The organism is Chryseobacterium balustinum, from assembly GCF_900168205.1.
Taxonomy (GTDB): Bacteria; Bacteroidota; Bacteroidia; order Flavobacteriales; family Weeksellaceae; genus Chryseobacterium; species Chryseobacterium balustinum.
Genome location: NZ_FUZE01000022.1, coordinates 1 through 57,671, shown reverse-complemented (window position 1 = coordinate 57,671; position 57,671 = coordinate 1). Strand labels below are relative to the sequence as shown.

The window sequence follows — 57,671 nt, the reverse complement described above, 5'->3', positions numbered from 1 at the left end:
TTTCTTTTTGTCATATTTAAAATCCTTGATTCTGTTGGGAGTATAAGGAATTATATTCTTTATCATTCCGTTCAGAAATGTGAAATAGCCGTTATCATTATGATCTGTTCTTTTTACTTGTAATATTAAAGGTTTCGTTGCATCGGCACTTCTTTCGACAAATTTAAAATTACTTAAATGATAGATCATGTTTCCGAGTAAATTATGAAAGGTCACTTTTGAATTTTTTGAAACAATAATTTTTTTTGAACTGCCTTTTATCAGATCATATCTGAACAACCCGTCTGCACATTCAAATAAGGCTGCCTGATCAGACATCATCACAGGATTGCTAAGCTTTTCAGTAGTCTCAATGTCTTTTGTCTTATTAAGAAAATGGTCATATAAGATCCACATTTTTTTGTCAATACGGTATGCAAGTGTAAATCTGCGGTTCTCACTCATGACCAATTCTTCGACATTGTCAAAGATACGTTCAGCCTTATCACTATGTGTATCATATCTGAATACATTAAAACTCCGATACCCTGTGTAGGTGAATTCTTCGTCCGTATGATATGCCCAAAGGTAGCGGGCATCGTTCATCCCGATATAATCAGAAAAACGATCTGCCGGTATTTCTATGATCTCATCTTTTGAAATGTTCCAGTGTAAGTACCGATGATGCTTTGTTCCGTCTTTTTTGTCCCGCAGCCGTTTATCTCCACTATACCATACCTCAACCATTTTATCTTTCTGTGGTTGCTGGATATGCTGAAAATCAATCAGGAACTTATCTGAATCATGAACCTCAGATATTTTAACTGATTCAAATCCACCGGAACTTATTTCCTTCTTCTTAAAGAAATAATTATCGGATGTTCGGATTAAAGAAATACTTAATTCTAAATCATCTGCTTTCCGATATTCTTCTGTCAATGAAATGAACTTTTTTGATGGCAGGTACTTTATTGATTTAATACCATTGCTCGTTGTATGTATCGTTTTTACAGTTTTACCATTCCATACAGCAATTTCAGAGGTGCTACCATTTTTATAAACCAGATATACTCTGCCGTCCCCATCCGAAATAAGATCCTGCACTCCTTTTGAAGAATGCAGAAGTTTTCCCTTATAGTCATAGATATTGATACTTTTAGCATAATCAAGGAGAACCACCTGTTTTGATACTGACAGAATTTCTCCACTAATTATTTGATCAAACTTCTTGCTCTTTTTTGACGGCAGCTCTATCAGTTCTGCTGTATTGTTACCTACGGCAAATAAAAGAGTGTTATTCAGAAATGTTACTTTGCTTTTTTTTAGCAGAGTATCTACAATCTTTTTCTCTGATTTTGTATCAAAAATCAGAATTGTATCTGAATTCTTCCTGTAATATTTCGTTACTGAGGCAAACCGTTGATCAACTGTTACCTGCAAGCCACCTATTGCTGTTGAAAAACGAGACATCCATTGATCCATTTCGGCATCAGTTTTCTGTGCTTTGATCAGGATACCTGAGAAAAGCCATAATAAAAGACAAACGGTTCTCATTAGTATCCTGTATTTTGAGGGTTCATATTGGAGTTCATTAACAGTTCCTTCTGCGGCAGAGGCCAAACTTTATGAAAGTCCTTCCAATTTGGCTTAGTCGTTTGCAAAATATTCAACTGCCCCGCTCTTTTCAGATCTATAAACCGGTGACCCATTTCCGTAAAAAACTCTTTTCTGTTTTCTTTCAGAATTTCATCTAGGAGAATGTTCTGTGAAACTGAACTTGTCAAAAGGGGTTGAACTGCCCTCTGTCTTATAGGATTGATGTAAGGAAGCGCTTCCGCAGTCTTATTTTGTTTAGCCAAAGATTCAGCTAAAAGAAGATAAGCCTCTTCCAGTCTGAAAACAATAGAGTTTTCCGTTGTATTAGCAGATCTTGCCTTATATTTTTCTGCACGGTACCAAGTCGTTCCTGCCACGGTAACGGTCGCCATCCAATACTGTTTACGAAGATCACCGGTCTGAAATGAACTGACAAGAGCCGGAGACAGGGACATAGAAGAAGGTGCTACATTGGCGAAATAATAGAGGGTAGCTTCCCTGACAGGATCACCACTATTCTTTGGTTTAAGTTGCCAGATGATGTGAGTTCCTGATTTTAGAAAAACTTTTGTAATATCATTCTGAAACTGGTACAGAGGACTTTGAATGACGGCTTTTAAAGTACTTTCAGCTTCAGCATATTTTGATCTCTGCATCTGAACTTTTGCCAGCATCAGTTGAGCCGTTTTTTTGTTAATGAAAATCCTTTCTGCAGAACGGTATTGATCCGGTAACAGTTCCACTGCTTCTTTAAGGTCTGATTCAATTCGCTGTAAAACCTCCTCAGAATTTGTCTTGGCAATGGATTGATTGATCTGATAATTAGTGGTAACGGGATACGGGATATCACCATAGATTTGCTGCAGATAAAAAAAGAGCAAAGAACGGATGGTCAAAGCTTCCCCTGTCATTCTGTTTTTTTCATCAGCTGATATAGAATTTGAGCTCTCCAGTCCTTCGATTATCGAATTACTGACATATATTTTCTGATAGGCTGCAGACCATACTGAGCTTACAAATTGATTGGTATCTATCAATGTGTTGTTTGAAATCTCGGGAAGCCCGTTGGTTGCGTTGACTGCGTAATACGTCAGATCATCGGTATAAAGACTCAGAATTCTGCCGCTCTGATCTCCTGCAATCGGGGAAGCTTCCCAAACTCCGGCGTATAACCCCGAAAGTACCGAATTAGCAGTTTGGGCATCCTGAAACACTGTTTCAGACAGCATCTGATTTTCCGGAAGATCTACTTCCAGCATTTTTTCGCACGACATCAGTGTAGTGAGGACGTAAAGTATTGCTATTGCCGTTATTTTATTAATATTAGTTGTCATTTTCTTTTTGTTTTAAAAATTCAAATTCAAAATCATTTAATTAAAGGGTCAGCTGTACTCCCAATGAGTAAGTGCGCAGAGGCGGTAAGAAACCTACGGATATAAATTCGGGATCAATTCCAAAATATTTCGTCCATGTCAGAAGATTCTGTCCCTGAAAGTAGACCTTAGCTTCCCGAAATACTGATGAGCGCATCGGAATGGTATAATTGATCTGAACATTTTTCAAGCGTATAAACGATCCGTCAGACACACTGGCCGTGCTGGTCTGAAAAAGACTGTTAGAAGATGAATTCACAGATCTGTACGGCATATAAAGTCCGTTTGGATTTTGAGGAGACCAGACATTGAGCGCTTCCACCGGAAGATTGGTCATAATACCCGGTGATGTTATAATTGAATTGTAATTTCGGCTCTTTTGTTTTACAAACTGTAACAGGAAAGATATGTTCCAGTTTTTGTATCTCAGCTCATTGCTTAATCCTCCAAAAAACCGCTGGCCTATATTTTCCACAATCTGGCGGTCGTCCGGTGATGAGATTCTTCCGTCACCGTTGAAATCCGTAAAGCTATATAATCCTGTAGCGGGATTTACGCCCGTTAACTGATACAGTTTAATGATTGATATGGGTTCTCCAACAATATAGTTGTTCGCATAGGTAGACCCTTCAAGACCTGGAAATGAAATCAGTTTATTCTGAGGAAATGTTATATTAAAAGAACTGTTCCATGAGAAGTTTTCAGATTTCAGAACATCTGCTCTCAATTCAAATTCAAAGCCTGTATTCTGAATAACTGCATCCAAGTTCGCTAAAACCGAACTGAACCCTGTGACTGCGGGAAGCTGGTAGCCTACCAACTGATTTCCGGAGCGGTTTCTGTAATATGCTGCCGTCATGTTCAGTCTGTTTTTGAACAATCCCAGTTCAAGAGCCGCCTCCATTTTCACTGTTCTTTCCCAACTGAAATCAGGATTGAATAATTTGGTTGGGCTGAGTCCTGATGTTCCGTTATAAATCAGTGTTGATGTTGCAAACGTATTCAGATACTGATAATCTCCTATATTATCACTACCTGAGGAACCAAAACTTCCTCTCAGTTTTCCAAAACTCAACCATGAACTATCTTTCAAGAAATTCTCTTCTGAAAATAGCCATGCTGCTCCTACCGCACCGAAATTGGCAAACTTGTTATTGCTTCCAAACCTGCTGCTTCCATCTCGTCTTCCGGTAATGTTGACAATATATTTTTTATCAAACTGATAATTGACCCTTCCGAAAAATGCTGCATATCGGTATTCTGTGGTGATATGATCCAGAATAACCTTGGTCTGTGCCGCTCCAATATTATTGATAAAGGAATTACTTTCATAACCGGTTCCCTGAATAGCACCCGATCCGTTGGTATCTCTCTGATAAGTTCCACCTACCAACATATCCAGCTGATGTTTTCCTTTTTTATACAGCCAGGTGATCTGTGGTTCGATGACCATAGAAAAACGGTTCATGTTGCTTTTGGAAGACTGTGAATTAAGCGAAGTTGCTCCAGTGGAAGGATTAAAAGCCGTACTTGGACGTAAAGACCATTCTTCAAGGGTATTATAGTTAAATCCTCCGTTAACCTTAATCCTGACATTTTCAAATGCTTCATATTCCGCACTCATATTATTCATAAACTGAAGATTATCATTGGAATATGAATTCTCATAAGCGGCAACAGGATTGGTAAACGTATTGTTTTCCCAATTCAGATTTCCATTGGCATCATATAAGGCGGGTGCATTAGGAGAAAGACTGTATGCATTCCTTGTGATATCAGAATTGATCAGATTATTATCTAATGATGAAAATAAACTGGATGAATTAAAACTGAATTTTCTGTCCTGAGAGCGGTGGCTGATATTTCCTGAAACCGTATTGGTTCTGTACCTGAAATCCTGACCGAATACTGTGGTCTGTGCCATATGCCCCAGGCTTACGAGAAAACTGGTGGTTTCACTTCCTCCGCTTAATGAAAGCTGTGTGTTGGACAAAGTGGAAAAATTCCCGATCAGTTCTTTTCTCCAGTCCGTGTAACGGTTGCTGTCCCAAACACCGTTCACATCGTAGGCATTGGCAGGATATACAGAAATATTGTCATTGGCAAAAGCCTGTTTTCTCATGGCGATATACTGTTCTGTATTCATCATCTTGAGGTTGGATAAAGTCTGACTCAGAGCATAAGAAGAATTCAGGGAAAGTTTAACATTTCCTCTCTTTCCTCTTTTGGTGGTAATGAGTACTACTCCATTTGCTCCACGCGAACCGTAGATGGCGGTGGCATCAGCATCCTTGAGAATTTCAAAACTTTCAATATCGTTGGGGCTGATTGCATTTAAAGGATTGATATCGGCATTCGGTAAAATTCCGGCTCCATATCTTGAGGTAACACTTCCTCCAATCGGAACACCATCCACTATATATAGGGGTTGGTTTCCGTCGGTATCCGAATTCGCACGTGTGCGAAGACTGTTTCTGCCTCGTATCTGAATATCAAAACCTGCTCCGGGAGTTCCTGAGTTTTGGGTAATGCTTACTCCTGCCATTCGACCCTGGGCACTGGCAAGTACATTGGTAACAGGCTGATTTTCTATATCTTTTGCTGAAACTTTGGCGATACTACCGGTTCTTTCTTTATCTCGAACCTTGTAGTAGCCTGCGTTGAGAATAACTTCTTCGATTCCCTTTACTTTTTGTTCTAAGCTGACATTTACGACGGTCTGATTATTTGCTGTAATTTTTACTTCTGCATAATCAGGATGTCTGAACAATAGGATGGGATTTTCTGTATTAACCTCCAGTCGGTAGGTTCCGTTATTGCCGGTAAGTGTTACCTGATCACTGCCTTCCTGAGAGATTACAACTCCTGCAAGGGGTTTATCTGATGAAGTGACCGTACCGGAAATGGCGCGTTTTTGAGCCTGTATATTGATGCTTACTGTTGTCAGCATAAGGCCAAAGAAAATACCTCCTATATTGTAATAGGATTTTTTCATAGATTTGTAAAGGTTTTTAATTTAATTAAATAACTGATTTCAGCTCTTTCCCTATGTCGTCAAACTGTATGGGAAGGGGCTTTTTCTTTTTTTTCTTCTGATTTTAATTTTGCTGTTGTTGATTCACGTGGATAATGTAAAGACTTTCCTGATGCCCTTCGGTATGAAAAAGGACTGGTGAGGTTCTGCAAGCAGTGACCGCAAGGCACCGGAAAGAATTTAATATGAATGAAATCTGTGTCCCAAGTTGGCATTTTATTGCCTCAATAGGTTGTACCCTCCTATTGTATCGTGCATGATACTATTTTGTAAGCAGGGCTTAGATTGTAATGTAGAAATGAGCGAACAGCATTGAAAAAAGACGGCATGGAACTCTACATTATCCGACTTGAGGTACTGGTATACCGTGCAACAGATAAGAGGAAGAGACCCACGCCTAGGTCGTGAGCCGCAAACTTATCCTCTCGCTGCTTTTAAAGTACCAGTTTTCAAGTCGAGATTCTAAGCAATAGCTTCATTAATTTCTTTGAAGTATCGCAAATTTACTTTAATAAGTAAACATTTCCAAATATAATAAAAAAAAGCAAATCATTCGCTTTAGCGAACAGTATTTTTTATATTATTTTATTTTTTTGATCTAGATTAAGATTTGATGCTAGATAAAGAAGTTTTAAACAATAAGAATGCACTTGTGAATAAGCACCTGTGTAATTTTATCGAAAGTAAATTCCTACGTGAGTATCATAACCAAAAAGGCGAAGTCATTTCACAAAATGAATATGCTAAGCTTTGTGGAATAACGTCGTCTACAATTTCTAAACTAAAATTACCGGAAGGTTATAATATTCCCATGTCAACTATTTATAATGTTCTTAGACATGAGCAATATTCCTTAGAACAGTTCTTTAAAGAATTCGAAAATGCCAAAGGCATCAATATTCCAGATTAGAATCTAAACTTCAGATTTTACATTATTTGGTAATTTCATTATAATACCTATCAGAACATTGTTGTAAAACCTCTTCTGTTTCTTTTAATAGATTAGCTTTTTGTTGCAATGCTATCTCCTTTTGTTTTAATGTTTCCTTAGAAGTGTCGAGCTTTGTATAGCTTTGATAAAGTAGTACAGACAAAGTAATGATTAAGATTGTTGCAATTGCGCTGTAGATTTTTAGTGTTTTCATATTTGTGGTTTTTGTAAATATAGTAAAAATCACAGATATCTAGAGGATGTGATAAATTTGTATATTTGAAATACAAATTTTATTCATGATCGTTAATTTTGCTGATATTCCACCGTCAAATAAAGGTGGTAAATACCAAGATTTTTTTGAACAATTCGCATGTGCATTTTTAGAAGCAAAAGGTTTTGAAATAGTCCAAAGACCTGATAGAGGTCCCGACGGGAAAAAAGATTTGTTGGTCAAGGAAATACAAAAAGGTTTTAGCGGAACATCTGAAACAATGTGGCTAGTGAGTTGCAAGCATAAAGCGCATTCAAACAGATCGGTTACTGATACCGATGAACCAGATATTTCTGACAGAGTAAAGAAATTTGATTGTGATGGCTTCATAGGATTTTACTCTACAATTGCTTCTTCAGGACTATCGAATAAACTCCAAAGTCTAAAAAATAATAGTAAAGGTTTTAAATATATTATTTATGACAATGCAAGAATTTCAAGTGAGCTACTTACGATGAACCAATCTGCAGCGATAATTGCAAATTTTTTTCCAAATTCTTATGATAAATACAGGCAGTTAAATATTAAAAATGATTTTTCTAAGACAACCTTCGATTATGAGACTAACTTAGCTGTTGTTAAAACTGCGCTGATCATTTTGAAAATTGATAAAATAGAAGACAAGTTCAATAGTAAATCTATAAAGAAAAAAATTAAATTACTCAAGAAATTACTCAAATTTTATAAACACAGAAACGAAGAAATAGCTCATTCAGTACTAGATTTTTTGTATTCTGTATCTCAATCCATTAGAAGCTCCGAGAGCATAAAAGTTTCCGAAGAAATTAATTCTTTAGTTTACACATATTTTCCTAGCTCGAGAGATTATGATTCAGAAAGATTAGTTGAAAATGGAAAAACAGGCGTTCATCTTGCTTATAACCTAATCTATGACTCTTTTATATGGATTGATAATTTCCAGATTGCTATTAATGGTCTTTTAATCTGGAAATATATTTATAGATTCGCTAAAGAACACGATATTAAGGAACTAATTAAAGAAGTTGATCTATACTATAAATTTTTAGAAGATACTTTAAACAGACCAGAAAGGAAAGATTTAGAAAACGCCCGCAAATTAGTAAATATCTTCAAAAATGATTTAGATCGTCCTAGTATGGATTATCCAGATATACCATCAGATTTATATAGAATCATTTTAGAATCTAAAGATGGCATTACAGCAAAACCTGATTAACTAAATTTAAATTACTAAAAAGTAAATATCAAAAAACTAATAAGCAATGCAAATAGAAAAAATTATAGAAGACCTTCAGAGTTTGGATCTTTCTACTTATCCTGAAAAAGAAATAAAATACCTCTTAAGTCAAATCGGAATCATTTGTTCTATGCAAGTTAATTTCCATGCTGGAAAAATTGTAATGAGAGCCCGTCCCCATGAATCTGAGGACATCAGATACAGAACAAAAGGTGACTTTTCTTACAAACCTCAGAAATTTAATAAAACGTATCAAAGAGCGAGTACCCCATATCAGACAATGTTCTATGCAACGGCTGTACCGGATAAACCCGAACCTGGAGAACTTGACAATCTGAGAATTATAGGAGTAACTGAATCTATTCCGCAACTAAGAGATAAATCTTCTAGTCTGTACAAAAAAATTTCATTTGGAAAATGGCAAGTTGTTGAGGATTTAAAGCTATTGTCAATTATTCATGAAGATAATTATTTTGAAGAAAGTAGTTATACCCGAGAACTTGTATATTCTTATAATTCAGCTACTCAAAATATTCCACAAGAGATTTTGAATAAAGTACCTGACATTATTCAAAAGTCTTTAAAAATTCAGACATTTTTAGCAAAGCAATTCTCAAAAGAAAATATTTCTGCTGATTATGACTATATGATTTCCGCAATTTTTTCTGAGATCGCCATAAAACAGGGATTTGATGGTATTTTCTATCCAAGTGTTAGAGTGAATGGCAAAGGATTTAATATTGCAATTACTCCAGAAGCTACTAAAAAACTTAAGCTCGTGGTTGCGGGCGAATGTTCTTTATACAAGCATAAAGATCATACTGTAGTCGGTAATGATGCTGTTATAGAACTTAATAATAATGAAGATGAGTTTGATTTAATTGACCTTCCTAATAATCATCAGTTAGAGTGTTTAAAACAGATTAAACTAAATTCTCTAGATGAATTAAAAAATTATTGTTAATCCCTTTAAATGGTAGTGCAATGATGTGAGCAATTACGTCTGTTAAAGCTACTTGAAAATTCTGTTGCAAAAACTAATTATCGATTAATACTATAATAAATTTTCACATCCATTGTATTGATTGATAATCAAAAAGTGCTTTTATTTTATTATTTTTTATCCCTAAAAACTTTAACTATGAATACTACAAATACATACTATGTTCTTTGTAAAAATTGGAATTTTAATTTAGACCAATGGACTATATTTATTGGAATTTCTACTATAATCATTGGACTAGTTGGTTTCAGCGTCGCTTTTATATTATATTTTAAACAAAGAAGAGATGCTGCTCAAGATGCATTTGATTTTTTTATCAACTCGCTTCCGAATTTAAATCAAGCTGTTAAAGCCACTATAGAAAATCTACAGGATTTTGTAGCCAGTTTACAAAGTGGCGATTTTAAAAATCCAGTTATTCCAACCTCATTAAATAATAATATTATCGACAAGATCAATTTAGTTGATCTTAAAAGACATATTACAAAAAATGACACTGCTAAAATTCCAGTTCTTGAACAGTTTTTAATTGATTCGGATTTCTTTGGTACCTATCAAAATTATTTTACTAATGAACTGAATTTCTTTCGACAAAGATATTTGGATAAAGAGCAAATTTATTCTACTTGGCAACTTCTTCGTTCAAACGTGTTTTTTTCGAGCATAACGGATGAACATGAAGAGGAGCGATATAAAGATTTTTATTCTAACTGGGTAAACGAACTTCATCAAGATAGAGAGGTGTTCAATTTTGTGGGAGATCAACCAACCTCATTAAAAAGTAGAAAGTTTTTGGTGGAAAATCATATACGTCCTCTAGCCCAAAATATTTTTCCATTCATTGAAAAAAGTGAAAAAGCGAATAATGTCAATTTATTGGCAAACCAAATAAATTCTGCTTATCTGGATATGGATTCCATTACTTCTAAACTTATTGAGGTTTTTAATAAGGATATTAGAAAATTTGCGGATGTATCTCGTAACATTGAAAACCTTTTATAATTATTGAACATTTCCAAAATAAACTAATAACTACATGATTGAAAAATTTAATACTCTGAAGCTTTCAGACAATCACTATTTGCAAATTGCCAAAGATTCCGGCAATAATTATTTTGATGAATTTATGGAATCCGTCTCAAAAGTTAAAAACTACATGTCTTCTAAAGATTTTAAAATACTTTGGGATGATAAAATGCAGCTGAACAAAGCGAAATTTGATGAAAAAGCTTTTATTCAGTCAGCTTGCGAGTTGTCCGTAGCAACTTATTTTTGTGAAAAAGAAGATTTTAAGGTTGAAGTAAAAGTGAATCCTGAAAATAAAAAGGATATCGATGTTCAATTTAAATCTCATGGCTTTACTTATAATGTAGAAGTTAAGTGCGCTACTTTCGAAGATAAGGAAAAGGTGCAAAAATCTGATTATTATAAATATCTGTCATCAGGTAGATTTGATAATATGATAGGTGTGATGGGGTTTATTTCAAATTCTATTGATGAAGGATCGACCAATAAAGGAGAGCCACTAAAACCACACAAAATACTGAAAAATATGGACAATAATCTTAAGGATTTTTTAGAGTCTGCTCATCAGAAATTTAATCCTGATTCAGACGAAAATGAAATCAATATTTTACTTGTAGGTTGTGATGATCCAGCAGATATGCAAAGCTGGGTTGGCTATCTTTATGCGTCCCAAGGATTGTTTACTAAGGACTCTTTTCAGAGTAAAGATAAGTATAGTAATGTTGATATGGTGTTGTTTACTAATCTGTATTTTAAGCACAAAGATTTTAATAAAAAGAAAATTGAAAATTCTTGGAATTTAGTTCAAACATTAAATTTAAGTTTTGTAAGTCCTTACAGAAAAAAGGATAAAAAAGCTGGGATATTAAATTTTCGAAGCGAAATGAATAATTATAACGACCAGATTGCTCAGTTTGAAGTTCCTGGCAATGCACCCTATCATGTAAAAGAGATTGTAAGAATTCCATATTTCGTTCGTGAATTTTTAGAACAAAAACAAGGTATTTACCTTTTTGAAAAAAATATGACTGGGACGGTTGAGTAATGTAAAGAATCCATCTAGTATTGCACAGTGTGTTTACATTACTTAGCTTTACAAATACCTGATTAAAAATTAATATATGAATACACTTTATATTATAGGAAACGGATTCGATAGATATCACAATTTACCAACTACCTATAGTGATTTTCACTTATTTGTTATTGAAAATAATCAAGATTTAGAAAATATTTTTGAAGAATATTTTACCTTAACTACAAAACAAAACTCTGATAAGAAATATTTGTGGTCAAACTTTGAATATGATTTAGGCACATTCAATTGGAAAGCTTTCTTTGCTGAAATAAATAATATTGATGTACTGCACGAGAATTTCAACCCAAGTTCATTGTTTGGTCTTGAAGATGAACTGGAAGAGGAGACAGAAATTTTAGTGAATAAAATCAGAGAGGCATTCGAAGATTGGTTGATTGATCTCAATCTCGAATCAACCAAAAGAAAACTTGATTTAGAAGAAACCTCTGTTTTCCTTACCTTTAATTACACTATGACACTGGAGGAAGTCTATCAAATCCCAAGTGACAAAATACTTCATATCCACGGTGATGTTGAAAATGATCAGGGAAGCATGATATTCGGTCACAACAAAAACTTAAAGTCACAACCCCTCTTTGATGAAAATGGTGAAAGCACCAGAACTCCGTTTTCAGATTCAGAAGCTAATGCTCAACAACCTTTTTTTGGATTGAAAAAACCAGTAAAAGATACTATTCACATACATGAAAGCTTCTTTAAAAGCTTAAAAGACATCAATGAGATTATAATATTAGGACATTCTCTTAATTCTATCGATATGCCTTACTTTAGATTGATAAAAAAACACTGCATTGAAACAGTACAATGGAAAGTCAGTTATTACAGTAATGACGATAAAACAACCTTTCTTAAGAGTCTTAAAAAGATTGGAATTGATGAAAGCAGAATAGAATTTTTCAAAATGTCTGACTATGATGTGTTATAGCAAATATTCAAATTACTGATTATTATGGAATATACTTTCAGTGGGAAAATTTACAAAGTTTCCAAGTTCAAAACCTTTCTGACAAATCAATCTAAAAGTCAATTAAATTTTAAGTTAGATCAACTCTATCAACAACATTCTGATCATTTGCTTGAACTCATTATCAAAAGTAATGTTTCTTACTCTGATGAATATGATAGTTGAAAAATTTACTGAAATAATGAAATTATTTACCAGTGAAAGTCCAAAGTTATTAAATCAAAGTTGGCTAACGTTTGGAATATCTTTACAAGCAGAGTTCGATATTAATAATTTAATAGATAATCTTTACACACTGATCTGTAGCATTAAATCTGAAACAGTAGACGTTAAGGGAAATGCTGTTTGAGATCAAATAAAATAATGTGATAATAAAATCTTAATTTAAGAAACCCGAAGATTATAGAAACAAAACTATATCTCTACCGATACAAATCAACAGTTTTGTCATATTTGACAATTACATCACTATTTTTCTGTAAATTATAATAAACTTTAAAACTACGCAAATACACTGCATACTTAAGCCTTTATTTTGTAATTATATATTTAAAATCTCCCATAAAGTTTAATTATGAATGACTTAATAAAATTAGCCACAGTCGATTTAAAAAGTGCAGAATTACTGTTTCAACAACAGATATTCCATAATGCTATATATTTTTATCATCAGGCTGTAGAAAAGGCAGTGAAATATTTGGGCTTGCAGATAGGCATAATTGACAATAATGCTTTAAAGAAAATAGGACATGAACCCATTAAAGTTTTTAAGATATTAGATGAGGTGGAAAAGGTTTTTCACAACGAAGAGCTTACTGAATTTGTATCCTTAATAAAAAAATTAACTGACGAGCAACTAGTTAATAAAACTTTATTAGAAATTGAGCAAAGTACTCAAAATCTGTACGAACTGGATTTTAACTTGTCGTATTTTCAGAATCTTCGCATATATATTGCTGATAAAGATTTCCCTCAAAAAGACATCATATCAACAATTGAAGAAAACAGTTATTATAATAAAATGGCAAAGGAATTTTTTAATCAACTAAATGTCGGTGCTGTTATTATCAGAATGCTATTCTTAAATTCATGTCTCTGCTCAAAGTATAAGCTAGATAGTTACAGGTATAACAGCGAAAAAATTGAAAATCCTGTAGATTATTTTTCTGAGACTAATCCTATCGTTTTAAAATTAGATATTTTCATTAAGTCGTTAGCTATATGTTTATCACAGATAGAAAATATAAATTGGAAAAATTGAAATTTAGGTAAAATTTTAGAGCGTCTACCATATTTTGTAAATTCATTTTAAGTAAAATTACTTTTATATCATGAGTGATAAAATTGAAGATAATTCGTCATTTGAAGAGTTCAGAAATAATTTAAAGGGAGTAAAGCCAATTAAGAAAATTGCATCATTTTTAGCTCCTTTCAGTTCAACAGCGAAAGGAATTTTGCATGACCTGAAATATTTTGATGATATTGAAAAGCAGTTTGAAGAAATTTCTAAAAGTCCTGACCAATTCAATCATTACTTCAGCGAATTAGGTTGGATTGCTCATGAATCTGGTAATCACAATCTTATATTAGAATGCATTAGTTTAGCAAAAGCTGATAATATTAAAGCGGCTGAAGAGAAACTTGCCGATCATTACACTACTCAGGAAATGCAATGGTTAGTGAAAGCAACTTATGGTGTTCCTGAGTTTAAAATCCGTAATAGTTTGATTAATGCAGCCTACGAAGATACTAAAGCCAAAAGATTTCACTCAGCTATTCCCCTACTACTGATGATTATTGATGGTACTGTCAATGATCTCAGTAAAAGTAAAGGTTTTTTTGCTGAAAACACAGATTTGACCGCCTGGGATTCTATAGCGGCACATAGTTCAGGTCTCAGCAAGCTTAGAGATATTTTAAATGTCACACGAAAGGCAACAACTACTGAAGAAATATTTTTCCCCTACCGTAATGGAATATTGCACGGGAGAGACCTTTCTTATGCTAATAAATATGTTGCAGGTAAAGCATGGCTAACATTATTCGCTATTAATGATTGGGCTAAAGCTTTACAAAAAAATAAAAAAAAACCACCAAAAGAAACTAAGAAAACTACTCTTAGAGAGGCATTTTCAGACTTGAAAAACACTACTATTAACTATAGAATTCAAAAAGAAAAACGTGCTGAAACTGACAAATATATGGATTATTGGAAATCTAGAAACCCTATGTTAAATGTCGATTTCCCCTCAAATGGAATAATTGAAGATTATGCAGAATTTACCCCAGAGCGTGATGCTGTACTATTTTTAACCAACTGGCTGAATAAAAATTATGGTCTGATGGCAAAACAGATATTTTTATTTTCTGATGATTTTAATATCGGTAAAGAAGCCGGAAGAATTCGAAAAGTTTTTGAAACAAAAAACCTGAAAACTTTCGAAATATTATCGGTTGAACATCAGGCGCCTGCAATTGCACAAGTCGTTGTGAAAGTGATGGTATCATTTAATAATATTGAGTATTGCAAAGAAATACTTTTAAGAATGCTTTACCAGAGCGAGCAACGTGAGAATATGGTTTACGGTCAACCCGGAGGTATATGGAGATATATGGATTCTTTATTTTTTCATAAAATCGAAATGCTGGATTGTGATTTTTAAATTTTAATATTATAATTGTGTAAATCTTACTTATTTTTAAAATTGGCAATAGACGTTATTTATGACACCCACCGTAAAAGATCAACTTGTTCGCGACATTCTTGTTTTAGAGAATTCTATAACAAGCCCGAAGGATGACCGTGAAATTTGCTTTACATTTCATCAGGTTATTTCAAAGCTTTTAGCCAACGATGGTTTTAAAACTATTCTTAATCCAAGCACTGATAGAAGTAACTTCGACTTTATGTGTTTCAAAGAGAATTCACGTGACAGAATATGTATTTCTCTCCAGAACACTGATAAAAATGTTAGAGAGGAACGAGTTCATGAGAGAGTCTCGTTTGCTTTCAACTATCCTTACGATCGTCTTATAATGTTCGCTCCTGCAGGATTTTCAAATTCGTGTTACCGTTTTGTAAATATTTCAGATCCATTAAAAGTAGAACTGTTAACCTTAGATGACCTTAAGTCTTGGACATCTAAAATAGAAATAGAAACTGAGAATGATACGCGGGATTATGAAGATATTATTAAAATTCTAAGCAAAACATTTATTGAGAAAATTGCTGAAGATTCTAACTTTCTTTTGAAAGTAGAATGGAGAGAATTAGAAAAAATGATTGCAGAAGTTTTTGAAGGCTTAGCATTTGAGGTAAAGCTGACACCTTCGAGCAAAGATGGTGGGAAAGATCTGATTCTACAAATAAACAAAAGAGGAATTGCAAAAAGGTACTTGGTTGAAATTAAACATTGGAAGTCCCAGAAGCTGGGTCAAAAGTATGTAAAAGAATTTTTGAAAGTAATTTGTAATGAAACGCAGGAAAGCGGATTATTGTTATCGACTTTCGGCTTCAGTGTCAATGCTTTCGAAGGTTTAACCGAATTAGAAAGAAAAAAAATCAGATTTGGGACTGAAGATAAGATTGTCTCACTCTGTAAAACTTATTTAAAAGTAAAATCCGGAATCTGGACTCCCTTGGAAGATCTGGAACAAATACTTTTTGAAAAGACCTTTTAAAATTTTCGATTTACAAAGATTTTTCATTGATTACTAGTTCACGAGTAAATATCAACTAAACAAATAAATCTTTTTCAAATATCCAACAGAACAAAAGCTGAACATCTCGTTGATTTATTAAGAATTTTAGATTTAATACAAGGTGAATGTTCACTGTAAACATTTTAATTCTAATATAATAATTATTACAATAAATGTATTGATCTGAAAATTAAAATTTAGTTTTATAATACATTAATTCAGTCAAAGATGGAATTTTTATAAGAATATTTAGTAAAATTGATGTGGGAAAATTCGCACTCTATTATTGATAATGGCTTTAATTTTCTTAATTTTATAGTGTAACATTTTAGAAATTAGAGAAAAAAATCTATGGATAACAAAACCAAAATGACAAGTGGATTATGGAGAAATTTTGAACATGACCTTGCCAACATCATTCTGAAATATGCTTTTAAAGAAGAAAATCTTAATACCAATGAACCTCTTGGTAGAATCGTTTATCATTATGCCTCTTTACCGAGCTTCAGCGCAATTATTCAGTCTCAATCACTCTTTTGTACTAATTTGAATTATTTGAACGATAAAAAAGAGTTTAAATTCGGAGTTGAACAGGTTTTGAAAGTTATTGATAAATTACAGCTTGAAAATTATTCAGATTCAATTTTGAATGAGGTTAAGGAAAAAATTGAAGATTTTTATAAAACGGAACGTTTCGTAACTTGTTTTTCGAAAGAAGGTGATATGCTAAGTCAATGGAGAGCTTATGCAAATCAAGGAAAGGGAATTTCTATTGGATTCGATTTACACAGCCTCGAAGACTCAATTGAGCAGCCACTAAAAGGCTCACCGGTTTTATACAATAATCAAAAGCAACTGAAAACTATAGAAGATATTATTAAGATTATTATTGAAAACTATGAACAGATAAAAGATAGGTTTGACTGGAGTGATTATGGTTATGAAAGACTTGCAAGACTTTCAATCATTGATTTCCTGCATAGAATAGTATCCAGTTATAAGAGTGATGGCTTTGAAGAAGAAAAAGAATTCAGGCTGGAATATAGTATTGATGGAAATTTTGTTAAACATGGTGATGATGAAGTACTTTACAGAGCTACTGAAACAATGCTGGTACCCTATGTAATTCTGCAAAATAAATATTCAGAATACAAAAAACGTATTGCAGAAAGTGGCGATACGGTTGAGCATACGTTTATCAATAAAAAACTTCCCATTAAGGAAATTATTGTGGGTCCCTCTCTAGATTTTGATCTTACAAAGGCATCATTGCAAGGATTATTGAAAAAATTGGAATATGAAAATGTAATAATTAAAAAATCAAAGATTCCTTATCGAATATAGTGAAAGCTTGGTTTAAAGCTTTTGATAATGTCAGATTTTACCATTGTATTTTTTTAGACTGGATAATAGATACGCCATTTCTTGTCATATGATTTTTTCTTCATGTTATACTCCAGATAGAAATCAAATTCCTGCTCATACTCTAAAAAGGGTTCGAATTGACTTTCCTCATATCCTGATTGTTCCAGATAGTATCCTAAGGCCTGATGATATGGGTAAGTAAAATTCATTTTTGAATAATACTCAAACAATACTTCTGTATTAAGCTTTCCTTTTGCTGATTCAAAGGCTTTTAGCACACTGTGTGACCCTCCTGCATAAAATGGACGGACTGTGCAATCTATTAATGTTCTTTCTAGATCAGCAATAAAATATTGTTGAGATTTCTTGACTCCTATATTATCTTGAAACTGCCCGGTAATAATATGGATTTGATGACCTTTTAGCACTCTCTTATTTGTTGCTAATCTTGGATCTTTTTTAAATGATGCATCTATTGAATGCTGTGTCAACACATTTTCTGATTGCTGGTCATAAGGCTTCCTTTCTTTGACCATAAAAATATCATATGAAAGTTCTTCTACTAATGAATGAATGTATAATGAAGTTTGGTAGCTGAAAAAAGAAATTCTGGAGACAGCCGAATATATTTCTAAAATATCCACATCAGTGCTGAAACAATATAGATTAGGAGTTCCTAAAATTTTTTCTTTAACAAATTTATTAATAACAAAATCCTTTACTTCTTCCCTCTTGCGACTTTTTAAACCTCTACTGTCTTTAATCACAGAAATGACATCATTGAGTTCACTATCATTGATTACCGGGATAATGATCTTAGAAATATAGAATTCCATTATGGGTAAATAATATTCTAAATCTTTAACCATAAATATAATTAATTAACTATCAACGACTTAACCATTAAATACAATTAACACGGCTTCAGAATTACATATATGTAATTCTGAAGCCAAAGTTATGTTATTTTTTTTAAAAAGTCAAATCTTTTTTTTCATGCTTAGAATCAAATTAAGTGCATCAATTATTATTTCTTACCGCATCAAATTGTTTTTTTAGTGCATCATTTAAAGTATATTCTCTATATTTATCTGAGCCTATTCTTGTAATTAAATTACCTGCGTTTAATAATAGAAGATCTCTTTGAATTGTTGCTCTGGAGCTGTTAAAGCGGGAAACCAGATCTTTTAGAGTAACTGAGTTTTCGGTATACATAAGTTTAACTGTATGTTTTAATCTAGTCTTTACTGCATCATTTACCGCATCATTTACTGCATCATTTACTGCATCATTTACTGCATCATCTACAGCATCATTAATAACATAAGCATCCTTACTATTATTAGCTCTATCTTCTGACTCGTTACCAGTATTAGCAACAGGACCGTAAAAAGTTAATACAACCTCATTGCTTTTATTAGTCCATTTAGGTTCTCTAAGCCCTGAAGCTTTACATTCTTCAATTATTTTAACTGTTCCACGTCCTAACTTATCAATATAACCCAATAAAAATACAATTTGTGCGATATCTGGATTTGCTGGAAATGAACGGTGATTTTTCTTTAAATCAGAAACCTTCATATCTTCAGGTAGATTACCACTATTTGCAATTACAAAAGAATCCGGATAAATTGAAATTGTCAGATGACTGTTAAACCTACTATAATCTCTGTGAATTAAGGCATTTATAATACCTTCTTGTAATGCCTTTTCAGGATATTGAAAATCAAAACGTCTCCATTCTTCATGTGAGAATATACTTTTTGTTCCCATACCAGAAACAAACTTTTCTAACTTTTCTCTGATAACAAATAAATTTCCTTCTAGTAGCTCATCTCTTACTAAGCTGTCTCCAGTTTTATTACTTGGATATTCAGTTAAGCGTACTCGGGTTTGCGGTAAAAACTGCCCAGGGTTTTTGGAAAAAAGTACAATACATGCATTAGAAAAGGATCCATTATTAAATAAACCGTAATGGCTTAAAAATTCTAATTCATCCTCTCCCTGATAACTGCTTCTATTGTTTACTTTAGCATCATTCATTACTGACTGTATACCTTTATGATCTAAATCTTCCCATTCAAAACCTAAAGAAGCCTGTCTCTCCCAATGAAGTTCACTTTTCTGGCGGTCATGTATTAATGCTGAAAGCTCTTTAGAGTCTGCTTTACTGGTATATTTTCCTTTTCTGTAATAGATATCACCATTAAATATATAAGGCTGTCTTGTTCCTTCCCAAACTTTAAATATTAAAAATGAATTACCATTGAATAATTCTTCGAAAACTTCAATAGGACTTTCCGGGATAATTGTATTTATTAGAAAAGACTTAATATCACTAAGATTGTATTGATTTGAAATACCTTTAAGTTTACCTGAATCAGTAACTCCGACAATTAAATTTCCTCCTTTATGATTTAATAGACTAGAAAGAGTTATAGCTATCTGATTTAAATCTAAATCTTCAAGAAATGCCAAGGTATCATTCTCTCCTTTTTGAACTAAATTTTTAAGATTACTATTTTCCATTTTTCAATTCATTTAAATCTTTTTCAAATCTTGGGTAATCTTCAAATAAAGTCTTAATAAACGGACTTCCATCTAATTCATACTTACTAAACTCCTGTGTCCACAATCTATTTTGTAAAGGAAGCCCATGTCCTATAGCTAAATTATACATTTCTATAACTTCTAAACTATCTAAAACAGTAGTTTTATCTAATTTGAACTCTTTTCTATTTCCATGTTCATCATACATAACTTTTCTAAGTAAAGTTCTTAAAAACGGAATATGAGAATGAGCTAAAAAACCTCTTGGTTTATTTAGCTCGACTGCTTTAGCAAACTCTTTATGAGTAATTCCTGATCCGTAATGTGGGAAAATAATTCCGAAAAAAAAATCGCACTCTTCTACAGCGGCTAAACAAGATTCTTCAGGAGACAGACCTGGTTTTGGATAAACAGTTCCCATATGCGAACAAAGAACCTGGTATCCAAAACGTACCAACGTAGCATATATTGATTCAATAATATGTTGACTACCATGCACAGTAGAAGATAACATTATTTTGATCTTAGGTTTGGTGGGCATATGTAACCGATAATATTAGTTTGTAACAAATATAAGTTAATTCTATATTATTTCTTTAAAATTGGATTTATGAATTCAAAAGACGTAGTTAGATCATCTTTCAAAACAATATAGGCATTAAAATTTTCACCGTTTTTACTCTTCATGTTTTTGATTAATGATGTTTTGTTTTGAGTTAATAATAACGTAAGATCTTTAATACTGAGTTGTACTCCGCATATCATTCTAAAGAGAATCCAATTACACTGTTCATCTGGGCATTTAACGATTTTCTCTTTGATGATAAGGTTGTGCTTTTGACATTTAGGGCATTTGAGTTCGGGAATATTTTTTTGGGGGATATTTAGCGATAAAAGTTCTTTGGTAATTTCTGCGGTATAATCTTTAATATTATTAATGAATTGTTTTGGATCGAGTTCATTTTTTTCGATTTGATTAAATGCCATCTCCCACTCTGCGGTCATCTGGACATTGGCAATTTTCTTGTCTTTTACTAGATGATAGACCTGTAAGCCTTTGTTGGTAGGAATCAGTGTTTTATTTTTTCTTGTGATATAATTTCTGTTGATCAATATTTCAATAATCGAAGCTCTAGTTGCAGGAGTGCCGATTCCGATACTGGCTAAGGCTTTTTGCTGTTCCTTGTCTTCGATATGTCTTCCTGCATTTTCCATGGCAGATAAAAGATCTGCTTCCGTAAAGAGTTTTGGAGGATAGGTCTGTTTTTCCAGCAGTTCTGTTTTTGAGATTTTTAGTTCCTCTCCTTTTTTGAACTCCGGAAGTTCCAAAAGCAAGAGTTTTGTATCATTGTCGGAATTATGAGTCTGGTTTGGATGAGTATCATCAGACAATATACCTTTGATAGCACGCCATCCTTTAATGAGTATTTTTGAACCTTTTATACTGAACTCATAGTGATGGACTTTGATTGTTACATGAGTAATTTGTTTGGAACAGTGCTCCGACAATGATTCTAATAGTCGGTATACAATCATCTGATAAATAGATTTTTCACTGGCTGTCAAAGCGGATGGAATTTTTGTTGTGGGTAAAAGACCGTGATGATCTGTTACTTTCAGATCGTTGACGATACGTTTGTTGAAGTTTCCGAATTTTAGCGTAGTGATGGCTGATTTGAATGGATCAGTTTGCTTCAATATTCTAATCAATTCCGGGATTTCTGCCCAAAGATCTTCGGGAATATATTTGCTCCCGGTTCTTGGATAGGTAATAAATTTCTTTTCGTAAAGGCTTTGCGCAGTCTGCAAGACTTCATCAGCAGACAATCCAAGCTTTCTATTGGCTTCTTTTTGGAGTTCCGTCAAATCAAAAAGCAATGGAGCTGGTTCTTTTACACTACTGACTGATACATCTTCTACAGTCGCCCTTCCCTCCCTTTCTATGGATTTTTGAATTTGCTCTGTTGCCTTCTTATCATCCCACTGCTGATTGGAAAGACTTGTAAAATCCAAATAATCCTTTCGATGTTTTAGCCGGATTTGCCAATATTTCTTTTGCGTGAAATTTTGATGGTCTTCAAATCTTTTACAGATAAGAGAAAGTGTAGGTGTCTGAACCCTTCCCAAAGAATAGACATCTTTGTTAGCAGCAATGCTCAATGATTGGCTGGCATTGATTCCGACAAGCCAGTCTGCTTCGCTTCTTGCTTTAGCAGACCGATACAATCCGTCGAAATCTGAGCCGGGTTGCAATTTTTCAAAACCTTCACGAATGGCTCTTTCAGTCAATGAACTAATCCAAAGCCTTACAAAAGGCTTTTTGCATTTCAGATAATCGTAGATATATCGGAAAATCAGTTCGCCTTCCCTTCCAGCATCGGTAGCAACGATAATACTTGTACATTGGTTTATAACATATTGTATTACTTTCAACTGTTTTAAAGCGGATGGATCGGGCTGATAATAACTTGCTTTTTTGATTTTTCTTGGGATTACTATAAATGGGTTTGGAAAGATCGGTAAAGAGGCTTGTTCAAAGCCTCTTATACCATAATCTTCCGGCATTCCCAATGACACCAAATGACCCAATGCCCAGGTTACATAATAGCCGTTACCTTTGAGATAGCCGTCTTTTCTTTCATTTACGTGTAATATTTGGGCGATTTCTCTCGCAACACTGGGTTTTTCTGCAATGATTGCTTTCATATTTTGGATTTGTTTATTTATTGATATTGATGTGATATGGATTGTTGGTAGCTACATTTTGCGTCCTTTAGATTTAGCAGGCTTATTCTGCTGATCTTCCTGCTGTTTGTTAGCCGGTTGCTGTTGCTTGGGCTGTAAAGGTTCTTTAAGATTCTTAGTAGCCTCATTTGTTTTACCATCAGAATTGACTGCCTTCTGGGTTTTATTGTCTTCTGAAGGTTGAGATTTTTCTTTAAGTTTGTTGGGATTGGTAAAAGAAAAATCTGTTTTGGAGGTTTCTTTGTTGAAAGTAATATAGCCTTGGTAAGCTTTGCCTTTGCCGTCTGCTAATCCATCTACATACACTGTTTCTCCTGCTTTGAATTTTTCATATTTTTTATCATCCAGTTCATGTCCTCTGAAAACTTTAGGTGCTTCCCCATCTTTGTTCTGAAACGTCTGACCGGATTGATTCTTCGGTTGAGTCAGTTGCTGTGACTGATTATTGTTGAATAAAAATTCTACATAACGCTTGTCTGCATTGAACTGAACGGTAGCATTGAACAATTCTCCTTTTTTTGAGGTCATGCCTTCGAGATAAAGAGGTTTGCCTTCAGATAATATCTGTTGCTGATGTTCATCGAGCTTGACACCTTTAATCTCATCAGGGATTTTCATATACTCTGTTTTGTAAGCGACGAGCTCATTGGTCAGACGGTCACGGCTGATGATTGAAGGGATGATTTCATCGGTCTTTGGATTCACTAGATTGACTACCCTACCCATGTTTCCTGACTCTCTTAGGTTCTTTTTATCCTCTTCAGAGAACTCATGACCGAGAAATTTCAGATTGAGATTAGGTTCTTTACGGATTCCGTGCAGGTGAACGGCAACTTCTCCGTTATCGGCAGTTTGTAATGATAATCTTACATCCATCCTGCTTACAGCAGTTCCCAGATTAATGGTGATGGGAACCAAATTATTGGTTTTAAAACCCCTCAGTAAAGGATCTAAGGCATTCATCTTTTCCAGTTTTTCCTGATTGAGGCCGAATTTTCCCATCGTTTTCCAGTCGATCTGTTCCGGTTGAAAACGGTATTCCTGATTGTCTTTGTTGGTTTGTTCCATTGTATTGCTGTTTTTTATATTGTTGTTATTTTTTGTTGAAACGATATACTCTTTTAGTTTCTCCAATTCTGCAGGTGACGCCTGATCAATATACTGCTGGAGCTCTTTTGCCGTGTTGACAGCATCATATTCGGACACTTTGAAAAAATTGAAATGAGAAGGATTTTTTAACTGTCTGTAGAAATTGGAAAAGAAATTGGAGAAAACATCTCCATGTTTATCAACACGAATTAATTGTTCATTATCCTTTTTTTCTTCGGGAGGTAACTTTTGCAGATTGCCGTCTTTATCCACTCCCTTAACCATTTCCACAGTATTGGTATTGATATTAAGAACCAATAAAGTATCAGATACGGGTTTAAGATGGCTGACTTCCTGAGGCTTTATATCTTCTTCCATTGCATTTATTTATAGAAGTGAAAATAAAAGCTAGATTGAAAGATGGTTAAAGGTTGGCAGTCAACATATCTGTTTTGAAGTGGATGGTGTTGAACTTAACATCATTCATTTGCGCAGACTTTCTCTAATCAGTTGATGAACATCAGAAAGTTTGTAGTACAATTTTCCACTGATGGTATAGTAAGGGAGTTTTTTATCAGTACGGTAACGCTGTAATGATCGTGAACTTATTTTTAAGAGTTGCAGTACATCCTGATTATCAAGCAGTACCTCTCCGTCAATCTCAATGTATTTCGCTTGGTTAGATATGATTTGTTCTTTAAGAATGTCGAATCTTTCTAAGATTCTCTCCATCCACGCAATAAATTCTGTTCTTTCGATATTCATAACAATCAATTTTAATTGAATGATCAGATAATCTTTGAATTGATAAGCTGATCATTTTTGTTTTTGTAAAATTGACTAACGTGAATCATATAAAATCACTACCTTTTCGTAGTACCGAAAATATTTTTGGTAATCAAATTTTTGAAATAGGAATAAAATACTTAAAAAGGTTCAAAAAAAACAAACTTATTAGTTATCATAAATTTTAAAACAAAGGCTTTTAGCACTTTTCAAATAGCTATTTGTTTTTATCTTTGAGTTAATATTAATAATAGATACAGAACTTCTTTAACAGTAGATTTGTTTATAAAAATATAATTTAACAGTGATCTAAATCAACAAATGATAGTAATGTCAGAAAAAGTTTCGTTTGAAGAAGCATTGCTTCTTTTTAATACAATATTTGATGAAGCGTATAGAGAATATAGTTCTATGGAGTTAAATGAATCAGAGATAAAAGAACTAGTATATAGCAGCAAAGTCTATTTGCATTCATTTTCTGAAAACAGAAAATGTTCTGTAAAATATTGTAGAAAAAAAGCAGTAAAATCACATTTATTTCAAGAATCAATTCTTAGAAAAAATTCACATAATGGACATTTTATTTATCCTGCATCCGATCTCGATAAGAAAAAAATAAAGATCAGTAAAATTGGAATAAATAAAGCCCTAACATTTCCTGGATTTTGTGAAACCCACGAGAATATGTTCGAATATGAAAAAAAAGAACAACTTGATTATGAACATGAGCTACGAACATTAATCTATAAAGCAATTTGTTATCATAATGTCTATTGGGAAATTGTATTAAAAAAAACAGAAAATTCTATCAATGAACTTATTAAGAAAAGGCATGAAAAATTCGAGAGATCCACAAATGGAAAATACCGAAGTTTATTTAAGGCTTTGAATATTGAATTAAAGGATCTTCATTTTACAGATCCTAGACATAACGATTTCGACCAATTTTTAAACAAAAGGAAGAAGACAATTAAAGAAACTTTAATATTTAAAAGACTGGCCTGGAAGGACATTGAATTAAATAAGGATGAAAATTTAAGTTCTCACACCATTGAAATAGATAAAGTGATTCCTATTTTCTTTTGCTATCTGGGTAATCTGACAATTAAGAATGAGGATTTAGAATTTAATAACATGGCTTGCGTAATTATTCACCCATTTAAAGAAAGTACTAAGTTAATTTTTACGACAAAAAATGAAAATTTCGGCGTTCTTAAAAAACTACTGGATAGATTAGATATAGATTCGACATTAAACTTTATCTTATCATCTTTATTATATGTATCAGATAATTGGTTGATGAATGAAAACTTCTATAATAAATATATTCCTGTCAAGTTAAAAGCATTTTTAGAATCTGCACATACTTTACCTTTAAGTCCTAAAAATTCGAATTTGTAATTTGGAATTTCATTCTAATAAAACAATTAAACATCAATAAAAAAGATGAAAAGTGATATAAAAATGGGAAATTTTCCTCAATCAATTATTAGTAAAAATTACAATACGCCAATTTACAGATGCATTCATTTTGAAAGGCTTTTAGAAATGCTGTCACTGAAAAACATAGTCTTGGTAAGAACTAAAATGTGGGAAGATCCCTACGAGAATTTTTTATTCAAAACAAAGATAAGATTTGGCTCGCATTACACATCTTTGGGCTCATTTACGGATTCCCTCTATGGGCAATGTTGGACAATGAAAAAAGAAACAGACGCTATATGGCGAATCTATTCACCGACAAAACAGTCCGTCATTATTAAAACGAAAATTTCAAAACTTGCCAAAGCGGTATTTGATTCAGAAACACTATTGAAAGACCGATTTGATACTTGGCGTAAGGCCATTGCACCTGTGGCGTATTTTTCAAAAAATAAAATGCAAAATGTGATTCATCAGTATTCGTGTTTAGCCCTACCAGACGCAAAGATAGCTTTCGATTCATTATTTATCAAAAGAAATGAATTTAGCCATGAGCATGAGGTAAGGGTAATCATTCAAAAAAGAGGTCAAACAGAAGATGATTTCAATAAAGATGGTGAAAGGAAATTTGTTAAACTTCCAATAGATCCAAATGACTTTATTGAAGAAATTTTATTAGATCCCAGAATTAATGAAAGTCAAAAAGATTTATATTCAAACATATTCAGATCTGCTGGTTATAATGGAAAAATAAATAAATCTACTTTATATGATACTTTTTGACAGACAGTTACGGGTATGCTAAAATTCTGGACAATCACACGGATGAGGAAATCCGAGAAATGTCAAGTAAAAAATAGTATAAATTTTGAAAATATTACTGAAAACTCATATTACGGGAATCCGTATTATGAGTTTTTATATATAGTTTACCTTTGATTATGTACTTGTATTAAGTATTGGTTGATCACATTTCATTGAAATATACTAATCAATTGTAAATTTACTGAAACAACTTTTAGATGAGATAAGTTTTAGTTTATTGGTCTCAAACTTAAACGAAGTGATGGTAATGTACTATAAATATCTTCTTGATTAAGAATAAAAATTACCCTTTAACGTATTTCAAAATGCAAAAATAATTATATATTTATGATCATCTAATAACCATTTAATGCTCACAGTACATTTATTACCTGTTCTCTATGGCGACACTATCCTTATCGATGCTTTTGATGAAGGAAAAAAAATTAATACTAATATATTGATTGACTGTGGATTTAATTTTGAGTCAGAAATTCTTCCTATACTAAATAAGTATCATAAGGCAGGAAAAAAGCTTCATCGTTTTATAATTACTCACTATGATGATGATCATATTAATAGTGCCGCAAAATTCATCAAAGAAAATGGATCAGCACAAAGACCTAAAATAATTGAGATAGATCAGGTATGGCTTAATGCATACAAACACCTGCAATTTGAAAAGAAGAAACTTCCAGTACCGGATGAGAATCAGCTAAACTTACTAAGGAATTTTATTGCTTCGCAAAAAGTTGACACTACCAAAAAGCAAACTGAAATTGGTGCAAAACAAGCTTCAAAATTAGGTAAGGAATTACTCTCACAAAATTACTCATGGAATGAGGACTTTAATGGCAACGCCGTTTGCATTGAACATGCCACAACAATCTTTGTAAACGATAACGTGTCGATTACTTTAGTTGGGCCTAATAAGCAGCAACTGGAATCCATTGATAACGAGTTTAAAAAAGCTCTAAAAGCACAAGGTATAAAAGTTGCAGATACGCATTTTGTTGATGATGCTTTTGAATTGTTTATAAAATCGCTTAGTGCTAAAGATATTGAGACTTATAGTGGCGTTATTAAAGGCTCAATTAGAAAGCCAATAACGTCAGAGGGCATTAAATTAATTAAATCAGAATATAAACCAGACAAACGGGTCGGAAATGGAAGCTCTATATCATTTATTTTAAATGCAGATGGAAAAAAAATACTAATGCTTGCTGATGCACATGCAGAACCTGTGATGGAACAACTAAAAAGTCTATATCCTGATCAGCCTTGTCTTTTTTTTGATGCAATAAAAGTTAGCCACCATGGAAGCTTTGGAAACAATCCAAAAGAATTATATGAATTAATCGATAGTGCTAATTATCTTATTTCAACAAATGGAAGGCATCCTTCTCATATGCATCCTGACATTGAAACAATTGCATTTATTATTCACCGGCCTTTACGTGGAACTATTACTAACAGGAAATTAATTTTCAATTATTTCCCTAAACATCTTGCTCGGATCTTTGATGAAGACTTAATGAAGGAATTTAATTATACTGCTGAAGTTTCCAACGAATTAAAGTTGCCATGATAGATATTAAAAATTTACAGAATTGTACATGGAAAGTCTTGGATAATGAAGGATTTCCTGTAGGTACCGCTTTCTTCGCAGAGGAAAATATGTTGGTAACATCTCTACATGCTGTTGAGGACTTTATGGACAAAAAATTTCATGTAGAAAATCGTCAAGAGAATAAGATTGTAGTTTCTGTTAAAGACCATTGTAAAGAAAATGATCTTGCTATTTTGATTACAGACGAGTATGTTTCAAAACATATTGTTATTTTATGTAGTGAGGAGCCCTTATTAAAGGCTGAATGGTCCGCATTTGGATTTCCGGCCACTAAGGAAGGGTTAGTAGTGGGTAGTAAATTGGAAGGAACCATTTTTGATATCATATCTGTAAAGCACACTCACGACCTCGTATTAGAAACCCCAGGAATCAAGTTGTGCAATGAATATAGCGGATTTTCAGGCTCAGGAGTAATAAATGCAAGGCAGGAAATAACATCAGTGTTACGATATAAAGATGTAAACAACTTATGCTCGGTAAGTATAAAAAAAGCAGAAAACTTTTTAAAGAAAAATGGTATATCAGTTATTGATGATCAATTAGATGATTTTTCAGTTTATATGCCCAAAGCATTTGATTACGCAGAAGAACCCTTAAAATCAATTGGGATAGCTTTTGCCAAACAAGTAGCTAAGAAGACTTCTCCTCAGGCAATAGCGAGTATTTTACATGGTAAATTAATGACTCCAGAACTGGATGGCTCATTGAATAAGATAATTCAATTTCTTAAAAATCAAGTTGACGTAAATAATGAGTTGTGGAAAGCGTGGTTAGAGTTTTTAAGTTACGTACAAATGCTGAAAGGAGAATATGGTGATATCAATGCTGTATATATTTCTCTCCCAAACACAGAGGTGTCAAAATTTATCGAGGGTGTCGAAACAAAAATAGTTCAAGATATTCAATTAACTCTGAAATTTTTCTTTACTGAAGAGGCTCAATATTTCTCTATAGCTAAACAGCATCTATTAGATAAATCTATTGCTGGGACTTTACAAAATAACCATTGTCATATTTTTCACTCACATAAAACGTTGTTTGGTTTACACCCTTTCACAAAGGAAGACAAAAAAAACATCGTTTTTGACATTTATAGCCAGTCAGACGCCGGTTTAAATATTGCTGGCAATATTGATTATGGAGTTTTAAGTTTTTCACAATTGGCGTTAGGTATCGCAGCTAGCACAACCATCGCAGAGGCGACCCAAAATCTTACTAAAATATTTAATGATGCAATTAGTTAAATCACAACAAATAATAGACGAATTAGCAAAATTTGATGATTACTTTAGTTCATCTGATACGGATTGTTGGAAGACATTATCAGGAACTATACATCTATATGTATTTTCAACAATTTACGAAACTGTGAAGGATCTTGAAGAGAACTACAAGGAATTGCGTGATCATGTAGCCATAAGTTTCCAAAGTAGAACACTTCAAAATCCTGCTGAGCGTTGGAACCTTTATATTTTGTATTTAGTGAAAGAGTTCGTACCTCAAGAACTTAAACAGATAATTCTTCAAGACAAGTTTTCAGCCAGAAAAATGGTTTGTTCAACAGGAGACGATGAAATTACTGATGAATACGTTAATAGCATAATAAGTAAAACACTTATTGATATTGATATTCCTGAAAGACAGTTGTCGATTGATAGGCTTGAAGAATTAATGATTGCTAGCCATCCTGAAGTTGCAGCTGCTATTGAAAAGATAGATGCAATGAATACTAGAGAAAATTTAAAACAACTCATTAAATTTCTAAGCGATGAGCAAAATTAAAAATATTAAAATTAATGATTTTCGAATTTATAACGAAGAACAGGAGTTTAGCTTCGTTAATGATGAATCGATTTCAAATCTAATGGTAATTTATGCACCGAACGGCTTCGGCAAAACGTCGTTCTTTGATGCAGTTGAGTGGTGCTATGCTAGTAAACTCAGGCGCTTTGAATCGGATGTACTCGGTCAGGAAATTAATCGTAGAGACTATTCAAGTGGGGATAAAATCTTGCTTACAAATAGGCAAGGTTATAAAAATGGGAAAAGCGGTTCAGTGAAAATTCTAACTACAGACGACAAAGTAATTGAACGAACAGCCACCGAGCGAAAAGCTAAAAATTTTGAATACAAATATGATTACCGGACGGTCAGTAGCTTAAATTCTGATTATGCGCAAGATGTTCTCGATCGGTTGGTTAAAACTAATATTTTGACTCAGGATCAAATAGATGAATTTTTACGCCATACTAAACCTGATGAAAGATTTTTTCAATTGCAAAATTTTTGGCCAGAAGGTGAAAGTGCTCTTTCCATTCTCAAAAAGATAGACAGTTATCAGAACATGTTGACTATTGAAAAGAGTGAAATCATCTCAAATATAGATAATGCAAAGAAACAAATTAAGGATTTTTTAAATGCCGGAGATCAAATTGGACCAATTAATGCTGCAATTCAGGAACTAACTGAAAAAACTTCAACAGAGTTTAAAATGGAGGCTTTGGCATCTAATGTCAATAGAGAGACTTACCAAGTGATTTTAAGTACCACACAAACCTATATCGAAAGAGCGAAACTCATCGAACAACGAGCTTTTGCACAAATTTCTATGCTGGAAGCTCTCCAAAAGGCAATGCCAGAGTATCATATATGGCTAAAAAGCCATCCCATCTTAAATGAAGATTTCAATAAGCTTTCTGAGTTGGAGAAATTGTATACCGACCTTAATACTTACAATGCTTCAGGAAATTCTATGGAAGCAAATTTTTTAATTATTTCCAATTCTAGTCAAAAAATAACTCGTTTATTATCGCTGGTCAGCGAAGTTGATACTATTTATAAAAATATTACTCAGCAACAAAATGTCCTTCATGATTTCCGTCGGGATATCGATAAACACCTGTATCAATTACAAACTTCAAAATCATCAAATCTTGTTCTGCAATCAACTTTAGAAGAATGGGAGCAGCAACGTGATGCACTTGATCGTAAATTAAAAGAATGGGATACAGAGCTGGAAAACTACAGATTTTGGAATACAGATGCTGAAAAAAGGAGAGCTAAAATTAAAGAACTAAATGAGCAACTTTCAGAAAAAGAATCTGCTTTATCTTTAAAACTTTCTTCTCGTCAATTGCTACAATCAATTGCTGAAAGCAAAGGATTTGAATCATTGCCAGTTCAGGACAAAGAAAAACTTTCCTATGACTTTACAATAAGAAACGAGCTGGTTAAACATTTACTTGCCAACAAGATTAATATTGACAAGTTACAGAATGATCTTGATAATAGTGCGAATTTGGACGAAATTTTTGACAGAGTTATTGAATGGGGAGAGGATTACGTTAGGAAAACAGACATTAACCACTGTCCACTATGCGCAACAGATTTTAATGAAGTTTCTAATCTATTAGCAAAAATTGAGGAACAAAAGACTTCTAAAACAATAACTGTTACATTAAAGTCGCAACTAGATATAGCAAAGTCGGACGAAATATTGATCAAAGAAAAAATCGGTGCACTTGATCAGAAGTTTTTAACTTTTATCAATCAAGAAATTGAACTTTGCAACACGGAAATATCGAAATTGCAAATTGAGAGGGACAAAACTTCAAGTGAAATAACTAATGTACAAAGTGCTCTGCAGAATTCAACTCGATCTGTAAATCTAAGTTTATTACAACTTAGACCTGAAACTACTGTTGATGACTTAAATACCCCATTAGACTTTGAAACTATTAAATCAGAAATGAAGTCAAAACTATCTAAAATTAGACTAAGATTTTTAAGACTAGAAAATGTTGTAAAATATAGATCTCAAAAAATCTCTTCTATTGAAAATGATATTTCGATCTTAAAAAATAGGATTTCAACTGCTGAAAACAATATCGCAATTTCTCGTGCTGACCGACTTTTGGTTGAAGCTGAGCAATTAGTGAAAGAATTAAATTTACCGAGTGATAGTTTTCATCAAATAGAATTGCAGCGTAGGTTAGATGAGATTACACATCAGTTGACCAAGGCACAAAACGAAAAATTGGAAAATGAAGCGAAAATCGCAGAGATTCGACACAATATCAGTTCATTTTCCATTCAGTACAATGAGGCAGAAATTCCTGGCTTAAAAATAGTCAAGAACAACGAAATCAATGATATTCAGCAAAAGACTTCAACTTATATCAATCAGTTCAAACAGTTTTCACAAGACGGGGAGCCGTCAGAAGAATTTTTCCGTAATGAATTAGAGATACTTAAACTCTACCATCAAAATCTGATTATAGAAGTTAAAGATCTTGAGAATTTGGCAGTAAGCCTGAAGGTTATAGAAAAGAATGTTTTGAAAAATACACTGGAAAAAGATTTGGAGAAATGGGAATTGCAGATTAAACCATTAGACGATTCACTCGACAAAGTCATAGAGGCAAGAAAAACTTCTGAAACTTACATTAATGGGGAAATCAATAAATACTTTAATCAAGAGGTGATTAATCAGATATATTCTAGGATTGAGCCTCACCCAAATCTTAACCAAATAAAAATTAGTCCTAAAGTTACCGAAAAAGGACCTATTTTGAATATTAAAGCTATCAGTAATGACGAAGAATTAGATCCTTCTTTATATTTAAGCGCTGGTCAGCTAAACGTTTTATCTTTGAGTATATTTTTGGCCAAAGCATTTGAAACACGAAATGATGAGATAGATACCATTTTCATGGACGATCCGATTCAAAACCTAAGTGATATTAACATACTCTCCTTTATTGATCTTATTCGAACAATGATAACTAAGTATAACAGGCAAATTGTAATTTCTTCACATGACGAAAATTTCTACAAACTTATGCGAAATAAAATGCCTTCAGATGCTTTTAACGTTCGTTATTACGAAATTCAAAGTTTTGGTAAAGCGACTCATGTTAAATAATTAATAGGTGGTTTATAGAGAATATGAAAATTCTATTTGGAATGATACTTTATTATAATCAGAGAAGGTTATGTTGCGGTTTCACCGGTACTATTGCTAATTAAAATCTTTGAGGATCAGAGATCTATTTATAGACGTTAATTAGCAGTGTAATTTGTTTATTAAGGTTAACACTTTTAAGATGCAAACAAAGCGATATAAGAATGGCATAAAAGAAGGTTCACCTCCTAATTTGAGTAATTTCTCTAATAGCTATTATTCATAATCTTTCTTGCAAAGCGGAATATTATTTTAATGCCATTTCGGTAAGCTTAAAAGTTAATAATAATCAATTAAATCTCACAAGATGATAGGTCAATATATTGCTTGGAAAATCATCTTTGGATAAACATTCAATATCAAAAAAAATGAATTATTTAAAAAATTTCATTACATCAAAACCTTTGTAAATCATCAAAATTATCTCTTAAAGAATATTTCGTATATTCGTAAGTACAATTTATTCAATAATGTCAGACAGAAGAAAACAAAGAACGAAACGAATATTGCAAAGTACTACCAGAAGTCTTTTACGATCTGCAAGAAGAGCTTCGGAAAATTCTCAGAGAATTTCAAGAGCTTTAGGTATTTCGTATGAGGTAATCAGAGATGGTAAAATCTACCGTATCGAAGGTGATAAAACCAAGGAGGTAGGGATAATTTCTAAAGTGGTTTCAGAAAAAACAGGTCTAAAGAAAGGAAGTAAAATACATTTATGACCAAAAGACTTCGCATATTCTGTGGTCCTAATGGCTCTGGAAAATCTACTTTATTTTCAGAATTCATTAAGAATAAATTCAATCCAGGATTATTTGTCAATTCAGATAATATTGAATCAGAAATTTCAGAAAAAAAATTTTTAGATCTATCTTCTTTTAACCTCGATCTCACACAAACTGATTTAGATAGTTTTCTTACAGAACCTAATTCAATAACCTTAATTGAAAAAGCAAAAACTAAAGGATTTTCTCTTGAAATCAAAATTTCAGAAAATGTAATTTTAGATATTTCAAAAAACAAAAACAGTTATTCTGCTGGACTTATATCCTCTTTTATAAGAAAGCATCTAATGTTAGACAATAGATCATTTTCTTTCGAATCTGTCATGAGCCATCCTTCTAAACTCTATGAATTAAAATTAGCAAAGGAGCTGAATTACAAAACTTATCTTTATTTTGTGTGCATTGACGATCCTGATGTAAATGTTTCGAGAGTAAATAACCGGGTAGTAAAAGGAGGACATGCGGTACCCGATTTAAGCATTAAAGAAAGATATATTAAAACTCTTGAAAATCTTTATCCTGCCATGCAATTGGTTGATAAAGCCTATTTGTTTGACAATTCTGACCAAATGAATATGATTGCTGAAATGGAAAATCAAATCATTACTTTACATGTTGATGAAGATCATATTCCCAATTGGTTCTTAAAATATCTTATTAACAGAGAATAAAACTTATCCTCTAAATCTCCTGTTATTTTTCTTACTTTTCCTTTTCATTCGATTCTCAAAATCCAATTCTTCATAGTCTTCACCTTGCATTTGTGGTAAAATGCTACCGAACTCATCTATTTTAGAAGCTGAATTATCATTTAAAAAATCAAACAATTCATGTGGTTTTTCTGGATTTAAAATTTCAGAATTATTCTGAACCATATTTTGTTTTTCACCATCATTATTTATTTGTTTTTCCGGATTAACTCCCTCATTCCAAATTTGATTAAAAGCATTAGCGGAAAACTCCTTCCCAAGTCGAGAACCATTCCAAACTGACTTAGACTGATGATCGATAAAAGTGATTCCATAGATTCGTCCGGAGGCATTACGTCGGACTACGGTACTGATTCCCATATCCTTCAGCTTACTTTTAAATTCAGATTCATTGTGTTGTGTTTTCATTACAAATTTTAAAGCTTCTTTTAAAGTCTCATGAACAGATCTTAATTTAAGTTTGTTATTCGAATTCAAAAAATGACTATCCAGAGCCCTTACTCCCGCATCCTTACCAAATACTGATGCTTTAAAAGGCTGGCTGACTTTCTCGCCTTTATCATTCAAAGCAAAATATAAAAGTCCATTCTTCAAAATTCCATTTTCTATTTTATCAACTTTCTCGCAGCTGATGTCATACAATGAAAGTAAAGCATTATACTCTCCCATCGTCTGGAATTGATAATAATTCGAAATATTCCGAATTACAGAAGCTAGCTGACTTTTCACATCCCCTGACTGATAATTTACGGGACTGAAAAACTTTTCATTTTGTACAGATTCTTTATGTGCAGCACTAAACAGTTGATATTTTTGTTCCAATTCACGGCAAATTTTCATTGACTTTCTTTTTTCAAACTTGTCCGATATTTTTTTTCCCATTTCATCAACCCCAATACTTACAATGTGAATATGGGTACGGCTGATATCTGTATGCTTAAACACGACGAACGGCTGTTCACCGAAACCCATTGCGTTCATATATTCCTGAGCAATTTGCACAAAATCTCCATCTGAAACTTTATCGTTAGGATCTGGGTTAAGAGATATATGCAATGTTGGTTTCTCTGTATTCTTATTGGCAATTAAATAGGGTTCAAAGGATTTTACTAATTGGGCAACGGTATAATTTCCGTCTGTCGTTTCAATCATTTTGTTCATCAATAATATTTCCCCATTTTCGTTGTCAACTTTCAGCTGATTATATGCTAAAGCTCCAAATAAATTACTTCCTCTTCCAATTTTAGCAATCATACCAATTCATTTTTGAAGATGATTTTTATTAAATTCTTCAGTTAAATCGATAATTTTCTTGCAAAGATTAGCTACTTCAACAGTTTGTTTTTCTAACTTGTATAGAAATGCGGCTGCTTTTTTCTCAGTAAAACGACTGTATAAAAGTTTAACTACCTGATTATAATTTACACCTACAGCACGAAACTGACCAAAAAGAGAGGTCAGCCTCATGTAAAAATCAGATGTTCCCTTATCAATTTTCACTGTCTTAATTTCCTTATTGAACAATAATGAAACAATGAATTTGGCTTTATTATTCATTCCAGAAGCTTCAAAAAGACTTAATAGCTGTGCATTTTCATCATCAGTCAACCGAAAAACATGGCGATGTACGCTTGGATTAATCTTAGGATTTCTTCCACCTTTGTTTTGTTTTATGTTCTTTTTATGTTCCATCTATGTTAATTTAATTTATAAAAAACTGACTTCGGAAGTTTTTTCCAGCCCTCTGCAAGAGCAAGTTGTTTTAAGGCACAAAAAACAGTTATGAGGCACTCAAAACACAACTTGCTGTGTTCTTCGAACACCAACATCTGTCATCAGGACAGACTATTATAACCATCTTAGAAAGCTTTATGCTTTTATCTTTTATCTCAAAAATTAGATTTGAAGGACTCATGTTATATTTTATAAGTTATTGTTTTACAAAGTAAAACATAGTTAAAAGCAAACGATCTACTGAACGATTACGCAAAGACAACCTTTCGCAGTCAAAGACAACCACTTTAATGGAAGCGAAAGAAATTCATGAGTTCTTTGCTAAAGAATTCTGTACAGCAGTCTTGCAATCATGACCGTTGAACAGAAAGAATTCCGGATTGCAAACATTCTGGCAATCAATAAAGCAGGGATCCTGAAATTATAGAAAGACAGCCAGAACTCAATCACGCCGTCCAGAATACCAGCAAACTAAGAAACCAGCAATCCTGCAATCAAGAAATATTGATTCTAAGAAAAACTGAAGCTCAGAAAGCATGATAGCTTTCCTAACTGACTGACAGTTAAAGTGAGTATGAGACTGAATGCATGAAAGCTGGAAATCAAGCTTAAAAAATGAAATTAATAATTTTTAAATCATAATTTTTAAAATATGGACACCAAAAAACAACCTTTATTTATTGCTTTTTCATCACAAAAAGGAGGTGTAGGAAAAAGTACCTTTACGACTCTTTTAGCGAGCATATTACATTATCGACTGGGCTATAATATTGCGGTATTCGATGCAGACTTTCCACAACACAGTTTAATGAAAATGAAAAGCCGTGATCTCGCTATGGTTATGGAAAATCTGCACTTAAAAAAACTGGCTTACAAGCAATTTACAACCATCAACAAAAAAGCTTATCCCATTCTGCAATATAAGGCAGATCATATTTTAGAAGCTGCACACGAATTTTCAGAAACATCACCTATTCCTATTGATATCATCTTTTTTGATCTTCCGGGAACCGTTAATACTCCGGGAATCCTAAAAGCTTTGGCAGGAATGCATCATATCTTTACCCCCATCACAGCAGACCGGTTAGTTATGGAAAGCACATTAGTTTTTAGCCAACTTTTACAGGATGTTATTATGAAAAAAGGAGAAACATCCCTTAAAAGTATCCATTTATTCTGGAATCAGGTCGATGGCAGAGAGAGTACGCCTTTGTATAACATTTACAATGACTTGATACACCAACTGGGTTTAAATTTAATGGATAGTCGGATTAAAAATTCTACCCGTTTCAGAAAAGAAAGTGAAGAAAATTCAAAAACAGTTTTCCGTTCCACTTTGCTACCTGCGGATGAAAATTTATTAAAAGCCTGCAGGCTTGACCTTTTCCTCATTGAGTTTTTAAAAATCATTCAAATCTAGTTATGGAAAAAAACATCAAGAAAAACATTACTTCAGATATTAACGAAGAACTGATGATGAACATGATGGTCGATGGTGTAAAAAAAGAAGGTTTGGAGATTCCTGAAACCGATAATTCAGGGATTCAAAACTCAGAAATTAATGAAAAGATTGTTCTTGAAAAAAAAGCTGTCCAACATCAAAAAAAGAGTTCAAAGCTGAAAAATATGGAGAGCTATGGTCAACAATTTCTTGTCAGCCATTCGATGAAAAAACGAGGAGACAAAACCATTTACATCCGCAAAGAATATCATGAAAGATTATCCCGAATCATTCAGGTTATAGGAAAGGATGAAATTCCTCTTTATGCTTATTTGGATAATATTCTTGAACATCATTTTGAACTATTTGAGGAAGCTATTACTTCGGACTTCAATGAACATTTTAAACCCCTTTTTTAATTATGGAAATTTTAATATTAGTCTGCCTTCTGATTATCATTGTATTGATGATGAAAGAAAAAATGGTCTTTCAAAAAAGATCAGAAAAAGAAATTACATCTGAAAATACCAAACCACCTTCAAGTATTATGGGACTGTCTCAATCTGTAAAAAGCCAGACGTTGCCAAACAACGACGGAGAGTCTCATATTGAAAAACAAACGCATAGAAATTCTAATTTTGAAGAAGAAATCAACGATAAAAAAGTTGATATTCAAATTACGCAGGAAGAATTAGATGACATTTTCAGAAGTACTCTAGATTTTGAGGAAGAGGAAGAAGAATGGAGTCAATATCAAATTTTCGATAATGATAACGGTTTAGCCACAGGGGTAACCTTTGAAGAATTAAATACCGTGGAGGCATTTCTGAAAGATCAAAATTCAGAATTATATCAAATGGAAACAGCGGCAAATATTATTCAAAAATTAAATGGAACCGAATTATTCAATTTATTAGAAAATTCTATTGAAGGGGCATCAATCAAAATAGCAGAGTTATTAGACCTTAACCTTTCTTTTGAAAACAATTCTAATTCTTCCTTTTACCAAAATAGCAATCTTGCTAGATTTGACATTGAAGATTTCACTTAAAATTAATAGCACTATTTTTTTTAACATTAAATAACAATAATTATCATTTTTTTAGATTTTTTAGGCATCCTTATTGCTTCTAAAAGAAACGATTCTCATGTTTAATTTGAGTTTTCATGGTTATTAGTTTTTACCTAGCTTCGGCTAGGTTTTTTTTATGGTGTTTAGTATTATTTATCTATTCTTCTTTCCTCTTTAAAAAAAGAATTTTGTTGTAGAACATTTTCTTCACCAAAATGAAGAATGTCATAGATATTTAACCTACCGTTCCAACTTCTAAAATCACCCCCTATCGTTAACTTCTCTCCCATAGATGCCCAAATGATGTCTAAATCATTTTTTTCTAAAGCTTCTAACAAATCTTTCTTTCTAACTAAAAGAGACGAAATAGTAGATGTTGTTGTATTTGGATCAAAACAAATTACCTCATTACTATCATTCACATAAGTCCCTTCAGCAGCAGAATATTTAAGTTCAAGGATATCGAACAGAAAGCGAGTTGGTCGATGAAAAGAAATAGGTTGAGTTTTTGATGCATCAAACTCTTCCTCCCAATTATAGAAAATAGTAGTTCTCGCTAATTGTCCCATATAATTATAAGATGATTTCTCATCATATAACTCAGTCCATGTCTCACCATGATAATAAGGAACAGTAAATGTTTGCTCAGCTGTAGACCAATAATATTCCCTACTAAACAGCTCATATCTACTTGACACTTCTGGAATATGAATTCCGGCTAATTCTCTATTTTGCAAATAATCCAATAACTGCTTTTTTTCAGATTTTTCTATAATATAACTGCTTAGCATAAAAAATAATCTTTTTCTTTCACTGTCAAATTCTTCCTCTCCTCGTTCAGAAGGTTCAATCCAATCTGGATAAGATTCTAAAACAAGCCATTCTACACCATTTTCATCAGTAACTTGTACAATATCCTTCAAACTTGGAAAATTTGTTCTATCAAAAATCCATTCATCCAAAGGTTGATCATCAGTATAACTAAAATTAACTGGATTCCACCAGAAAATTCTTTGTTTATCATCCGGATTATCTTTCATTATTATTGTTGGATCTATATCGCGAACATATGGACTCCATGGTCCCTCATAGTTAATAGGTTCAGCATCCTTCGAATAATAATTTTCATAAAGATGGTAATGATCTGAAACTATAGCCAAAATTTCATAAAATGCAATCCATTGATATTTCTTTCCAATACGTTCTGTACGGTGATCATGTCTCCCTGAAGAATCAACCTCATTATCAAAATATCCGTGTTTGTTAACATCATACCCATATTTTTCAAAAATCCATTGTACAGCCAAATTGCTCCAAACATTTTCATCAATCCTCCATCTACTTAAGCCACTTTGGAAAACATATCTTCCAAAGTCTCCGTATCCTCCCGTTGATCTGCCATACTCAGTTATCATTGATTTAAGAATTTGATTTTGGCTTCGATAATGCGGTTTATAACCAGTGTCGTTATACTCAAAGGTATATTGATCAATCTCTTCATTTGTCGGAAAACTTTCTGGTAAAATACTTCTATAAGGAGGTCTTACTTTCTCAGTATCAAAATTAAAATCATGGCCGTTATATATTGCGAATTCAATAACTCCTCTCGCATAATCTCTCAAAAGAATGTCGGGGATTATGTTTTCTTTGGAAAAAATATTTTCATAAACACATTCTCCTAAATTTTTAAGTTGATTTTTGTCATTTGTTCTTAAGGCACAACCATACGCTACAGCATATATTCTCTGTAAAATATAAGAATCATTAACATCACTAAATTTATTGATAAGATTTATTAAAACGGGTATTCTATCTTCCAAAAGGCATACTAATGCTTTTGTTGCAGAATCACGCAGAACTCTGTTTGAGCTTCCTAATAACCAAACTATCATTTGACTTAACAGTTGAATAGATTCATCCGAAACAAAGTCCTTCGGATACTCGTTCCACGACCAATTAATCAGTCTTTTTATCTGAGGTTGCTTCATATAGTAATCCTCAAAATGCTCATTAACGAAACGTATCCACCAAGCATCTCTATCCGCCATACTTAGCTTTGAGAGCTTATGATGAAGAAAGTCACTGTTAAAATGATTTTTAGGATTTGCAGAAACCTGTAATATCGTAGAAAAAAATTGATTATAATGAATTACCTTGTTTTTAACAGTTTCATTAATGTAATCTTCCGTCGTTTTACTTATCGTATCAGCTCTTCTCCATATTATACTTTGTAATAAAGAATCAGCTACTGAACTAAATTCTTTTACTTGTTTAGGAACTAAATCATATAATTCTCGTCCAATAACTTCTGGTAGCTGTATAGATAACGCTTCAATAATCCCCTTTTTATCGTCTGCAGAATATTCATCTTTTATGAGTTCAAGTAGTTTTTTGGGAGTAAACTTGAATCCTAACTTTTCTCCTATTTTTTTTAACCCTTTAACTAAATTAGAATCTTTGCTAAATGACGACTTAGGATTTTTTTGATTTAGATATTTTTCAATATAATACTTTGCTATCAAGTGATCACTGAATCTTTCATAAGAAATATATACACAAGCAACATGTTCAGAGTCTTTATACAATACATTTTCAGTTAAAACTCCTTCAGAAATTATATCCTGAAAAAATTGAGATTTATCCTTAACAGAATTGCATTCTTTCATTTGGATAATAAAATCAAAGGCATGATCAAATGGTAAAAAAGAATTATTGGTCTCCATAATTTCTTCTGCAATTTTTTGAACAATTTTTTGAACAAGATTTAATTTTACAGGAATATTATGTTTATCTGAAATCGCCTCATTTACAGCATCTAAAAAAAAGTCCATAATTTTAGTAATTCCTTCATACCCATCAGGAATTTCCTGCAATCCTTTCTTACTTAATCCTTCACAAAATAACCTTAAAAATAAAGGGTTTGAAAATTCGGGGTGAAGGAGAGGTATGCTTGGTTCTTTAATACCGTGGTTTCTAAAATATATCTTTGTTGCATCATATTCATGATTAGAAAATCCATAGTGCTGAATGCGCAACGCAATATTTCCCTTGTGAATAGCTTCTGAAACTAGCATCCTTTCATATGATTTTCGAACACTTAGAACAACACCAACATTAGGAAATCTTGAAAAATTATCTAAAAAAGTTAATAGATGATTCTTCCAAATAGTTTTACCAAGACCTTCATTAATTGCATCAATAAATATGATGAGCCTGGAAGTAGTACTTTCGGCTTTTGCATTTAACGCTCCTAAAAACTCATTTACATTACCGGATAAATCAAGTAGTTTTTTGATCTGCGACCAAGGATCTTCTGCTGTTGAAAAATGCTGTCCCAATAGCAAAATAGAATATTGCCCTCTTTTTTCTCTAATTTTAGCAATATCTGCAAGGAGGTGAGATTTTCCAACGCCTACCTCTCCTGATAAAATTAATCTCGGTGTGTTTGATAAAAAAACTGTGGGACTATTTAAAAAACTATGTAATTCACTGATAGCAGAAATTAAATTGTTACAATCTCTAATTTGGCTATTATAGGTACTCTTAGGTGAATTGTACTGATTATTTGTTTTTCTTTCTTGCTTTACTTCGTAATCCATCTTATAGAAATAACCAATTAGATTTTCTACAAATTCCTCACAAACGCTAATCTCTCCTACTATCTTTTCTTTATCAATAAATGAAACTTCTTCAAAATCTATAGAATCTATTTCGTTGACAACGCTCAAACCACAGGTCTGAATTTTTTCACATAGTTCTACGGCTGCTCCCTCAAGTTTCAATGAATATACCCTCTTTAGTTTTTTTATAAAATCATGATAATAATTATTGAATTGTTTTTGAAAAAAGCTATCTCTTGCAAGCCCATCAAATATTTTTGCGATAGGTAAGTCAACATTATTGTCCGGTGTATAACGCTTTTCAAGATTTAATATGCTGTGATTTAGCTTTTTTTTAAACCATGAGTCTGAAAATTCATCTTTTTGAAACCAAAATTTTATTTTCCCTTCATTTACTGGTTTCGCTAAACGGTCAAAAATTTCAGAATTACCCCAATAGATAAATTCGACAGATTTACCCAAAGAGTTTGCGTAATCTGTCCATTCTTTTACATAATCATTCCATCGATCCATGAACCACTTTTGGTCTTCTAATCTTGGATCTTGCCTATCTAATGGTATACAAATATAATATCTTGTAAGGTTAGGGTGCTTTTCTATAGCTTTCTTAAATGATTTTGTCAATTGTTTCCACTGACTATCAGCCATCGATGAAAAATACTTTGCCTGCCAACCATATTCATCCCCATTATCTAAAACACAATATGATTCTACACCTCCATCTGGAGCTGCAACTCTAATGAATTTTTTTCGATTTTGAATTTCTTCTGTTCGTGCTAGTTGGCAAACCAATTCTTCGAAACCATTTTTTATATCCCCATTAAAAGGTCTTAAGTTGAGCCATTCAGTATTCATCAATAATATTTTATTTAAACTCCCGTAATAGAGATTTTCATGTAAAAATATTAAAAAATACAATCTCAAAAAATTAAATATTTCACCATAATAATATTCCATTGATTGCCAAATAAACGCTACAAAAGCCATATCCTAATTTCTCATAAGCTTACCAACCACCTTTGTCTCCAAAGCCCACATACTGTGGGTAATGCTAACAATTTAAACTGTTTACATTATGGAAAAACAAAGAAAAAAGCTTCTGATTTCAGCATTGGCTTTACTAATGACCATCCCTTTATCCGCTCAGGGAAACGGAACTGCCGGAATCAATGAAGCCACTCAGATGGTCACCTCTTATTTTGAGCCAGCTACTCAACTCATTTATGCCATTGGAGCAGTCGTCGGACTCATAGGAGGAGTCAAAGTGTACAACAAATTCAGCAGTGGTGACCCCGACACCAGCAAAACCGCTGCAAGCTGGTTCGGAGCCTGTATCTTCCTGATTGTTGCAGCCACTATCCTCCGTTCATTCTTCCTTTAAAAATGATGATTATGAATACCTATAACATCAATAAAGGAATCGGAAGAACCGTAGAGTTCAAAGGATTAAAAGCGCAGTACCTATTCATTTTCGCAGGGGGTCTTTTAGGTCTTTTGATTGTCATAATGATTATGTATATGGCAGGAGTCAGTACTTATTTCTGTTTGGGATTAGGAGGTATTAGCGCCAGTTTACTGATTTGGCAGACTTTCTCACTCAACAGAAAATATGGAGAACACGGATTGATGAAACTGGGTGCAAACAAAAAGCATCCCCGATACATCATCAGCCGAAAGTCCATCTTCAGATACATCAAAAGCAATTCTAAAAAAGCTGAAGCATGAGAAATATATCAAAAGCAGCAACTTTGGAAAGCAGGTTCCCACTATTAGCAGTAGAGGATAATTGTATTATTTCAAAAGACGCTGATGTTACGGTCTGTTTCAAAGTGAGGTTACCCGAGCTGTTTACCGTTGCTTCCGCAGAATATGAGGCCATCCATTCCGCATGGTTCAAGGCAGTCAAAACATTACCTGATTATAGTATCGTTCATAAGCAGGATTGGTTTATCAAAGAAAATTATAATCCGGACTTATCACAAGAAGATCAGAGTTTTTTGTCCAAATCTTTTGAAAGACATTTCAATGAAAGACCTTTTCTGAATCATTACTGTTATCTCTTCATTACCAAAACCAGCAAAGAAAGAATGAGAATGCAGAGTAATTTCTCATCCTTATGCAAAGGAAAACTCATTCCAAAAGAACTCAGGGATAAAGAAGTTATTGGCAGATTCATGGAAGCGGTTGATCAGTTCGAAAGAATCATGAATGACAGCAGTTATGTGAGATTGGAAAGAATGACGGAAGATGAGATCACCGGAACAAAAGATCAGTCAGGACTTTTGGAGCAGTACCTTACTTTATCCAGAGAAATCAATCCATCCCTTCAGGACATCAACTTGGGCGCAGAAGAAATGCGGATCGGCAATAACCGAATTAGCATGCACACATTATCTGACACTGATTATCTTCCAGGAACAGTCTCTCCTCACAGCCGTTATGAAAAACTAAGCACAGACCGAAGTGACTGTCTGCTGTCATTTGCTTCACCGGTAGGACTTTTACTCAACTGCAATCACATTTACAATCAATATCTGTTTATTGACCATAGTGAAGATAATCTCAGCAAATTTGAAAAGTCCGCCAGAAATATGCACTCACTGGCAAGATACAGCCGGGCGAACCAGATCAACAAGGAGTGGATTGAAAAATACCTCAATGAAGCCCATTCATTCGGTCTTCAATCCATCCGTGCCCATTTCAATGTGATGTCCTGGTCAGATCAGGCATCAGAACTCAAACAACTGAAAAATGATACAGGAAGTGCTTTGGCATTAATGGAATGCAAACCCCGTCATAATACGACAGATGTTGCTACCTTGTATTGGTCAGGAATTCCGGGAAACGCAGGTGATTTTCCAAGTGAAGAAAGTTTCTACACTTTCATTGAGCCCGCGCTGTGCTTCTTTACCGAAGAGACCAACTATCAAAATTCACCCTCACCATTCGGGATCAAGATGGCTGACCGGTTAACCGGCAAACCCATTCATCTGGATATTTCAGATCTGCCGATGAAGCAGGGCATCATCACCAACCGTAATAAATTTATTCTCGGACCCTCAGGAAGCGGTAAATCTTTTTTCACCAACCACATGGTCAGACAGTATTACGAGCAGGGAGCTCATGTCTTACTGGTAGACACCGGAAACTCCTATCAGGGGTTGTGTGAACTCATTAAAGGAAAAACCAAAGGAGAGGACGGCGTGTACTTTACCTACACTGAGGACAATCCGATTGCTTTCAATCCTTTCTATACTGATGACGGAATCTTTGATATTGAGAAAAGAGAAAGCATCAAAACTTTGATTTTAACCTTATGGAAAAGAGATGATGAACCGCCTACAAGATCGGAAGAAGTCGCATTGTCCAATGCTGTCAGCGGCTATATCGAGCAGATCAAAAAAACGGAACATCTACCATCATTAAATGGCTTTTACGACTACGTAAAAGATGATTATCAGGCAGTACTGGAACAGAAAAAAGTACGTGAAAAAGATTTCGATATCGCCAACTTTCTGAATGTTCTCGAACCCTATTATAAAGGAGGAGAATATGATTACCTGCTCAACTCAGACAAACAGCTTGATCTTTTATCCAAAAGGTTTATTGTATTTGAGATTGATGCCATCAAAGACCATAAAATCCTATTTCCTATTGTGACCATCATCATTATGGAAGTCTTTATCAACAAAATGCGCAGACTCAAAGGAATCAGAAAACTGATCCTCATAGAAGAAGCATGGAAAGCTATTGCCAAAGAAGGTATGGCAGAATATATCAAGTATCTGTTCAAGACCGTCAGAAAATTCTTCGGCGAAGCCATCGTAGTTACCCAGGAAGTAGATGATATCATCCAGTCTCCAATTGTCAAGGAAAGTATCATCAACAATTCCGACTGTAAGATTTTACTGGATCAGCGAAAGTACATGAACAAGTTTGATGATATCCAGGCGATGCTGGGTTTAACGGATAAAGAAAAAGCTCAGGTACTTTCCATCAATATGAACAATGATCCGAGAAGACTTTACAAAGAAGTCTGGATTGGATTGGGAGGAACGCATTCAGCAGTCTACGCTACGGAAGTTTCCACGGAAGAATATCTTGCCTACACGACGGAAGAAACAGAAAAAATGGAAGTCATGAACCTGGCCTCCGAACTTGATGGCAATGTCGAGAATGCAATCAAGAGGATTTCGCTAAAGCGGATCAAATCGACAAAAGAAAATTAATCAATTAAAATTTTACAACAATGAAAAATTTAATCATGACCACGATGATGGTTACAGCGGTGGCGTTGACCTCCACAGCAAAAGCACAGTTTGTAGTGACAGACCCAGCCAATCTGGCTTCAGGAATTTTGAATTCAGCAAACGAAATTGTTCAGACATCAAATACAGTTTCCAATGTGGTCAAAAACTTCAATGAAGTCAAGAAAGTCTACGAACAAGGTAAGGAATATTATGATAAACTCAAAGCTGTGAACAATCTCGTCAAGGATGCAAGAAAAGTTCAGCAGACTGTATTACTGGTTGGCGATGTTTCTGAAATGTATGTGAACAATTTCGGGAAAATGTTGAATGATCCCAACTTTAATGCTCAGGAACTGACTGCTATTGCGAACGGCTATTCCACATTACTGAATGAAAGTACAGAACTTTTAAAAGAGCTTAAACAGATTGTCAATACCAGCAGTCTTTCATTAAATGATAAAGAAAGAATGGATATCATTGATAAAGTATACAAGGCTGTTAAAGATTATCACAATCTGGTTCGCTATTATACTAACAAGAATATTTCTGTCAGTTACCTGAGAGCCAAGAAGCAGAACAACACCCAACGGGTGCTTGATCTTTACGGAACGTCGAATCAAAAATACTGGTAAGATGGAGCCTACAAACTTACACGAAGTTTTAAGAACAGTCTATGATGAGATGATGCCGATGTGTGCAGATATGGCAGCAGTCGCAAAGGGTGTTGCAGGATTGGGAGCACTTTTTTATGTAGCCATAAAAGTTTGGCAGGCACTAAGCCGTGCTGAACCCATTGATCTATTTCCTATGTTGAGACCATTTGCTATCGGAATCTGCATTATGTTTTTTTCAACATTGGTTTTAGGAAGTATCAACGGGGTTTTAAGCCCCGTTGTTCAAGGCAGTCATTCCATGTTGGAGGATCAGGTTTTGGATATGAATGAACTTCAGCAGAAAAAAGATTTATTGGAAAGAGAAGCCATGCTCATAAATCCTGAAATGGCCTATCTGATCTCAGATGATGAGTTTGATAAAAAACTGGAAGAACTGGGATGGTCTCCATCGGATCTGGTAACGATGTCAGGAATGTATATGGAAAGACAGATGTTTGAAGTTAAAAAACAAATCAGGGATGGCTTTAGAGAATTTCTGGAAATTCTCTTTCAGGCAGCAGCACTCGTTATTGATACCATCAGAACTTTTTTCTTAATTGTTCTGTCCATACTCGGTCCAATTGCCTTTGCAATATCGGTTTGGGATGGATTTCAATCAACACTCACGCAGTGGTTGACCAGATACATCAGCGTGTATTTATGGCTACCTGTTGCTGATATTTTCAGTGCTATCCTGGCAAAAATACAGACGTTGATTTTGGAACGGGACATAGAGATGCTCGCTGATCCTAATTTTATTCCGGATACGTCCAACACTGTTTACATCATCTACATGATTATCGGAATTATTGGGTATTTCACTGTTCCAACCGTAACAGGCTGGGTTATTCAGGCAGGAGGTGCCGGAAACTTTATGCGCAATGTCAATCAGACCGCATCGAAGTCCGGAAACATTGCAGGAGCAGCTGCCGGTTCAGCAACAGGAAATATTTCAGGAAGGTTATTAAAATAATTAAAACAAAAAAATGGAATTTAAAATCTTAAAAAATATCGAAAACAGTTTCAGGCAAATCAGATTATTCACTTTTATTTTTGCCCTGTTATGTTTTGGAGTTGTAGGGGTTGTTGTATACAAATCATACGAGTTTGCCGAAGAACAGCGTCAGAAAATTTATGTATTGGATAACGGAAAATCATTGATGGTTGCCTTATCTCAGGATATGTCGTTAAACCGCCCTGTAGAAGCAAGGGAGCATGTGAGACGTTTTCATGAACTCTTCTTTACGATTGCACCGGATAAAAATGCGATAGAAAGTAATGTAAAAAGAGCATTCAATTTAGCTGACCAGTCTGCTTTTAATTATTACAAAGACCTTTCAGAAAAAGGATATTACAACAGAATTATTTCAGGGAATATCCAGCAGAGAATTGAGATCGACAGTGTTTCTGCCAACTTTGACAGCTATCCTTACCAGGTTCAGACCTTCGCAAAGCAGTTTATCTACAGATCCAGCAATCTGACCAAGAGAAGTTTAATTACCAGCTGTGTACTTGTCAACTCGGTAAGGTCTGATAATAATCCTCAGGGATTTACGATGGAAAAATTCAATGTTATTGAAAATAAAGATATCGAAACTGTTGACCGCTAAAATGTATAGTATGAAAAAATTCAGAATAGCAGTTGACCAATATATCAACTCAATCGAAAACCGCTGGAAATCTTTAAGCTACAGCAGACAGAGAACATTGACAAAGTTTTTTTTGGGAATTTATGTGGTGCTGACCGTTTTAACCATCACCTACATTTGGTACGAAACGTCTAACGGAAACAATATCCTTTCTATTAGTCATATTCAGGGAATTCCTCAAAGTATAATTACTAAAACCCATCAGGATGAATAACGAGAACAGAAACCAGATTCGACTTACCGAAGGCAATTCCGATAGAATGGCTAACGAGGAACAGTCATTGAGCAATCTGCAGAGATTTGAAAAATTCAAAAAACCACTTATCTATTTCTTAATGGCTGTTGTCTGTGCGGGTTGTCTCTATCTCATTTTTAAACCCAAAGAAAAGAATCTTCTCATTGAGGATATCGGTTTTAATTCAGCAGTTCCACAGGCCGCTGATGACAAACTGCAGTCTGATAAGCAGAAAGCTTACGAACAGCAACTGTTGGAACAGAAAAATGAAGAAAAAAGAAACACTTTGAATTCATTATCTGATTACTGGAATGATGGTCAGGCAACAAATCTTTCACCAGGTCAATCCACCCAATTCAACTCGACCGACAAGCCAGGAATGCTGACGCATGGCGACCAAAATGCGATGAACAGTTACCGTAATGCGCAACAGACTTTGGGAAACTTTTACAGTCGGGATGATCAGGAAGTAAGTAACTTGAAAAAAGAGATTTCGAGATTAAAAAATGAATCTCTGCAGAATAATTCTACGCCAAAAGGTAGCGGAATTAATGAACAGTTGGAACTGATGGAAAAGTCGTACCAGCTTGCAGCAAAATATCTTCCATCATCTCCTCATCAAAATGGAAATATTACACAAACAAAACCATCTGATACCTCTGTAAAATCTGAGCTAACAGAACCAAAGGTTAAGATTAATTCAGTAACGCAACTCAACAAAAGTGTAGTATCTGCTTTGTACCGTGAGCCTGGTGACAGTGCGTTTCTAGCGAGCTTGAGCAAAAACAATTTCATAGGTATACAAGGTTATCAGGACAACAATCAAATTACCCAAAACAGCATCCGAGCAGTCATTCATCAAACCCAGCTGGTCACTGCTGAGAGTTTCATTTCATTACGACTTTCTGAACCAATGCTACTAGGTCGAACATTAATTCGAGAGGGAACTTTATTGAAAGCATCATGCAAATTTCAGAGTGGAAGATTGCAATTAAAAATATCCAGTATCGAATATCGAGGCTCTATTCAAAATGTCGACATCAGTATTCACGATAATGATGGTCAACTGGGTTTAGATATTCCTTACACACCGGAACAAAATGCTGTGAATGATATCGTTGCCAATATGAGCCAGTCATCAGGAACAAACATCATGATGACTCAATCTGCAGGTCAGCAAATCGCTTCTGATTTAACCCGCGGCGTTGTTCAGGGAGTTTCGGGATATTTTCAAAGAAAGGTCAGAATGCCTAAAGTAACTGTAAAAGCCGGTCATCAAATTCTTTTGGTAGCTAAAAATTAATCCTTAATAAATTAAAATTCAATGAAAAATACTTTAAATAAATGGATCACTCTGCTGTTGTTGATCATCAACCATTCAGTCAATGCACAGGATAAAGATGGTTTGATGTCACTGAACCAGGGAAGACTTGAACCCTACAAAATGGAAGTTACCTACAACAAAACAACACACTTATTATTTCCTTCACCTATTAGATATGTTGATTTAGGAAGTGAAAACCTGATTGCCAACAAGGCTGATGATGTTGCGAATGTTTTAAGGGTAAAAGCATCAACAAGAGATTTTGAAGAAGAAACCAATTTCTCAGTGGTCACTGAAGATGGGAAGTTTTACAGCTTCGATGTTTTTTACAGCTCTTACCCAGACACTTTAAACTATGATCTGCTTAAACTCCAGCGTAATAATGAAAAGGAATATGCTGCAGATGTGACTTTTGATGAGATGGATGGAAGCACATCTTCTCTGACAGAACTGATCATGCAGAACTTGTACAAAAATCCAAAAAGGACCATCAAGCACATCGGAAACAGAAGCTTTGGAATTCAGTTTTTGCTTCGGGGTTTGTATGTGCATGAAGGTAAATACTATTTTATTATACACCTAAAAAACTCCGGAAACATTCCCTATCCCGTTGATTTCATAAATTTTAAGATTGTTGATGAGAAGAAAATAAAAAGAACAGTGGTACAGGACAGGATATTGTCTCCGCTTAGAAATTATTCTACAATCGCCAAGGTGGAAGAACATGATGAAGCACTTGATATTTTCCTGTTGGATCAGTTTACGCTGATGGAAGGTCAAATCTTAGAAATAGAAATTTTAGAAAAAAAAGGCGGTCGGAATTTAAAAATGCAGGTTACCAACAACGACCTGATTGGTGCATCTGTTTTTAAAGATATCAATCTAAAACTGAAATAACATGAAAAGGCTACATTTTTATGTCATAAGCTTATTTCTGATGAGCTTAACAGCAAAAGCTCAGCGGTTAATTCCTACACAGAAAGCGATTGAATTGAATGCCGGATTTCTTTTAAATGATTCTAAAAGCGAGAATTACTTTCTCAACACAACAATAACGAATCAGTCAGGGAAAGGAAATTATAGCTTTTTCAGTTTTGAATACCAGAATGAGAAACATAACTATAAAACCGTCTTAATACCGATTGAAACTTTCCTTGCCGAAGCAGGTTACAGTTTTAATCTTATATCAGATCGCAAAAAGAACTTGTTATTTAACTTCTCGTTATCTGCCACAGCAGGGTTTGAGAGCATTAATAAAGGAAATAATCTGCTTTTTGACGGAGCTGAGATTTTAAGTGAATCCAATTTTGTTTATGGAGCCGGCGGGACAGTTTCTATAGAAATTTATCTTTCAGACCGAATTGTTTTGCTCCCTCATGTAAAAGCAAAGGCTCTGTGGAATTCCTCCCGTGAACTGATCAGGCCTTCTGCAGGTCTTGGAATAAGAATTAATTTATAAAATTTACCCATGAAAAATATTAAAATCATCATAAAAAAAGGGCTTGCCTTACTGCTGCTTATTCCGGTCATGATACTTTTTGAATTGAGTCTGTCATCCTGCTCAACAGATGAATTGGAGATACAGCAAAATTTCCCATTCGAGCTTCATATTATGCCAATTCCAAAAGATATTGCTACTGGAGAAACTGTTGAAATCAGACTGAAAATCGTTCCAAAAGGTCACTATACCGAAACTAACTATTATCTCAGGTATTTTCAGTTTGATGGCAGTGGAACACTTCGTTATAATGATGAGCTACCATACAAACCCAATGATTCATACGAGCTTAGCGAAAAAGAATTTAGACTGTATTACACCTCAACATCAACTGTTTCACAGAGTTTTGATGTCTGGATTTACGATAGTTTTGGAAATGAAAGACCCATTAGTTTTCAATTTAATACTAAAGATTAGCAGTAACACATCCCACTAAAATTGTGGGATTTTTCATTGATTAGAAAGCGTACAATTTGCAAATAAAAGTAATTATTAAGAGGTAACTTAATAAAGCTGCAGGACTGTGCTGATGGAGTATTGGGTTACTTTTGCATACAAAAAAGAAGTTTTCGATAGTAAAGAGAAATTTTCTTTTTTCGGACTTAAAAAATTATCGGACTATCTTAAATAGACCACATCATAACCTGCAATATCTTTGATGAAAATTTGAATTACTAAGAACAAATTCATCAAAGTTATTGCTCCTTGAAAAATGCGAAAAGACGTTTCCGACCACAGGAAGGAATTGTCTTTTCGCCCGAGATGAAAAAACGGCAACCTAAAGATTGCCGTTTTCATTTCTATATATTTACAAATGTCCGTCATCTGCAAACGATATATAAGCACTAGAAGTTAATATACAATGGTCGAGCAATTGAATATTCAACAACTGCGAAGCTTCTTTAATCTTCTGTGTAATATTTAAGTCTTCCTGCGATGGTTTCAGATTACCCGATGGATGATTATGTGCTAAAATAATTCCTGATGCATTACACAAAAGTGCAGCCTGCATAATGATTCTGACATCAACAATCGTTGACGAAATTCCAGATTCAGAAATTTTCTTTATTCCTAAAACTCTGTTTGCCTGATTTAAATAAAGGGCAAAAAAAGATTCTCGGTAATCTATTTCCTCACTATCAAAATGCTCTTTAAAAATTTTGACAGCATCCCGTGAAGTTGTAATCAGCTTTTCACAATTTCCCTTTCTTGAATAGCTTAGTTTTATTTCGTTTACAATATTGAATTTCATATTTTGTACTCTGAATACGGCAGAGATTTGTTTTTCCCGTAATTATAAAAAGTTAGTTCATCAAAATTGAATCAGCTCCGAAACCTGCAAACTTCTCGCACAGCTCAAAAGCTTTTTGAGATTTCATTTGAGCAGTTCCACCCATGACAATAGACTGTAATTTGGTTTCATCGTCTTTATATGTTTTAACATTCTTATAAAAACCTGTCACCGCATTGTAAGCACCGAATAAAGTTCCTTTGGTAGTTTCCATTTGCTGACTTTCACTAATCATTGCATAGGCAAAAGCATCATCTACCGTATTTTTAAAGAGTGTTGAAATTTCATCAAAATTTCCTTTCTGTAAATGAGTTAGAGTTTCTTTATTAGGACAAAGGGCCAACTGAATCAGTCTTTTCATTTCATAGTCTCCGACGGTTATTTTTGCCCAATGATTAAAAGTGTTTTCTAATTCATTACTTAATTGATTGGCTAAACCCATTACTTTGTGAGCATCTTCCAAACGCTGTTTTGCTCCCGCTGTATGTCTGATTCGTACGACATTGCTCATGTCTTTCAATGATGCGTTTAAAGTGTTTTGACAGACAATGCGTACCGAAGTAAAGGCGGCGGTTATGCTTCCGCTTCCATCGTGGGAGGTGGTAAGAAAAATATATTTTTCCGTTATATCATCACCATTTCCTACACGAATATAGTCAGGAAGTTTAGCCGTAATAAAAATTCTTTCACCATTTCCTAAAGCTCCGGCAGTCTCGTACAGAATTCCATCTCCACCGCCTATTATAGAGTCAAAGAAAGAAAAGGTCTCGCGGTTTTGTACAATGTGGTAATCTTTGCCGACCACTCCCAAAACTGTGTTGTTATCGGTACGAATGTTGGCTAAATAGTTCGGGACTTCCAATGCTGAATCGGTTATTTCTATTCCGTTGCTATTTTCTATAATGCCTGCACCTTTTGTAAACAGGGGAGACTTTTCAACCTCGTAGTCTAGTCCTGCAAATTTGATGGCTTGTTCACTTGTCGGGTACTCCTGTACGATCTGCCCCAAGTTATGCCATGCTTTTTCCTTTACGCTGAAAAATGAATATTTTCCTGTTCTGTTGTTGAAATTTAAATTATGTGCCATGATGTTAAAATTTTATTGTTAGAAAATTGTGTGTAATTGTTTTAAAATGGTAAATCATCTTCTTTGTCGCTGTCATCAGATTTGGATTTAGAATTTGCTTTTTTATCTGGTTTCTTCGAATCAGATTTTTTAATATCACTCTTTTTCCCACTGCTATGCACTTTAATTTGTGAAGTATGGAAATTTAGGCCTGCATGAGGTTCCCCGTCCTTCCCTATCCATGCAGAAGTATAGACTCGTCCGCTTAATTCTACCAATGTACCTTTTGTTAAAAAGTCTGCTACCTTTGGAGAAATCCAATAGGCGCATTCAAAATAGGTGGTCTGTTCGATCCGTTCGCCTAGCTTGTTGCGATAATTGTCATTGGTAGCAATTGAAAAATTGACCACCTGCTTTTCATTGGACAAGTTGCGAACTTCCGCATCTCTTGTCAGTCTTCCGATAATGTTCATAATCGTTGTTTTTAAGATTGTACACTTTGAATTGTTCTCAATCTCTTCACCGTCCTTTCTCTGAAAGCCCCCTCTGGGCTTCGTCGAATATTTTTCAAAAGAAAAACCGGAAAAAAGAAAGCAGATAATCATAGCGGACAAAGGGGGAAAGCCAAAAGGAAACGGAATAATTGGAGGGTACCTTTAGGGAGGAAACCGTTTATGCCGTAGTCTTTTGACTGGGAAAGAAATGGATGGGAGCTGTACCTTAGCTGCCTTTTTACTGGTTTATTTTGTTAAATGTTTAAGTTTTATATAAAATAATAAGAGAGTAATGAATAAACAGGTTAATAAGATCTCTAAAGATGGAGTGAATGAATTTCAGAGTTGAGATTAATTAACAAACAGTTTTCTACCATTTTACAGTATACATTAACCAATAGTGATTTTGAGATTCAGTTTAAGCGCTCAGGATGATCAATTTATTTTATTATTCAGCTTTAGTAAAACCATAAAGTAATTTGAAATCATAGATAAATTTCTCACTTTTTTTCTGTTCATATTTATCAATAATATAATTCTCCCAAAAACTGGACATTTTATCCTTAAAATTGCTAACAAAAACGATTAATTTTAGGTTATGTGAATAGGTAAATTCACAGAAATCCAGATTTTGGCAATTTACAAGAGTATAAGTCAGGACAAACAGCAAAAGAATTATCTCGGAAATATGGTTTTCACTATCAAACATTGCATGATTGGAAAAAGAGATTCGGCGGGATCAGTTCTACAAAAGAACTGCAAAAAATTAAGGAATTAGAACCTGAAAACTACCGCTTAAAGAAGATGTTTGCCAAATAAGGGATTATAAAGCGAAAAAAGCGTATTCGTAAAACTAACAAAACCACTCAATGAGTGGCTTTGGTTTACTTATTTATTCGTTTTTCTTTTTCCTTATAGCGTGTTAAGATTAAAACTCCTTCATAATTATTACGTTTTGTTCCCTGTAATATAATAGTGTCTTTATTATAGTAAAGTATCTTCCGAGTGTCCTTATGGTAATATCCACTTTTAGGGTTTCTTACAGAACCAATAGCAACAACAGAATCATTGATAATAAACCATTTTTCAGGATTATATAGATCATCTTTCGGTATGGTATCTAAATTCTTGGTCGTAGAATTATTGATATATTGAATCTGTCTTCCGTCTTTAAAAAATTCTTTTACTCGAAAAGGATAAAACCCTTGAGAATAATGTACGCTGTCAATACTATAGGCATACCATTTTTTACTTGTTTCTCCTGCAAAAACTGACTTTATTTTCTCCTGCTTATTTTCTTTACATGCAAAAACAATAAAAAGAAAAAGGCTAATCTTGGGAATGTTTAATATTTTCATATGGTTTTGATGGATAAGTGCTATTTCCTACTGTTACAGTGATTATTGTACTTGTTGGTAAATTATTTCCTCCGTTGTATGTAGTAATGGTCACACCTCCTGTATTTCCTGTACTATTATTATATTCATTGATCATATTCATAGGATTATTACCATAACTTGATTCTTTTTCCGCTGCATTGAGTACTCGTTGACCAAAACTTGCTGCCTGTCCGTATCTATATCCCTGTGTTGTCTTACCAAAGTCAGGGTTTCTAGCTTCATTCAAATAAACTTTTGCATGATCTACAAAAGTATAATCATCAGGGTTAATATTTTCATTTTTATGCCCTAATTTTCCTCCCTCATGATTTAATGTGTATCTGATATTGTAAGCATTATCATAAGTCCCTTTACTTAAATGTTTTGTATTAAAGAAAACATTACCACTAGAACTAGTTAAAGCAGACCCTCGTGATCCTTTATATACACCTGTGTATCCGGATATACCTTTTTCACTAGAATAATGTGATAATAAATTTGATACTGCTTTAGTTGTTCCACGACTGCTGTAATCTAATTGAGATAAACTTGCAGCACCTGTATTGCCTTTTAATTGAGATAATTTTGTAGCAGAGCTATTAGTATGGACAACTACATTATTGGTGCTTTTATTATCTGTTCCGATATAACGCCCATATTTATTAAAATGATCATCAACAGGAACTCTACCATCAGGATCAGTAAACCTAATCGGATTATTAAATGCGTAATTGTAAGGACTATGACGAGTCATTTTTTCCGTCAGCGGATCTACCACACCCCATCTTCCAATATCCGGCATATAGAATCTTGCGCCGTAGTCATACATTCCGGTCTCTTGGAGTTCTTTGCCATTGTATTTATAATTGTACAATCCCGCTCACCTTTTCAGGATTTGCCTACTCCGGGTTTTTCGTGC

The 57,671-nt window shown here is 33.8% G+C and carries 51 protein-coding genes and 1 pseudogene (1 of these 52 running past the window's edge); 33 read left to right on the top strand and 19 right to left on the bottom strand.

Annotated elements, in window-relative coordinates; all coding sequences use genetic code 11:
* The 3 genes in view from B5X64_RS18495 to B5X64_RS18485 are tightly spaced (at most 40 nt apart) and all read right to left on the bottom strand, a layout consistent with a single transcriptional unit that may run on beyond the window.
* On the bottom strand, positions 1-1,533 hold the 5' portion of the coding sequence (locus B5X64_RS18495; protein ID WP_079466642.1) for an alpha/beta hydrolase family protein. 960 nt of this gene lie to the left of the window's left edge; the window shows 1,533 of its 2,493 coding nt (coding positions 1-1,533); it begins with the start codon at positions 1,531-1,533; its stop codon lies beyond the left edge, outside the window.
* Positions 1,533-2,909 carry a RagB/SusD family nutrient uptake outer membrane protein gene (locus B5X64_RS18490; RefSeq protein WP_079466641.1) on the bottom strand — a complete coding sequence of 459 codons (1,377 nt, stop codon included), beginning with the start codon at positions 2,907-2,909 and terminating at the stop codon, positions 1,533-1,535. The genes B5X64_RS18495 and B5X64_RS18490 overlap by 1 nt, the downstream gene beginning before the upstream one ends.
* Positions 2,910-2,949: 40 nt before the next feature.
* Entirely contained in the window at positions 2,950-5,943 is a 2,994-nt protein-coding gene (locus B5X64_RS18485) for a SusC/RagA family TonB-linked outer membrane protein (RefSeq protein WP_079466640.1), read from the bottom strand.
* A 691-nt stretch (positions 5,944-6,634) separates the two neighbouring features.
* Between B5X64_RS18485 and B5X64_RS18475 the strand changes: the two genes are divergently transcribed.
* Positions 6,635-6,892: a helix-turn-helix domain-containing protein gene (locus B5X64_RS18475; protein ID WP_139377613.1), complete on the top strand. Its 258-nt coding sequence runs from the start codon at positions 6,635-6,637 to the stop codon at positions 6,890-6,892.
* Between the two features lie 22 nt (positions 6,893-6,914).
* Here B5X64_RS18475 and B5X64_RS18470 read toward each other — a convergent pair whose 3' ends face one another.
* Positions 6,915-7,127, bottom strand: coding sequence for a hypothetical protein (locus B5X64_RS18470; protein ID WP_079466639.1), 213 nt, complete (start codon positions 7,125-7,127; stop codon positions 6,915-6,917).
* An 85-nt stretch (positions 7,128-7,212) separates the two neighbouring features.
* Here B5X64_RS18470 and B5X64_RS18465 point away from each other — a divergent pair, with 85 nt between their 5' ends.
* The 9 genes from B5X64_RS18465 to B5X64_RS18420 all read left to right on the top strand — a co-directional run bounded on the left by B5X64_RS18465 (position 7,213) and on the right by B5X64_RS18420 (position 17,544).
* Positions 7,213-8,385 (top strand): restriction endonuclease, encoded by a 1,173-nt coding sequence (locus B5X64_RS18465; RefSeq protein ID WP_066674459.1) that lies wholly within the window; start codon positions 7,213-7,215, stop codon positions 8,383-8,385.
* A 46-nt stretch (positions 8,386-8,431) separates the two neighbouring features.
* Complete coding sequence (locus tag B5X64_RS18460) at positions 8,432-9,370, top strand: RES domain-containing protein (RefSeq protein WP_079466638.1); 939 nt, start codon at positions 8,432-8,434, stop codon at positions 9,368-9,370.
* A 177-nt stretch (positions 9,371-9,547) separates the two neighbouring features.
* Positions 9,548-10,411 (top strand): hypothetical protein, encoded by an 864-nt coding sequence (locus B5X64_RS18455; protein WP_066674463.1) that lies wholly within the window; start codon positions 9,548-9,550, stop codon positions 10,409-10,411.
* A 34-nt stretch (positions 10,412-10,445) separates the two neighbouring features.
* The gene (locus B5X64_RS18450; RefSeq protein ID WP_079466637.1) at positions 10,446-11,480 is read left to right on the top strand and encodes a hypothetical protein; all 1,035 of its coding nucleotides are present in this window, start codon (positions 10,446-10,448) and stop codon (positions 11,478-11,480) included.
* A gap of 76 nt (positions 11,481-11,556) precedes the next feature.
* On the top strand, positions 11,557-12,459 hold the full coding sequence (locus B5X64_RS18445; RefSeq protein WP_066674468.1) for a bacteriophage abortive infection AbiH family protein: 903 nt from the start codon (positions 11,557-11,559) through the stop codon (positions 12,457-12,459).
* 613 nt (positions 12,460-13,072) lie between these two features.
* The gene (locus B5X64_RS18435) at positions 13,073-13,759 is read left to right on the top strand and encodes a HEPN domain-containing protein (RefSeq protein ID WP_079466635.1); all 687 of its coding nucleotides are present in this window, start codon (positions 13,073-13,075) and stop codon (positions 13,757-13,759) included.
* A gap of 70 nt (positions 13,760-13,829) precedes the next feature.
* Positions 13,830-15,161, top strand: coding sequence for a hypothetical protein (locus tag B5X64_RS18430; RefSeq protein WP_066674477.1), 1,332 nt, complete (start codon positions 13,830-13,832; stop codon positions 15,159-15,161).
* Between the two features lie 61 nt (positions 15,162-15,222).
* Positions 15,223-16,179 carry a restriction endonuclease gene (locus B5X64_RS18425; RefSeq protein WP_066674480.1) on the top strand — a complete coding sequence of 319 codons (957 nt, stop codon included), beginning with the start codon at positions 15,223-15,225 and terminating at the stop codon, positions 16,177-16,179.
* A gap of 372 nt (positions 16,180-16,551) precedes the next feature.
* Positions 16,552-17,544 carry a DUF2971 domain-containing protein gene (locus B5X64_RS18420; protein WP_066674482.1) on the top strand — a complete coding sequence of 331 codons (993 nt, stop codon included), beginning with the start codon at positions 16,552-16,554 and terminating at the stop codon, positions 17,542-17,544.
* Positions 17,545-17,597: 53 nt separating this feature from the next.
* Here the strand turns inward: B5X64_RS18420 and B5X64_RS18415 are convergent, their stop codons facing one another.
* The 6 genes from B5X64_RS18415 to B5X64_RS18390 all read right to left on the bottom strand — a co-directional run bounded on the left by B5X64_RS18415 (position 17,598) and on the right by B5X64_RS18390 (position 24,714).
* The gene (locus B5X64_RS18415; protein WP_079466634.1) at positions 17,598-18,434 is read right to left on the bottom strand and encodes a hypothetical protein; all 837 of its coding nucleotides are present in this window, start codon (positions 18,432-18,434) and stop codon (positions 17,598-17,600) included.
* Between the two features lie 151 nt (positions 18,435-18,585).
* Positions 18,586-20,094 (bottom strand): ATP-binding protein, encoded by a 1,509-nt coding sequence (locus tag B5X64_RS18410; RefSeq protein WP_066674487.1) that lies wholly within the window; start codon positions 20,092-20,094, stop codon positions 18,586-18,588.
* The gene (locus tag B5X64_RS18405; RefSeq protein WP_164463444.1) at positions 20,084-20,629 is read right to left on the bottom strand and encodes a DUF4062 domain-containing protein; all 546 of its coding nucleotides are present in this window, start codon (positions 20,627-20,629) and stop codon (positions 20,084-20,086) included. The genes B5X64_RS18410 and B5X64_RS18405 overlap by 11 nt, the downstream gene beginning before the upstream one ends.
* Before the next feature lie 74 nt (positions 20,630-20,703).
* The gene (locus B5X64_RS18400) at positions 20,704-22,821 is read right to left on the bottom strand and encodes a type IA DNA topoisomerase (protein WP_079466632.1); all 2,118 of its coding nucleotides are present in this window, start codon (positions 22,819-22,821) and stop codon (positions 20,704-20,706) included.
* A gap of 51 nt (positions 22,822-22,872) precedes the next feature.
* The gene (locus tag B5X64_RS18395; RefSeq protein WP_079466631.1) at positions 22,873-24,327 is read right to left on the bottom strand and encodes a DUF3945 domain-containing protein; all 1,455 of its coding nucleotides are present in this window, start codon (positions 24,325-24,327) and stop codon (positions 22,873-22,875) included.
* Positions 24,328-24,432: 105 nt separating this feature from the next.
* Positions 24,433-24,714: a helix-turn-helix domain-containing protein gene (locus B5X64_RS18390; RefSeq protein WP_066674499.1), complete on the bottom strand. Its 282-nt coding sequence runs from the start codon at positions 24,712-24,714 to the stop codon at positions 24,433-24,435.
* 351 nt (positions 24,715-25,065) lie between these two features.
* Here B5X64_RS18390 and B5X64_RS18385 point away from each other — a divergent pair, with 351 nt between their 5' ends.
* The 8 genes from B5X64_RS18385 (at position 25,066) to B5X64_RS18350 (ending at position 35,007) form a co-directional block, all read left to right on the top strand.
* Positions 25,066-26,136, top strand: coding sequence for a hypothetical protein (locus B5X64_RS18385; protein ID WP_079466630.1), 1,071 nt, complete (start codon positions 25,066-25,068; stop codon positions 26,134-26,136).
* Positions 26,137-26,181: 45 nt separating this feature from the next.
* Positions 26,182-26,940, top strand: coding sequence for a DUF2971 domain-containing protein (locus B5X64_RS18380; protein ID WP_079466629.1), 759 nt, complete (start codon positions 26,182-26,184; stop codon positions 26,938-26,940).
* Positions 26,941-27,331: 391 nt separating this feature from the next.
* Positions 27,332-28,549, top strand: coding sequence for an MBL fold metallo-hydrolase (locus B5X64_RS18375; protein WP_066674512.1), 1,218 nt, complete (start codon positions 27,332-27,334; stop codon positions 28,547-28,549).
* Positions 28,546-29,835: a trypsin-like peptidase domain-containing protein gene (locus tag B5X64_RS18370; RefSeq protein ID WP_079466628.1), complete on the top strand. Its 1,290-nt coding sequence runs from the start codon at positions 28,546-28,548 to the stop codon at positions 29,833-29,835. The genes B5X64_RS18375 and B5X64_RS18370 overlap by 4 nt, the downstream gene beginning before the upstream one ends.
* A complete protein-coding gene (locus B5X64_RS18365) occupies positions 29,822-30,373 on the top strand; it encodes an ABC-three component system middle component 1 (RefSeq protein ID WP_079466627.1) in 552 nt (183 codons plus the stop codon). The genes B5X64_RS18370 and B5X64_RS18365 overlap by 14 nt, the downstream gene beginning before the upstream one ends.
* Entirely contained in the window at positions 30,360-33,515 is a 3,156-nt protein-coding gene (locus B5X64_RS18360) for an AAA family ATPase (RefSeq protein ID WP_066674529.1), read from the top strand. The genes B5X64_RS18365 and B5X64_RS18360 overlap by 14 nt, the downstream gene beginning before the upstream one ends.
* Positions 33,516-34,024: 509 nt before the next feature.
* Entirely contained in the window at positions 34,025-34,273 is a 249-nt protein-coding gene (locus B5X64_RS18355) for a hypothetical protein (RefSeq protein ID WP_066674532.1), read from the top strand.
* The gene (locus B5X64_RS18350) at positions 34,270-35,007 is read left to right on the top strand and encodes an ATPase (protein ID WP_066674533.1); all 738 of its coding nucleotides are present in this window, start codon (positions 34,270-34,272) and stop codon (positions 35,005-35,007) included. Before B5X64_RS18355 ends, B5X64_RS18350 begins: the two co-directional genes overlap by 4 nt.
* 3 nt (positions 35,008-35,010) lie before the next feature.
* On the opposite strand, the gene mobB is transcribed toward B5X64_RS18350, so the two are convergent.
* Both mobB and mobA read right to left on the bottom strand, forming a co-directional pair.
* The gene (gene mobB, locus B5X64_RS18345) at positions 35,011-36,300 is read right to left on the bottom strand and encodes a conjugal transfer protein MobB (RefSeq protein WP_079466626.1); all 1,290 of its coding nucleotides are present in this window, start codon (positions 36,298-36,300) and stop codon (positions 35,011-35,013) included.
* Between the two features lie 6 nt (positions 36,301-36,306).
* A complete protein-coding gene (gene mobA / locus B5X64_RS18340) occupies positions 36,307-36,738 on the bottom strand; it encodes a conjugal transfer protein MobA (RefSeq protein ID WP_079466625.1) in 432 nt (143 codons plus the stop codon).
* 694 nt (positions 36,739-37,432) lie between these two features.
* Between mobA and B5X64_RS18335 the strand changes: the two genes are divergently transcribed.
* The 3 genes from B5X64_RS18335 to B5X64_RS18325 are packed head-to-tail and all read left to right on the top strand — an operon-like array spanning position 37,433 to position 39,272.
* Entirely contained in the window at positions 37,433-38,200 is a 768-nt protein-coding gene (locus B5X64_RS18335) for a ParA family protein (RefSeq protein WP_079466624.1), read from the top strand.
* A 2-nt stretch (positions 38,201-38,202) separates the two neighbouring features.
* Positions 38,203-38,640, top strand: coding sequence for a DUF3408 domain-containing protein (locus B5X64_RS18330; protein WP_079466623.1), 438 nt, complete (start codon positions 38,203-38,205; stop codon positions 38,638-38,640).
* 2 nt (positions 38,641-38,642) lie between these two features.
* The gene (locus B5X64_RS18325) at positions 38,643-39,272 is read left to right on the top strand and encodes a hypothetical protein (RefSeq protein ID WP_079466622.1); all 630 of its coding nucleotides are present in this window, start codon (positions 38,643-38,645) and stop codon (positions 39,270-39,272) included.
* Between the two features lie 170 nt (positions 39,273-39,442).
* Here B5X64_RS18325 and B5X64_RS18320 read toward each other — a convergent pair whose 3' ends face one another.
* Positions 39,443-43,900: an NACHT domain-containing protein gene (locus B5X64_RS18320; RefSeq protein WP_228419001.1), complete on the bottom strand. Its 4,458-nt coding sequence runs from the start codon at positions 43,898-43,900 to the stop codon at positions 39,443-39,445.
* An 88-nt stretch (positions 43,901-43,988) separates the two neighbouring features.
* On the opposite strand from B5X64_RS18320, the gene B5X64_RS18315 reads away from it, so the two are divergent.
* From B5X64_RS18315 to B5X64_RS18265, 11 genes are read left to right on the top strand one after another with little or no spacing between them, the layout of a single operon-like run.
* Positions 43,989-44,294, top strand: coding sequence for a DUF4134 domain-containing protein (locus B5X64_RS18315; RefSeq protein ID WP_079466621.1), 306 nt, complete (start codon positions 43,989-43,991; stop codon positions 44,292-44,294).
* 11 nt (positions 44,295-44,305) lie between these two features.
* Positions 44,306-44,638 carry a DUF4133 domain-containing protein gene (locus tag B5X64_RS18310; protein WP_079466658.1) on the top strand — a complete coding sequence of 111 codons (333 nt, stop codon included), beginning with the start codon at positions 44,306-44,308 and terminating at the stop codon, positions 44,636-44,638.
* Positions 44,635-47,142 (top strand): TraG family conjugative transposon ATPase, encoded by a 2,508-nt coding sequence (locus B5X64_RS18305; protein WP_079466620.1) that lies wholly within the window; start codon positions 44,635-44,637, stop codon positions 47,140-47,142. Before B5X64_RS18310 ends, B5X64_RS18305 begins: the two co-directional genes overlap by 4 nt.
* Positions 47,143-47,177: 35 nt before the next feature.
* Positions 47,178-47,795, top strand: a complete 618-nt coding sequence (locus tag B5X64_RS18300; protein WP_228419011.1) for a DUF4141 domain-containing protein — start codon at positions 47,178-47,180, stop codon at positions 47,793-47,795.
* Position 47,796: 1 nt separating this feature from the next.
* Positions 47,797-48,789 (top strand): conjugative transposon protein TraJ, encoded by a 993-nt coding sequence (gene traJ / locus B5X64_RS18295; protein WP_079466618.1) that lies wholly within the window; start codon positions 47,797-47,799, stop codon positions 48,787-48,789.
* 13 nt (positions 48,790-48,802) lie between these two features.
* Positions 48,803-49,426: a conjugative transposon protein TraK gene (gene traK, locus B5X64_RS18290; RefSeq protein WP_079466617.1), complete on the top strand. Its 624-nt coding sequence runs from the start codon at positions 48,803-48,805 to the stop codon at positions 49,424-49,426.
* A gap of 10 nt (positions 49,427-49,436) precedes the next feature.
* A complete protein-coding gene (locus tag B5X64_RS18285; RefSeq protein WP_123920938.1) occupies positions 49,437-49,679 on the top strand; it encodes a hypothetical protein in 243 nt (80 codons plus the stop codon).
* Complete coding sequence (traM, locus tag B5X64_RS18280; RefSeq protein WP_079466615.1) at positions 49,672-51,003, top strand: conjugative transposon protein TraM; 1,332 nt, start codon at positions 49,672-49,674, stop codon at positions 51,001-51,003. The genes B5X64_RS18285 and traM overlap by 8 nt, the downstream gene beginning before the upstream one ends.
* Positions 51,004-51,024: 21 nt before the next feature.
* Positions 51,025-51,921 carry a conjugative transposon protein TraN gene (gene traN, locus B5X64_RS18275; RefSeq protein WP_079466614.1) on the top strand — a complete coding sequence of 299 codons (897 nt, stop codon included), beginning with the start codon at positions 51,025-51,027 and terminating at the stop codon, positions 51,919-51,921.
* Between the two features lies 1 nt (position 51,922).
* Positions 51,923-52,483, top strand: coding sequence for a conjugal transfer protein TraO (locus B5X64_RS18270; RefSeq protein WP_079466613.1), 561 nt, complete (start codon positions 51,923-51,925; stop codon positions 52,481-52,483).
* 9 nt (positions 52,484-52,492) lie between these two features.
* Entirely contained in the window at positions 52,493-52,939 is a 447-nt protein-coding gene (locus tag B5X64_RS18265) for a DUF3872 domain-containing protein (protein WP_079466612.1), read from the top strand.
* Positions 52,940-53,330: 391 nt separating this feature from the next.
* Here B5X64_RS18265 and B5X64_RS18255 read toward each other — a convergent pair whose 3' ends face one another.
* The 3 genes from B5X64_RS18255 to B5X64_RS18245 are packed head-to-tail and all read right to left on the bottom strand — an operon-like array spanning position 53,331 to position 55,352.
* On the bottom strand, positions 53,331-53,774 hold the full coding sequence (locus tag B5X64_RS18255; protein ID WP_079466610.1) for a JAB domain-containing protein: 444 nt from the start codon (positions 53,772-53,774) through the stop codon (positions 53,331-53,333).
* Between the two features lie 52 nt (positions 53,775-53,826).
* Positions 53,827-54,900: a DUF932 domain-containing protein gene (locus tag B5X64_RS18250; protein ID WP_079466609.1), complete on the bottom strand. Its 1,074-nt coding sequence runs from the start codon at positions 54,898-54,900 to the stop codon at positions 53,827-53,829.
* Between the two features lie 41 nt (positions 54,901-54,941).
* The gene (locus B5X64_RS18245) at positions 54,942-55,352 is read right to left on the bottom strand and encodes a single-stranded DNA-binding protein (RefSeq protein WP_079466657.1); all 411 of its coding nucleotides are present in this window, start codon (positions 55,350-55,352) and stop codon (positions 54,942-54,944) included.
* A gap of 633 nt (positions 55,353-55,985) precedes the next feature.
* Here B5X64_RS18245 and B5X64_RS23390 point away from each other — a divergent pair.
* A complete protein-coding gene (locus B5X64_RS23390; RefSeq protein ID WP_079466607.1) occupies positions 55,986-56,192 on the top strand; it encodes a transposase in 207 nt (68 codons plus the stop codon).
* Between the two features lie 65 nt (positions 56,193-56,257).
* On the opposite strand, the gene B5X64_RS18230 is transcribed toward B5X64_RS23390, so the two are convergent.
* The 3 genes and pseudogenes from B5X64_RS18230 to B5X64_RS23070 all read right to left on the bottom strand — a co-directional run.
* Positions 56,258-56,731, bottom strand: coding sequence for a hypothetical protein (locus B5X64_RS18230; RefSeq protein ID WP_079466606.1), 474 nt, complete (start codon positions 56,729-56,731; stop codon positions 56,258-56,260).
* Entirely contained in the window at positions 56,703-57,464 is a 762-nt protein-coding gene (locus tag B5X64_RS22875; protein WP_228419007.1) for a hypothetical protein, read from the bottom strand. Before B5X64_RS22875 ends, B5X64_RS18230 begins: the two co-directional genes overlap by 29 nt.
* Positions 57,438-57,623, bottom strand: a pseudogene (locus B5X64_RS23070) (RHS repeat-associated core domain-containing protein); the annotation flags it as partial. The gene B5X64_RS22875 and the pseudogene B5X64_RS23070, both read right to left, overlap by 27 nt.
* Positions 57,624-57,671: the final 48 nt, after the last annotated feature.

What these genes read in the sequence shown, in the direction of transcription:
- B5X64_RS18490 (WP_079466641.1), bottom strand. Translation starts at nt 2,909, where the DNA reads ATGACAACTAATATTAATAAAATAACGGCAATAGCAATACTTTACGTC.
- B5X64_RS18485 (WP_079466640.1), bottom strand. Translation starts at nt 5,943, where the DNA reads ATGAAAAAATCCTATTACAATATAGGAGGTATTTTCTTTGGCCTTATG.
- B5X64_RS18470 (WP_079466639.1), bottom strand. Translation starts at nt 7,127, where the DNA reads ATGAAAACACTAAAAATCTACAGCGCAATTGCAACAATCTTAATCATT.
- B5X64_RS18465 (WP_066674459.1), top strand. Translation starts at nt 7,213, where the DNA reads ATGATCGTTAATTTTGCTGATATTCCACCGTCAAATAAAGGTGGTAAA.
- B5X64_RS18460 (WP_079466638.1), top strand. Translation starts at nt 8,432, where the DNA reads ATGCAAATAGAAAAAATTATAGAAGACCTTCAGAGTTTGGATCTTTCT.
- B5X64_RS18455 (WP_066674463.1), top strand. Translation starts at nt 9,548, where the DNA reads ATGAATACTACAAATACATACTATGTTCTTTGTAAAAATTGGAATTTT.
- B5X64_RS18450 (WP_079466637.1), top strand. Translation starts at nt 10,446, where the DNA reads ATGATTGAAAAATTTAATACTCTGAAGCTTTCAGACAATCACTATTTG.
- B5X64_RS18445 (WP_066674468.1), top strand. Translation starts at nt 11,557, where the DNA reads ATGAATACACTTTATATTATAGGAAACGGATTCGATAGATATCACAAT.
- B5X64_RS18435 (WP_079466635.1), top strand. Translation starts at nt 13,073, where the DNA reads ATGAATGACTTAATAAAATTAGCCACAGTCGATTTAAAAAGTGCAGAA.
- B5X64_RS18430 (WP_066674477.1), top strand. Translation starts at nt 13,830, where the DNA reads ATGAGTGATAAAATTGAAGATAATTCGTCATTTGAAGAGTTCAGAAAT.
- B5X64_RS18425 (WP_066674480.1), top strand. Translation starts at nt 15,223, where the DNA reads ATGACACCCACCGTAAAAGATCAACTTGTTCGCGACATTCTTGTTTTA.
- B5X64_RS18420 (WP_066674482.1), top strand. Translation starts at nt 16,552, where the DNA reads ATGGATAACAAAACCAAAATGACAAGTGGATTATGGAGAAATTTTGAA.
- B5X64_RS18415 (WP_079466634.1), bottom strand. Translation starts at nt 18,434, where the DNA reads ATGGTTAAAGATTTAGAATATTATTTACCCATAATGGAATTCTATATT.
- B5X64_RS18410 (WP_066674487.1), bottom strand. Translation starts at nt 20,094, where the DNA reads ATGGAAAATAGTAATCTTAAAAATTTAGTTCAAAAAGGAGAGAATGAT.
- B5X64_RS18405 (WP_164463444.1), bottom strand. Translation starts at nt 20,629, where the DNA reads ATGTTATCTTCTACTGTGCATGGTAGTCAACATATTATTGAATCAATA.
- B5X64_RS18400 (WP_079466632.1), bottom strand. Translation starts at nt 22,821, where the DNA reads ATGAAAGCAATCATTGCAGAAAAACCCAGTGTTGCGAGAGAAATCGCC.
- B5X64_RS18395 (WP_079466631.1), bottom strand. Translation starts at nt 24,327, where the DNA reads ATGGAAGAAGATATAAAGCCTCAGGAAGTCAGCCATCTTAAACCCGTA.
- B5X64_RS18390 (WP_066674499.1), bottom strand. Translation starts at nt 24,714, where the DNA reads ATGAATATCGAAAGAACAGAATTTATTGCGTGGATGGAGAGAATCTTA.
- B5X64_RS18385 (WP_079466630.1), top strand. Translation starts at nt 25,066, where the DNA reads ATGTCAGAAAAAGTTTCGTTTGAAGAAGCATTGCTTCTTTTTAATACA.
- B5X64_RS18380 (WP_079466629.1), top strand. Translation starts at nt 26,182, where the DNA reads ATGAAAAGTGATATAAAAATGGGAAATTTTCCTCAATCAATTATTAGT.
- B5X64_RS18375 (WP_066674512.1), top strand. Translation starts at nt 27,332, where the DNA reads ATGCTCACAGTACATTTATTACCTGTTCTCTATGGCGACACTATCCTT.
- B5X64_RS18370 (WP_079466628.1), top strand. Translation starts at nt 28,546, where the DNA reads ATGATAGATATTAAAAATTTACAGAATTGTACATGGAAAGTCTTGGAT.
- B5X64_RS18365 (WP_079466627.1), top strand. Translation starts at nt 29,822, where the DNA reads ATGCAATTAGTTAAATCACAACAAATAATAGACGAATTAGCAAAATTT.
- B5X64_RS18360 (WP_066674529.1), top strand. Translation starts at nt 30,360, where the DNA reads ATGAGCAAAATTAAAAATATTAAAATTAATGATTTTCGAATTTATAAC.
- B5X64_RS18355 (WP_066674532.1), top strand. Translation starts at nt 34,025, where the DNA reads ATGTCAGACAGAAGAAAACAAAGAACGAAACGAATATTGCAAAGTACT.
- B5X64_RS18350 (WP_066674533.1), top strand. Translation starts at nt 34,270, where the DNA reads ATGACCAAAAGACTTCGCATATTCTGTGGTCCTAATGGCTCTGGAAAA.
- mobB (WP_079466626.1), bottom strand. Translation starts at nt 36,300, where the DNA reads ATGATTGCTAAAATTGGAAGAGGAAGTAATTTATTTGGAGCTTTAGCA.
- mobA (WP_079466625.1), bottom strand. Translation starts at nt 36,738, where the DNA reads ATGGAACATAAAAAGAACATAAAACAAAACAAAGGTGGAAGAAATCCT.
- B5X64_RS18335 (WP_079466624.1), top strand. Translation starts at nt 37,433, where the DNA reads ATGGACACCAAAAAACAACCTTTATTTATTGCTTTTTCATCACAAAAA.
- B5X64_RS18330 (WP_079466623.1), top strand. Translation starts at nt 38,203, where the DNA reads ATGGAAAAAAACATCAAGAAAAACATTACTTCAGATATTAACGAAGAA.
- B5X64_RS18325 (WP_079466622.1), top strand. Translation starts at nt 38,643, where the DNA reads ATGGAAATTTTAATATTAGTCTGCCTTCTGATTATCATTGTATTGATG.
- B5X64_RS18320 (WP_228419001.1), bottom strand. Translation starts at nt 43,900, where the DNA reads ATGGCTTTTGTAGCGTTTATTTGGCAATCAATGGAATATTATTATGGT.
- B5X64_RS18315 (WP_079466621.1), top strand. Translation starts at nt 43,989, where the DNA reads ATGGAAAAACAAAGAAAAAAGCTTCTGATTTCAGCATTGGCTTTACTA.
- B5X64_RS18310 (WP_079466658.1), top strand. Translation starts at nt 44,306, where the DNA reads ATGAATACCTATAACATCAATAAAGGAATCGGAAGAACCGTAGAGTTC.
- B5X64_RS18305 (WP_079466620.1), top strand. Translation starts at nt 44,635, where the DNA reads ATGAGAAATATATCAAAAGCAGCAACTTTGGAAAGCAGGTTCCCACTA.
- B5X64_RS18300 (WP_228419011.1), top strand. Translation starts at nt 47,178, where the DNA reads ATGACCACGATGATGGTTACAGCGGTGGCGTTGACCTCCACAGCAAAA.
- traJ (WP_079466618.1), top strand. Translation starts at nt 47,797, where the DNA reads ATGGAGCCTACAAACTTACACGAAGTTTTAAGAACAGTCTATGATGAG.
- traK (WP_079466617.1), top strand. Translation starts at nt 48,803, where the DNA reads ATGGAATTTAAAATCTTAAAAAATATCGAAAACAGTTTCAGGCAAATC.
- B5X64_RS18285 (WP_123920938.1), top strand. Translation starts at nt 49,437, where the DNA reads ATGAAAAAATTCAGAATAGCAGTTGACCAATATATCAACTCAATCGAA.
- traM (WP_079466615.1), top strand. Translation starts at nt 49,672, where the DNA reads ATGAATAACGAGAACAGAAACCAGATTCGACTTACCGAAGGCAATTCC.
- traN (WP_079466614.1), top strand. Translation starts at nt 51,025, where the DNA reads ATGAAAAATACTTTAAATAAATGGATCACTCTGCTGTTGTTGATCATC.
- B5X64_RS18270 (WP_079466613.1), top strand. Translation starts at nt 51,923, where the DNA reads ATGAAAAGGCTACATTTTTATGTCATAAGCTTATTTCTGATGAGCTTA.
- B5X64_RS18265 (WP_079466612.1), top strand. Translation starts at nt 52,493, where the DNA reads ATGAAAAATATTAAAATCATCATAAAAAAAGGGCTTGCCTTACTGCTG.
- B5X64_RS18255 (WP_079466610.1), bottom strand. Translation starts at nt 53,774, where the DNA reads ATGAAATTCAATATTGTAAACGAAATAAAACTAAGCTATTCAAGAAAG.
- B5X64_RS18250 (WP_079466609.1), bottom strand. Translation starts at nt 54,900, where the DNA reads ATGGCACATAATTTAAATTTCAACAACAGAACAGGAAAATATTCATTT.
- B5X64_RS18245 (WP_079466657.1), bottom strand. Translation starts at nt 55,352, where the DNA reads ATGAACATTATCGGAAGACTGACAAGAGATGCGGAAGTTCGCAACTTG.
- B5X64_RS18230 (WP_079466606.1), bottom strand. Translation starts at nt 56,731, where the DNA reads ATGAAAATATTAAACATTCCCAAGATTAGCCTTTTTCTTTTTATTGTT.